We start from the raw sequence: 55974 nt of genomic DNA on the forward strand, positions 1-55974 counted from the left end.
TCTCATAAGTTACCGCATTTCTGACAGCTTCAATATCCCGGGCTAATCCATTCGTAAAGCTCTTAAACTCTTGTATATTAGTATTCTTAATTTTCTCGATACAATGGTCGAGATTCTCAACACTCTTTGTGGTGAAGATGTTTTTAAACTCCCATGTTAAGTCATAAACTATTTTTACAATAGGGTGTTCTTCGTAATTATTGTTGGTATTATGACGTATGTACAGGCATATTATTTAACGTGGATGATTCCATAAACAACAAAAGAAATAAACTTTGCATTTTTCAGATTATCGTGTATGATGGGAAAGTATTGAAAATTAAATCAGTGATAAACTAGGGGTGCCTAACGTATGCGTAGGCTGAGAGAGAAGCGCGTGAACTTCTTAACCCTTTGGACCTGATCTGGCTCGTACCAGCGTAGGGAAGTTAACGGCTTTACATAATGATGTCTTTATGAGCCAGGTCCTTATTTTTTTATGGACCTGGCTCTTTTTATTTTGGCATGCGCTGGCCATATCTTGTCCTTGTCACGAACAGGGGGGCAACAAAATTTATGAAACAATCTGTTTCAGCTGAGCAAATTGAATTGAAGTCGAGTTTACCAGGGAGTAAGAAAGTATATGTGGATGGACCACGAGAAGGTATGAAAGTGCCGATGCGTGAGATTGAACAAAGCGAAACGAATGGCGTTCCAAATCCACCAATCCGTGTGTATGATACGAGCGGTCCTTATACAGATCCTGCGTATAAGGTCGAGTTGGAAAAAGGAATTCCAACGCCGCGCCACTCTTGGATTATGGGGCGTGGTGATGTAGAAGCATACGAAGGGCGTGAAGTGAAACCAGAGGATGACGGCGTGAAAGTAGCTTCGAAGCATACACCTGTTTTCCCGCAAATGGATCGCCAGCCACTTAGAGCAAAGCAAGGTGCAAACGTTACGCAAATGCACTATGCACGTAATGGCATTATTACGTCTGAGATGGAATACGTTGCGATTCGTGAAGGGGTAGAGCCGGAGTTTGTTCGTAAGGAAATCGCAGAAGGCCGCGCTATTTTACCAGCGAATATTAATCATCCAGAAGCTGAACCGATGATTATCGGGCGTAACTTCCATGTGAAGGTAAACGCGAATATCGGAAACTCTGCTGTATCTTCTTCTATTGCAGAAGAAGTAGAAAAGATGACGTGGGCTACTCGCTGGGGTGCAGATACGATTATGGATTTATCTACAGGTAAAAACATTCATACGACGCGTGAGTGGATTATTCGTAATGCGCCTGTACCAGTTGGAACTGTGCCGATTTATCAAGCGCTTGAAAAGGTAAATGGAATTGCAGAAGATTTAACGTGGGAAGTGTACCGTGATACGTTAATTGAGCAAGCGGAGCAAGGCGTGGATTACTTTACGATTCATGCTGGTGTATTACTTCGTTACATTCCAATTACTGCAAAACGTACGACAGGTATCGTTTCGCGTGGTGGTTCGATTATGGCGCAGTGGTGTTTATTCCATCATAAAGAAAACTTCCTATATACTCATTTTGAAGAGATTTGTGAAATTATGAAGCAGTACGATGTTTCGTTCTCTCTTGGAGATGGATTACGTCCAGGATCGATTGCAGATGCAAATGACGAAGCACAATTCTCTGAGCTTGAAACACTTGGTGAATTAACGAAGATTGCTTGGAAACATGATGTGCAAGTGATGATCGAAGGACCTGGGCATGTACCGATGCACTTAATTAAAGAGAATATGGAGAAAGAGCTTGATATTTGTCAGGGCGCGCCGTTTTATACACTTGGGCCACTAACGACAGATATTGCACCAGGCTATGACCATATTACATCGGCAATTGGAGCTGCGATGATCGGTTGGTTTGGAACGGCGATGCTTTGTTATGTAACGCCGAAAGAACATTTAGGTTTACCGAATAAAGATGATGTACGCACGGGTGTTATTACGTACAAAATTGCAGCGCATGCGGCTGATCTTGCAAAAGGACATAAAACGGCTCATCAGCGTGATGATGCACTTTCAAAAGCACGTTTCGAATTTCGTTGGCGCGATCAATTTAATTTATCTTTAGATCCTGAACGTGCGATGGAATATCACGATGAAACGTTGCCTGCAGAAGGGGCAAAGACAGCTCACTTCTGTTCAATGTGTGGACCGAAGTTTTGTAGTATGAGAATTTCACATGATATCCGTGAATATGCAAAAGAAAATGATTTAGAAACGACAGAAGCAATTGAAAAAGGAATGAAAGAGAAAGCAGAAGAATTTAAAGAAGCTGGTAGTCATTTATATCAATAACACATTACACCTCTTTACTTGATTGATCACACTGTAGTACCTAACTTTATTATAGAAGAAGCCCCATTTGCTAAGACGGTAGCAAATGGGGCTTCTGTTGTTTATCCCGCTATTTGTGGGCAGTAAGACCCCCACCTCAAAATTCAGCGGAAGCAAAGAAGTTAGGTCGGGGTCGGGCTGCCCGTAAAAGCCCGATTGGTTAAGGCTAATAATCAGTGGGGGATGAACAAAACCCCCACTGATTAAAGTTTCACTTTATAAGGCGAAGAAGAGATGTACCCAGTAGAATAAGAGGAATAGTGTGACGACTGTTGTGAGCGGGATAACGATAAGGGATACACTTAAATAGTCTTTCCATTTTACTTTAATTTTGTTTTGTTTCAGAATATACATCCAAATGAGTGAAGCTAGTGTACCGATTGGTAGTAATAGTGAACCGATGTCACTACCAATGATGTTTGCAAGATAGATTGTTTTTAATGTGACTGGATCTAGTCCCATTTCTGTTAATGTAATTGTACCAATCATAAGGGCAGGATGGTTATTGAAGACGTTAGAGAGGATGGATACAAGTCCGCCCATTGCAAAGCTAGCATAGAGTAGATGCTGATTCACAATTGGCTCGAGCCATTGTACAAGTGCAGCTGTTAATCCTGCGTTGTGGAGTCCGTAAATAATGACGTACATAGAGAAGGCGAAAATTAAAATGTGCCACGGTGTCTTTTTCAAAATGTCGACAGGATTTGTTCGTAAGTAGTACCATCTCCAAATGAGAAGAACGAGTGAACCAAGTACTGCAACGATTTCAATTGGGATGGATAAGAAGGATGCAACGAATAGAAGACAGCGCATAAGGAAGACGAAACCTAATACTTTTAACATGAATCTTGTCCGTTTTTGTTTCGTATCAACAGAATTATTTCCTTTTAGTGGATGGAAGTTTTTCGTGAAGAAAATTTCTTCAATATCATATGAAGAAACAGGTAATTTTTTCGGAAGTTTTTTCTTCAAAACTGTATACATGAGCCATGACATAAATAATAAGCCTAATGTTGCAGGTACAAACATCATAGCAGTATGCATATAAAGAGTCATATTAACGATATTTAATGCGATTAAATTTACGATATTACTTACACCAATTGGTGCACTAGATGCCGTAGCGATTAAAGCACCACTTAATAAATAAGGAATTTGCTGATGAGGTTTTAATTGAAGATTTTTTAGAAGAAGAATTAAAATTGGAGTTGTAATTAAAATACTACCGTCGTTATTGAATAAAAGAGTCATGAGAAAACATAATAATTGAATATACCAGTATAAGCGGCGTCCAGAACCCTTTGCTAAATTTGCTAGTTTCGCTGCGGACCAATGGAAAAAGCCGAAGCTTTCTAATATAACTGCCATGACGATGGTCGCTAATATTGTTATGGAAGCACCGCCAATTTTACTTATAATATCCATGACGTCTGGTTTTGATACAAGTCCAGTAATTATGATGATACCAGCTCCGATTGCTGCTGGCCACGCCTCATTTAAACCTCGAGGCCGCCAAAAGATAACAATCATCGTTAAGAAGAATACAATAATAGTAATCCATATTTCAATGCTCATATTTTGCCTACCTTTCTATTTTCCCTTGAATAGATGTAGCTTGTCTCAAGGTTATATTGGTAGTATATTCAGCAAAAAATAAGAAGAACTAGACGTATAACGAGATGAAGCGAATATGTGTTTTTCATGCTAAAGGACAAGTGTCACTCGTAGTGAAATAACTATTGTGATAGGAGTCTATTAATTGATTGGGCAGTAAGGTAGTAAATGAGATTTATATAGGTGTAACTGAAAATATATCAGCGATTATTGAAATATATCGGCGTAACTCAAAATATATCAGCGATCATTGAAATATATCGGTGCAACTCAAAATATATCAGCGATTTTTAAAATATATCGACTTATCGACAAAACATGACAAAAGGAGCCCATCCCAAAATGCCTTTTGGAACAGACCCCAAGACTATATTATTTTTCCTTCAAAAAAGTACGATCCTTCAAGAATAAATTCCAGAAGAAAATAAATCCTGGTAATAAAATTGCAATCCCAATTGCGTATAGAATGAGCAGTGCATAGAACGTTTCTGTCGTTGTAAAGCTTGTAAATACAGTTACGTCAGGATAAATAATATAAGGTAAATGCGCGACGCCGTAAGCGTAGCTTGCAAATGCATATTGAGCGACGACAGCTAAAACGGCAATGCGAGGATATCCTAGTGTATTGTACTTTTTGTTTGTCCACCAAAGGGACGAGTATCCGATAACGAATAAAACAATAGAAACTGTAAACCACGGGAATTGCTTTATTAATCCTTGCATAAGCCAATGTGTTTCAGGATCCATTACAACGAGGGCGATGATCGCCGTAACGAGCGTTGCAGGACCAAGGATGATGGCATTTCTTCTATAAATTCTATACGTATCTTCTGAACTTTGTTCTCTCGCAAAATCAGCAAGAAAGAGAGAGGAGAGAAATAGTTCAGACGTTATTCCGAAGAGCATATAGCAATAGATAACCGGGCTAGAAAGAAGTTTTCCATACAGGAGTACTTCTTTCCCTTCAGACATTGTAATATAGGCTCCCTCTGTAACGGGTAAAACGGTAATTAATAGTGCTGGAATTAAGAGACCAGTAATACCTGAAATAACCCGAAGAAGGTACTGATATTTCGGCAAGGAGTAAGCAAACACCATAAATGTACTACGTACTGCAACGAGCACTAAAATTAACATAACTGGTACGAACATTACTGTCGCAAGGGTAAAGGCCGCTTTCGGAAAGAAGCCGAGAAATGCGACAACGACGAAGACGAGAAACGTATTTGTTACTTCCCAAGTTGGTGATAAGTACCGATTCGCAAGTTTGGCAGCGAGCGTTGGATGTTTTGCGTATACCATGCCCCAAAAACCAGCTCCAAAATCGATGGACCCTAGTATACTGTATACGAAAATAAGGGCCCATAAGATGATGATTGCAATACTTTCCTCATGCATGAGAATCGCCTCCTTGGTGTTGTAAATCATTCTTTAATGGATGTCTTCTAAAGAATGTACGTAGAACAAAGACTGTTAAAATAGCGAGTCCAATATATAAAATGATGAACAAAACAAATAAAGGACCGACGAAATCAGCGCGTGTAGATGCATCGACGGTACGTTGCATACCATAAATTGTCCATGGTTGACGACCGCTACAACTGAAAATCCATCCGAATTCAATACCGAGCATCATAATTGGTCCGCATGCGGCAGCCCCCCAAAGTAACCACTTCGGTAGTTCTGTTCCCTTTTTTCGGTACACGAAATACCAATATAAGAGTGCAATTGCTGCAACTGCAAAGGTGAATGCAGCAGTGCCGACCATTAAGTTGAATAGTGTATGTGTATAAAATGGTGGCCATGTTTCTTGTGGGAATTCCTTTAAACCTTTTACGACAGTGCTAGGGTCTAGTCCCACTAATAAGCTAAGCATGTTTGGAATTTCAAGTGCGTAGTTTAGTTCAAGTGTATTAGGATCCACAACTCCGCCAATGGATAGCGGTGCGTGTGATGTCGTTTCAAATAAAGCTTCAGCAGATGCAAGTTTTTCAGGTGAGTGTTTATGTAAGGCAATCGCTGATTCATGTCCTGAAAGCCACATCGTAGCGCCTGTAATAAATGTAACGACAAGCCCTAATAGTAGCCCTTTTTTATGATAAGCAATTTCACGTGTACTTAAATTTTTCTTCAATAATTTAAATCCAGCGATAGAAGCAATGACAGCCGCACCAGTTGCATAAGCCGTAATAACAACATGGAATGCACTTGTGCCAAAACTCGGATTAAAGAAAGCTTTCCACGGATCAACGTTAAAAACAGATCCATCTGGATTCATTGAAAATCCTGCTGGTGTATTCATCCATGTATTTGCTGATGTAATAAGCACGGCGGATGCTGTGGCACCAAGCATGACGAAAAATAGCGAGATTAATCTCATAAATGGAGGAAGTTTATCAGCTGCATATACGTAAATCGACATGAATAAAGCTTCCAAAAAGAAGGCGAAAATCTCAATTTGGAAGGGAACAGAGATAACTTGCCCAACAATTTTGGCGAAACCAGGCCAAAGAAGTGAGATTTGCACACCAACAATTGTTCCAGTTGGAATTGCTACACCGAGAAGAATAGCAAAAGCCTTTGTCCATCTTTTCGCCATAATGGCATAGTCGGAGTCTTTCTTCCAGTGATAGAGTATTTCGCTTATAAAAATCATCAATGAAAGTCCGACGCCAAGTGTTGCAAAGATAATGTGGAATGCTAATGAAGAACCAAAAAATGCTCTTGCTAATGTTACCGTATCCATATGTAAACTCCTCTTCTTTTTTGCCATTATTTTCTGATTGAATTGGAAGATTTATTCAAAAAAACTACCAAAAATATATATGTATTTAAAAAGTGAATATGATAATATAATGTTGTAATATTTTGAATAGAAAGAAATAAATAGTTGGTCATGTTTTGTTTGTTTTTTGCTCAGGAATCTTTTATAATCTTTTATGCGAACATAAGTTCTGTTTTTCGGAATCAAGAAGTTTATGTGAAATGGAGAGGGTGTTTTATGTATCCTGAAGTCATTAAAAAGATGGCATTTTCAAAAGAGCATAGAGATTTATTATTGAAGCTATATAATAAAGAAATTACGCGTCGTGAATATGATCGACTTGTACAATCGCTATATAAACCTTCTAAAGAGGTTTGCGGGGGATAGAAATGGGGGAGACAATCTAATAGATTGTCTTTTTTAAATTTATGTATGTTCTGATAAAATTAAGGTTAGCCTTACTAGGGAGGTGAAAAGATTGCGGAAACGTTTATATATAGGGATTGGAGTTATCTTCTTAATCGCTTTAGGTGGAATTGTATTTTGGTCAGCTTTACAAGGAAACCGTACAGAAAATTTTATTTTAAGACATATGGTGAATGACAATGGAACGCTTGCCACGTATCGTTTAGTAGATACTAAGGCAGGTACAGGTGAAGCCAAGGGACGTGAAGCTTTATCAGAATCGGCGGGATTATGGTTACAATATACACTTGATAAAGATGATCAGGCGTTATTTGATGAGCAAGTAAAGGTTATTCAAGATAATTTCATATATAAGAATCATATCGTTTTATGGAAACTCTCTGAAAAGGGAGAGAGGCAGTCAGCTACAAATGCACTTATAGACGATCTTCGTATTATAGAACAATTATATCGTGCTTATGAAATGTATAAGGAAGAGCGTTATAAAAACCTTGCCGATCAATTAAGTGATGCTGTACTTCGTTATAATAAAAAAGATAATTATTATGTTGATTATTATGATGCAGATGCAGGGAAACAAAATAATTTTGTAACAACATCATACATAAATCCGCGTGCATTCTCCTATATGAAGAAGTACGGCAAAGTTTCTACTCAGCAATATCAGGAAATCGTTCAATTTTTAGCGGATTATCCAAGGCATGGCTGGGCATTCCCAAAAGAATATAAAGAAGATGGTACATTTACGTACGATAAAGAAGTGAATCTTATTGACCAATCATACGTTGCATATCATCGAAGTTTAGGTGGTCTTTCATCAGCTGCTTATTTGGAATTTATAAAGAAGAGATTCCAGGAGGATGGAAAGCTATACGGTCGTTACAATTTAGAAACGGGAAAACAAACTGTGAATTATGAATCGCCAGCCGCGTATGGACTAACGATTTTGTACGTACTACAAACAGGTGATACAAAGTTTGCGAAGGAATTGTATGATCATATGTCCACATTCCGAAATGACAACGTATTTAGTAGATATTACGGTGGATATGTAACAGGTGAAAATAATAATACGCATATTTTTGATAACGTACTACCACTTTTAGCTGAAATAGAATTAAAAAAGAGTGAACAATAAAAGGTGCCACCATATGAGGGTGGCACCTTTTATTTGTTCATATAATTTTACGTCCTAATATTAGAGAAGTAGTCAATCACGAATTCACGGAATTGCTGAGCTGTTTTTGATAAGTAACGTTTTTTTGACCAACTTAATCCGATGGTTCGCTGACAAGTGGGTTCAATAATACGCAACTTGCTTGATGCTAAAGTAGAGTTTTTTAATAAAGTTAAACTTGGAACAAAAGCGATGCCGAGACCTTGCTTAATGAGGTCGCTAATCACGGTCGGTTCATCTACTTCAAAAGCAATATGCGGAGTGAAACCAGCTTCTTTACAAAATTCATCCGTTAAGTGCCGAAATCCGTAGCCAGTGTTCATACTAATAAACGGTTCGTCTTTTACTTCATGCAGGTGGATATTTTCTCGGCCGGATAAACGGTGGCCTGAAGGGACGACTAAGAAAATTTCTTCTGTAATAAGTGGTTCCCAAACAATCTCCTCACCTTCAATTGGCACAGAGGAGATACAAAAGTCAATTTCTATATTATCTAGTTGTCGTTTCATAGAAGGAGTAGATGCAAGAAATTGTTGAAATCGAACGTTAGGATGTTCTATTAAAAAAGAGCCAAGTAGTTCTGGTAATATTCTCGGAATAGAAACGGCCAGTGTAATAGAGCTTTGTTGTAATTCGGCTAAATCTTTAATTTCTCGTTCCCCTTCACTTAATTCATGAAAAATACGTTCTACCCGTTTTAAAAATACTTTTCCGAAAGAATTTAAAGTAATCTGTCTGCCTTGGCGATCAAATAAAGGGACGCCTAAATCCTTTTCAAGTCTAGCGATTGTTTTGCTGAGTGAAGGTTGCGCGATATGCAATTCTTCAGCTGCCTTTGTCATATGTTCTAGTCTTGCGACTGTCTGAAAGTATTTTAACTGGAGCAGTTCCATTTAGAATCCCCTTTCTATAGACCAAAAGGAATGAATTGATAATTAAAGATGTATTATACAGTATGGAAAGTGACGTGTATAGTAAATCTGTTAAACCATTCGAAGGGTGTTAAATTAGAAGAGGAGTATGTTTCATGAAGGGAATTAAACTTATATTTAAAGATTGGAAAGCGATGTGGCACCATAAACATGGACGTATCGCTTTAATTTTTTTATTAATCGTTCCATTAATTTATTCAGGATTCTTTTTAGCTGGGTATTGGGATCCGTACGGAAAATTAGATAAATTACCTGTTGCAGTTGTGAACTTAGATAAGGGGGCTGCGATGGATGAGAAAACAATTCATGCAGGAGACGATTTTGTAAAAAATTTAAAGGAGAATAAAGAACTGGCTTTTCATTTCGTATCAGAAAAAAATGCTGATGAAGGGTTAAAAGAAGATAAATATTATATGGTTGTTACGATTCCAGAGAATTTCTCTAAAAAGGTAAGTACACTTATGGATGAGAAACCAGAGCCGGCAAAGTTGCAGTACAAAGTAAATCCAGGTAAAAACTTTGTAGCAGCTCAAATTGGAACGACAGCTGTTGAAAATATGAAAACAAAAATCTCAAACAGTATTACGAAATCTTATACAGAAGGTGTCTTTTCAAAGTTTCAAGATTTGGCACAAGGATTGAGTGATGCAAGTAATGGTGCTGGGAAGTTACATGAAGGAACGACCGATGCAAGAAATGGAGCGAATCAGCTTGCGGATGGTATTGATCGTTTAAGTGATGGGACATCGAAATTGAAAGAGGGAAGTGACAAGCTTGCATCCAGTCAATCTGCTTTAATCGGGGGAGCAAATGAGCTGAGTCAAGGAGCGACATCACTTCATAGTGGTATGGAGTTATTAGCACAAGGTGAAAAAACGTTACAATCAGGAGTTAGTGAATTAAGTGCTGGTACAAATGAATGGGTGAGCGGAAGTGAGAAGCTTGCTGAAGGCCAAGTAAAAGCGGATGGTGCGGCTAATAGTATAAAACAACAATTAGAAGAGTACGTGAAAAATCATCCAGAAGTGCAGCAAGATCCCGCTTTTCAAAAAATTGTTGCTACATCTAACGGACTAGCTAACGCAACAAGTACTTTAAATAATAGCCAACAACAATTGACACAAGGTGCGAAGAAGCTTACTGACGGTCAACATAAGATTGAAGAAGGCATAAATACATTCGGAGTTAAGTTAAATGAAGCTACTGCTGGAACGCAAAAGATAGCAGATGGTGCATCGAATTTGGCTGATGGATTTACGAAGTGGGGAAATGGATTTACATCATTGCAAGAAGGTGTAAACCAGCTTGCGAGTGGTGGAACGGAGCTGAATAACGGTGCTGGTAAATTAACAAATGGACTTGTTAAACTTGATGATGGTGCGAAAGAACTTTCTACGAAATTGGGAGAGGGCGCAGAGAAGATAGCGGATGTTCGTAATGATGATGCACGTAATACGATGTTCTCAGAGCCAGTTCAGTTAGTGAAGTCAACAGTTTCTGACGTTCCTAACTACGGTTCAGGCATTGCACCATATTTCTTATCGCTTGCATTTTATGTTGGCGGAATTATGGCATCGAATATTTTACCGCTTGGTCGTAGACAAAATATGAAGGTAAGTGGAACGGTACATTTTATTAATAAACTAGGATTGGTATATTTAATTGGACTTATTCAAGCGCTACTCGTAGATGTAGTTGTGCTAGGTGTTATGAAATTAGAAGTTGCCAGTGTGCCACTCTTTGTTTTATCAAGTATTGTGATTTCCTTTACGTTCATGACATTTATTCTTATGTTAGTAACAGTATTTGGTCTTATTGGAAAGTTCTTAGCAGTAACGCTTCTTGTCTTGCAATTAGCGACGAGCGGGGGGACTTTCCCAGGAGAATTAAACATAGCTGTTCTTAGTAAAATTGGACAATTTCTCCCAATGTCTCATTCTCTTAGAGGATTACAAGATGTTATCTCTTTAGGAGATTGGTCACAATTACAAATGCAAATTTTAATATTGTTATGTTACCTCGTTGTTGCCGGTGGAATTGCTTGGATCACGAGTCATATACAGCATAGAGAAACGAATGCAGAACAAGTTTCTTAAAATGAAATAAGCTATCCGATTTTTTCGGATAGCTTATTTTTTATTTGCGTTCCATTACTGCAAAGTAATTATTTTCATTATCAGCAAAGTTGAATGCTCTACCAGTAGGTAAATCTACAACCTGTCCAACTGTGACATTTTTCTCAGAAAGATCTTTATATAGACGGTCTAAGTCATTTGAGAAGAACATAAGTGAAGGTGTATTTAGGTTTAGTTCAGGTTGCATCTTCGCGATTAACGCTTTATCGTGAAGGACGATGCTTGTTCCTGCTTCTTTCGCCGGTGCAATTTCAATCCAGCGGAATCCGTTTCCGTTATTTTCTTCCGCAATGATTTGGAACCCTACTTTTTCTGTCCAAAATTGTACTGTTTCGTCTTGGTTATTTACATATAGCATAATTTGTCCAACTTGATTGATCATAGGTGTCTCTCGCTTTCTTTTTATATGCGTATCATTATATCAAATATATGGCTTGAATAGTTTTTTATGATTTTTTCGGAATACAACCTTCGTCCATTTCATCTTTGTTGTAGGAGAAGGACCTGTAATCCAAGTATGAAATGGTATTGTGCTACAAATGACCATTGTTGAAATAGAGATAATAGCCGTTAACACAAATAGTAATAGGCTATATAATATAGTATTTTCTTGCAGCGTGAATAAGGAAAGAAGTTTTGTGCATAGTTGCAAGAAGAATAAATGAGCTAAATAAGCACCATACGTGTAATTTCCAATGAAACGTAACGTTTTATATAAGAAACCACGACGCTGTACTATCATAATAGACAACACATACAGTATGATAATTTCGCATACGATATATAAAAACATAGATGGTTTTAAATAGGTAGAAACAGTTAAATGAATAGAGTTTGCTCCGTAAAAACTAAACAACTCATAATTGATGAATAAAAATAAGATGAAAAATAATATTGTTATAAGCGGGATATGTTTCATGACGAATAGCCGCCAAGTTTTTAGTGCTACAGCGGCAATGCCGCCCATAACGAAATAGAATGAGTAGAATAGAAATGATCGATCTGTATAATGTAAAATTGTTGAACTTGTTAATTTTTCTCCATTAAAAATATAGTGAGAAGAGAACCACATTAATAGAAAATATAGGAGAGCGAAAAAGGTCATATATTTATATATGTCTTTTTTATTTTCTGTTCGTTTTTGAAACCAATAAAAAAGTGTGCATAGTAAAGGGAACAATAAGTGAATTTGGAACATCATAATAACGTACCAAAGATGGGGCGCGGCTGTTCCGAGTAATAAACTTTTTATTCCACTTTGTAACGTAATAAGATCATTTGTTGTTAATAAGTAAAGAATAGACCAAAAGAAATAAGGAATGAGTAAGTGTGTCGCTTTTTCAGAAATATATTCTTTATATACTAATTGCTTCGTATAGTGACGAATTAAGTGAAATCCAACGATAAATATGAATGCTGGTGCTGAGAATTTTGCAAGATTAAATAGTATGCCCATAATGAGGGATTGCTCAAGTAAGACATTTCCTTGATTCATTGTATATAATAAGGAACTTTGCAAAACGACAGCGAGAAATGCAATGCTTTGCAAAACTTTAAATTCTGGTGCGCTTTGTGTCATCGTGTCCATCTCCTTTTCCATACATGATTATAGTACGGAGAATGGATAATGGATGTGGAATATTTGTGAAGATTTTAACAAATTTGTGGCGAGAGGAAATATCAACTTATCAACAAATAACGACAAAAAGAGGATGCTCGTTTAGAGCATCCTCTTTCTAGCTATTAAGCAAATTTGTTTTTGATCCAATTCTTACCTTCTACAAGGCGAGCTGTCATCACCGCACAAGCGTTATCTGCTGTTACGTTTAACATCGTTGCAGGTGGATCAATGATTGTACTAATTGCTGCGATAATTGGCAGTGCTTCTGGCGGGAAACCGTATAGAGATACGATTAACATTTCACCGATCATACCACCGCCTGGAATAGCACCCATTACTGTTCCTACTAATAGAGAAACAACAAGTGCGATTGCTAATGTTTTCGGTCCTTCGAATTCCATGTTGAAAATACCGAATAAGAAAGCAATTTTTAATACACCACCTAAAACAGAGCCGTCTTTATGAAGTGTAGAACCAAGAAGGACAACTGTTTCACGAACGTCTGAAGAAATACCCATTTTCTTCGTTGCTTCTAAGTTCGCTGGAATACTTGCGGCACTACTACAAGTTGCAAGTGATGTAACTGTAGGAGAGACCATGTTCTTCCAAAATACTTGTACACCTTGTTTGCGACCTGCAAGGTATGCATAGAACGTGAAGAATACAAAGAAGTAGATAAGAGAAGCTGGATAGTATACCATTGCTGCTCGGAAGTAAGTTCCAAGAAGTTGTGGTCCGAATTCACCAACTAATGCTGCGAAGTAAGCAGCAAGTCCGATTGGAGCGTAGTACATAATGAAAGATACAACCTTCATTGAAATCTCTGCACCAGCTTGTAGGAATGTAGCGAATGGCTTTCCTTTTTCGCCAACTGCTGAAGTTGCAATTCCCATTAAGATAGAGAAGAAAATAAGAGCTAACATATTTTCACGAGATAGTAACTTCGAGAAGTCAGATACTGTTAAAATACCGACGATTTGATCTGCAACACTAACAGCTTTGCCGGCTTTGTCAGGTTGTGTTAGTTCTAGTACAACACCTTGTGCTGGCGGGAATACTTTCACGACAATAATCATAAAAATAGCAGCTAAAATACTTGTAAATAAGAAAGTCCCAGCCATACTAGACATAATTTTACCGAAACGTTTTAATCCATCCATATTAGCAATAGACGATGCGATGCTAAAGAACACTAGAGGTACAACAATCGTAAACATTAAGTTTAAGAAAATATCACCAAGCGGCTTTAAAGCAAATGCATCGGCACCCATGAAATAACCAATGAAACCACCAATTAGGATAGAAGATAATAAAATAAGTGGAAAGCGATATGCCTTCATAAATATATCCTCCTATCAATTAAAAAAATCATACTGAATCATTATAGCGAGTTAGAGTCCTCTTTACTAGGAGAATACGGATAAATGGAATAGCGTGAAAACCAAGAAATTTTTGTTTTTAAGCTCGGCATACAGCAGGAAATCTAGACATATATATTTGTAACCTAGTGGTGGCAAGGGATGCACCATAACTTAGGTTTAGAAAAAGGGGGAGGGAAGCGGAATGAATATTTTACTTTGCTGTGCAGCGGGAATGTCTTCCAGTTTGATTGTTACAAAGATGGAGAAAGCAGCAGAGGCAAGAGGGATAGAAGTAAAAATCTGGGCAGTATCAGGTTCTGAAGTGAATAGTCATATTGATAAAGCTGATGTCCTTTTACTTGGACCGCAAGTACGTTATTTATTACCGAAAATGAAAGAATTATGTAAGGATAAAGGGATACCTGTTGATGTCATTCAATCCGTTCATTACGGACTTTGTAATGGAGAAGCTATCTTGCAAGCAGCTTTGTCAATGAAACCATGAGGAGAGTGGGATAGATGATACGGTTTTTAGAGAAGTACGTGATGCCGGTAGCAGGGAAGGTTGCAGAGCAGAGGCATTTGCAAGCAATTCGAGATGGAATTATTTTAACGATGCCTTTCTTAATTATTGGATCGTTTTTCCTCATTATTAGTGCACTGCCGATACCTGGATATAACGAGTTTATGGCAGGTTTGTTTGGTGAGAATTGGCAGAGAGCTTTAGGGTATCCAGTTAGTGCAACTTTTAATATAATGGCTTTAATAGCTGTTTTTGGAATCGCTTACAGACTTGGAGAGTATTATAAAGTAGATGCTTTAGCATCCGGGGCATTGTCGCTTGTGACGTTTTTACTTGCGACTCCATTTCAAGTTGCATATATTATACCAAGTACAAAAGAAAGTGTACTTGTAGAAGGCGCTATCCCAGCTGCATTAATGGGAAGCCAAGGGTTATTTGTAGCAATGATTATTGCACTTATATCTACTGAACTTTATCGGTTTATTGTACAAAAAAAGATAATTATAAAGATGCCAGAGACAGTTCCACCAGCTGTCACGCGTTCATTTGCCGCACTTGTTCCAGGATTTATTGTTGTAACAGTTATTTGGATTTTACGCTTAATTATAGAAAATACTTCTTTTGGCAGTATCCATAATATCGTAGGACAAATTTTACAGGAACCACTTAGTGTACTTGGTGCTAGTCTTTGGGGCGCAATAATAGCAGTTATTCTCGTTCATGTTCTTTGGTCGTGTGGTATTCATGGTGCTACTATTGTTGGTGGTGTAATGAGCCCCGTTTGGTTGTCGTTAATGGATCAAAACCGAGTTGCTTTTCAAGCTGGGCAAGATGTACCAAATACAATTACGGCACAGTTTTTTGACTTATGGATTTATATGGGCGGTTCTGGTGCAACGCTTGCTCTAGTTGTCGGAATGTTACTATTTGCACGAAGTCAACAATTAAAAAGTTTAGGGAGATTGTCAATTGCACCTGGTATATTTAATATTAATGAGATGGTAACTTTTGGTATGCCGATTGTAATGAACCCACTTTTACTAATTCCATTTATATTAGTTCCAGTTGTGTTAACAATTGTTTCTTACTTTGCAATGGAATGGGGATGGGTCGCACGTCCGAGTGGGGCCGCTGTACCTTGGACGACACCTATTCTTTTTAGTGGATATTTAGGATCGGGCGGGAAAATTTCAGGTGTTATTTTGCAACTTGTTAACTTTGCGCTAGCATTCTTCATTTATTTACCGTTCTTAAAAATATGGGATAAACAAAAACTGGCGGAAGAAAAGGGGGAGTAAAGAACTAAAATGGATACGATAGAGACGAAAGCTTTTCATTTAATCTTGCATGGGGGAAACGCGAGAAGTTGTTCAATGGAAGCAATTGATTGTGCGAAGCGTGGGGAGTTTACAGAAGCTGAAGCTAAATTACAAGAAGCACTAGAGGAATTAAAAGAGGCGCACCGTGTACAAACGGAGCTTATCCAGAAAGAAGCTGGTGGTGAAAAGACCGAAGTTACTCTTTTAATGGTACACGCACAAGACCATTTAATGAATGCAATTACGGTGAAAGAATTAGCGAGTGAGTTTGTAGAGTTATATAGGAAGATGTCGGTGGATGAATGAACCTTGCTTATGCAAGGTTTTTTTATCTAGAATTAACGGGCAGTAAAACTCCCACTAATTAAAATTTCATTTTATGTATGTGCCTGTACCATCAGTGGAATGTTCATCCCACTGATGGTATTTTACAATCCTCCTTTTTTCGGATGAGTAAGAGTTATAATTAATCGGCAGTAACAATTTCTCCTATACCACGAATTAATCTTTTTATATGCATCCGTTCCGGTTTTAATATATTTACGATATAATCAATCGTTATTTGTGGTTCAATGGTTGTACCGCAAGTATAACAGTCAATAGCTGCAAAATTTTGTTCCGGGTAAGTGTGAATGGAAAGATGGCTTTCTGATAATAGCACTAATACAGTAACACCATATGGCTGGAACTCTTTTTTACTTACGTTTAAAACATGGGCACCAGAGTAATCTGCAGCTGTAACTAGATGATATTCTAAAAAGTGCATATCATCTAATAGGGAAAAGTCCACTCCCCACAAATCTACTATTATATGCTTGCCAAAGGTAGAGTATTCCATAGGGCAGCACTCCTTACTATTAATATCGTCAAAACTTCATTTCCTGTTTGTAGCATTGATGTAAGATAAGATTTGATTCTGAATTTAAAAGAGCGAGGTTACGTTGTTCTAGATGTTCTTCTTTAAATTGGAATAAAGGAAAAAGAAGAGAAGGCAATGTTCGAGGATTTGGTACAACATATAATTGTTCAATTTGATCGAGTACATGTGCAGAATTAGTAGCAAGATGAAATCCCCAGTCAGTTCCGAAAGAAGGAACGATTGTATGATAGCTTTTTACAGTTAATCCAGCGTGTTCAATTGTATTACCGATACTCCAATATACTAGAGGTGCATCAGCAGGTGAATTAGATTGACAGACGAAAGCACCATCTTCTGTTAAGAATGTAGCTATACGAGCAAATAGTTCGCTTGTATATAAAGTACTTAACAACTCTGTCGCTGGGTCTGGAAAATCAATAATGATTACATCGTATAAAGATGAAGGTGAATTTAGAAATTCTTTTGCATCGCATACGTGCACGTTCACGCGATTATCAAAAAAAGCATTTTTGTTTAAAGATACTATTTCTGGAACATTACGTGCCATATTAATCATTGCCTCGTCTAAATCAACAAGGTCTACATGTAGCACAGTTTCATATTTCAAAACTTCTCGTAAGGCAAGACCATCGCCACCACCTAATATGAGAACACGTTTTGGATCGATTACTTTTGACATAATTGGATGTACAAGTGCTTCATGATAAATTTGCTCATCAACGGAACTAAATTGTAGTTGCTTGTCCAAGTATAAGCGAACATCGTTTACTTGGACTAAATTAATATTTTGATAATTACTCTTTTCTTCAAATAGGTTCGTATGTTCACCAGCTTGTATTTCCTTTAGAGAAATTTCATCCCACACATCTAAGCTGTGTGAATCTGTAGGTACTATAATTACATTTTCCGATTGTACTTGCTTATCTTGCTTATTCTGCTCATCCTGTTTGTCCTGTTTGTCTTGTGTATCATGCTTGTCCTGCTGTTCTAGTTCAAATTTGTCAGAGTTTAATTCAGAACGCTTGTCCTTTTTATAGCTTGTTATTCTATAAATCTTTATTTTGCTTTGTTTTCTATGTTTTGGCATAGGAATCCCCTTTCGAATTGTGTTATTTTATTCTATTTTATTTTATGTAATTTAGTAGAGTGTGCTTGGACAATAGAATAGATAGAAGACTGAGCTCAAGAAAATGTTGTTTTTTACTAGATTTCTACGATAAAAAAATTTTTTTAGTGTTTTTTCATATTAAACATAACTAGACAACTAAACACTAATCTATTTTCATACAGTTATGTGTTAAAAGCGTGTTGTTTTATAACACACTGTGTGTTTTTTGGACGACACACTAATTGAAAGCGTTAACACACAAAGAAAATGCTCGAAAAAGCACTGATTTTAGTGGTTTTAAAAAGTTGGCACGCTAATTGCATTAATAAATAGCGTAAAGAAAAATAAATAAACATAAATTTTTTATACTACACAAGGGGGATTTTCAAATGAATATTTTATTATGTTGCTCAGCAGGGATGTCTACAAGTTTACTAGTTACAAAAATGGAAGCGGCTGCAAAAGCTCGCGGTTTAGAAGGCAAGATTTGGGCTGTATCTGGGGATGCAGTAAAAACGAATATCGATCAAGCAGATGTATTATTACTAGGACCACAAGTTCGTTACATGCTCTCTTCAATGAAAACGCTTGCTGACGAGAGAAACGTTGGAATCGACGTTATCAATCCAATGCACTACGGCATGATGAATGGGGAAGCAGTTTTAGATCACGCATTAACACTTAAAAAATAATTAGGGGGGAAGCGAAATGCAAAAGTTTATTGCATTTATGGAGAAATATATTGTTCCTGTCGCTGGTAAAATCGGATCGCAACGTCATTTAGCTGCAATCCGTGACGGATTTATTGCAGTTATGCCACTTATTTTAGTTGGTGCACTGGCATCACTAATTAATGGTTTTCCGTCTGAAGCTTTCCAAGATTTCATGAAAGGTATGTTTGGTGAAACGTGGAAACAAGTCGGCGGTGGAATGTGGACTGGTTCTTTCGCGATTCTAGCACTAATCATAGCATTTACAACAAGTTATAACTTAGCAAAATCTTACGGCGTTGATGGTTTGTCAGCAGGTATTATTTCATTTGGTGCGTTAATTATTCTTACGCCAACAACACCGAAAGAAGGCGGATTGAACTTAGCTTGGACAGGTGCACAAGGGTTATTTGTAGCAATTATCGTGGCACTCCTTGTTACTGAAGTATTCCGTTTCTTTGTACAAAGAAACATTACTTTTAAAATGCCTGATGGAGTACCACCAGCAGTTTTAAGATCTTTCGCAGCTATAGTTCCAGCATTTGTTATCTTAACAGTAGTTGCAGGTATTCAATTAGCAGTGAACTTAGCTGGTACAAGTGTTCATGAATTTATCTTTAATACGATTCAATCACCACTACAAAGTTTAGCAGGGACATTACCAAGTGCAATTGTCATTGTACTCCTTGTTCATCTTCTTTGGTTCTTCGGCTTACATGGTCCAAATATCGTTGGTGGTATTATTGAGCCATTATACTTACCGGCATTAGAGAAAAACATGAAGTTATTCCAAGGTGGTACATCTGCATTTGATGTTCCAAACATTATTACAAAACCATTCTTTGATACTTTCGTATATCTTGGTGGTTCTGGTGCAACATTAGCATTCTTGGTAGTGGTATTACTTGTAGCAAAAAGTGCACAGTTACGCGGTGTATCTCGCTTATCGATTGGACCAGGTGCATTCAATATTAATGAACCGGTAATATTTGGTACACCAATTATTTTAAATCCAGTTTTATTCTTACCGTTTATCATAACACCAATTGTATTAGTAATCACTTCTTATACAGCTATATCTATTGGCTGGGTACCAAAAACAGTTGCGATGATCCCATGGGCAACACCACCAATTATTAGTGGTTATCTTGTAACAGGTGGACATCTTTCAGGTGCAATTCTACAGTTATTCAACTTTGTAATTGCGATGGTAATCTATTATCCATTCGTTGTATTATGTGACCGTTCAGTTGTTCGTACTGAAAAAGAAGCAGCGCAAGGAAACAACAACTCTGTACCTATGTAACATAGAGATTGTTCTCGCAGACAACGGTGTCTGTGAGAACAATCACCTTTATATCATGTTCAAAAAGATGAAACACATCTGCAAGAACACCAAACTATCATTAATAAATTAAAACTTTAATAGAGATGTTCAAACTGAAGGGGTATTTAAATCGGTTGAACCTTATAGAGAGGGCGGTAATTATGATGACTACAGCAGAACAAATTCCATTCCAATTGATTTTAAATAGTGGTAACGCACGAAGCTTTGCGATGGAGGCACTTCAATTTGCCAAACAGGGGAAAATGGCAGAAGCAGATGAAGCGATGGTAAAGGCGAAAGAAGCGATTAATGAAGCGCATCATTTCCAAACAGAGCTCATACAATCAGAAGCAAGAGGAGAAAAAACAGAGATTAGTGTTCTTTTAATTCACGCACAAGACCATTTAATGAATGCGATTACAGTGAAAGAATTAGCAGCAGAGTTTATCGATCTTTATAAAAAGCTTGAAGCGAAAGGGGAATAAAGCATGACTGGAATTAAAATTGCTACAATCGGCGGTGGATCTAGTTATACACCAGAGTTAATTGAAGGATTTATTAAGCGTTATGATGAGCTTCCTGTTCGTGAAATTTGGTTAGTAGATATTGAGGCAGGAAAAGAAAAGTTAGAAATCGTTGGTAACTTAGCGAAACGTATGGTGAAAAAATCAGGCTTACCAATCGAGGTACATTTAACACTTGATCGCCGTGAAGCATTAAAAGATGCTGACTTCGTAACAACACAACTTCGCGTTGGTTTATTAGAAGCACGTGCAAAAGATGAAGCAATTCCGTTAAAGTATGATGTAATCGGTCAGGAAACGAATGGTCCTGGTGGTTTATTCAAAGCGTTGAGAACGATTCCTGTTATTTTAGATATTTGTAAGGATATGGAGGAGCTCTGTCCGAATGCATGGTTAATTAACTTTGCAAATCCAGCTGGTATGGTAACAGAGGCTGTCCTTCGTTATACAAATATTCAAAGAGTAGTTGGTCTATGTAACGTTCCAATCGGAATTCGTATGGGTCTTGCAAGATTACTGGAAGTAGATGCGAGTCGTGTTCACGTTGATTTCGCAGGTTTAAATCATATGGTATACGGACTAGACGTATATTTAGATGGCGTGAGTGTAATGGACCGCGTGTTAGAGCTTGTAACAGATCCAGAAAAGCAAATTACGATGGAAAATATCGCAGCGCTTAACTGGGAACCAGACTTTATTCGCGGACTTCGTGCAATTCCATGTCCATACCATCGTTACTACTACAAAACACGTGAAATGTTAGAAGAAGAGAAAGAAGCTTCTGTTGAAAAAGGTACACGTGCAGAAGTAGTAAAACAATTAGAAAATGATTTATTTGAGTTATATAAAGACCCGAACTTAGATATTAAACCACCACAATTAGAAAAACGTGGCGGAGCTTATTATAGTGATGCAGCATGTAGCTTAATTACGTCTATTTACAATAATAAAGGTGATATCCAGCCTGTTAATACACGAAACAACGGAACAATTGCAAGCTTACCACATGATTCAGCTGTTGAAGTGAACTGTATTATTACGAAAGAAGGCCCAAAACCAATTGCAGTTGGAGACCTTCCAGTACCAGTTCGCGGTTTAGTACAACAAATTAAATCATTCGAGCGCACAACAATTGAAGCTGCTGTTACAGGGGATTATCATAAGGCGCTGCTTGCTATGACAATCAATCCACTTGTACCATCAGATAAAGTTGCAAAACAAATTTTAGATGAAATGTTGGAAGCACATAAAGAGTATCTTCCACAGTTCTTTAAAAAGGTAGAGAAGTAAAAGCGGCGCTATTTAGCCCGCTTTTTTTATTCTATTAGGAGGTATTATGATGATTAAGTTAATTGTAAATGCAGATGATTTCGGTCTTACAGAAGGTACAAATTACGGCATTATTGATGGGCATATAAATGGACTTGTAAATTCAACGACGATGATGATGAATATGCCAGGAACAGAGCATGCGGTACGCTTAGCGAAAGAGTATAACCTACTCGGAGTAGGCGTACATCTCGTATTAACGGCAGGAGAACCACTTCTTGGAGACGTACCATCACTTGTAGGTAGCGACGGATCGTTTCATAAACAAAGTGTTGTAAGGGAAGGGAATATAAATCCAGAAGAAGTTGAGAGAGAATGGACTGCTCAAATTGAGAAGTTTTTATCTTACGGATTAACACCAACTCATTTAGATAGTCATCATCATGTGCATGGTTTACCGATTTTACATGATGTTCTTGAGAGATTAGCGGCTAAATATAATGTTCCGATTCGTCGTTGTGAGGAAGATAGAGCGGTGCATCCATTTTCTGATGTGTTTTACAGTGACTTTTATGCGGATGGTGTGACGGAAGATTACTTTGTGAAGTTAAAAGAAAGAGTACAAGGTGAACAAACGGTAGAAATTATGGTTCATCCAGCTTATATTGATCCAGAGCTTGTGAAGCGTTCTTCTTACGTAATGGATCGTGTGAAGGAATTGCGTATTTTAACAGAGAGTGAGTTGCCAGAAGGAATAGAGCTTGTGAAGTTTTAATAGAAAAAACGACGGCTACATCATGCCGTCGTTTTTTCTATTTATAAAATGGACAGAATATATCCGCCAAAGGCTCCCAGTATAACGATAACCCAAGGTGGTGTTTTCCAAAAAGCTAGTAAGCAAAAAAGAAGCGAAGCGAAAACGAAATCTGAAGTATTTATAATTGTACTCGTCCAAATGGGATCGTAAAAAGCGGCAATTAAAATACCAACAACTGCGGCGTTAACACCAAGTAGTGCGCCTTGTATGAATGATATTTTTCTCACACTGTTCCAAAATGGTAAAACACCAATAACGAGTAAGAAAGCAGGGAGGAAAATCGCAATTGTTGCGAGTATTGCCCCAAGCGTCCCGTTTAACACTGCTCCTATATACGAGGCGAATGTAAATAGTGGTCCTGGTACTGCTTGTGTTAATCCGTATCCAGCTAGGAACTGTTCTTTCGTCATCATGCCGTTTTGTACGAACTCACCTTCAAGAAGGGGCAGCACGACGTGTCCTCCTCCAAATACAAGTGCGCCAGAGCGATAGAAACTATCAAATAAAGCGATGTAATAAGAGAAAGGTCTTAATATCGGTAGCAGTAGTAAGAGTCCAAAGAATAAGACGAGACAAGAAACTGCTATCTTTTTTGAAATAGGTACTTTTATATGCTGAGATTGGCTAATTGGTTGGTTGCGATATAAAAACCAGCCGATAAAGCCACATATTATAATGAGGATCACTTGCGTCCAGCTACTTGGCCATAATAAGGCGATTGCGGCAGTTACAATCGCAATCGTTGCGCGGCTTCGATCTGGGGTTAACTTTTGCGCCATTCCCCATATGGCGTGAGCGACAATAGCGACTGCTACAAGTTTTAGTCCATGAATCCAGCCAGCACTCCCAAGATCGAACTGATTAAGGAATGAGGCGAAGAAAACTAAAACAAGGACAGACGGTAAAGTGAATCCAATCCATGAAATAATAGCTCCTAAAAGCCCGCCCCGTAATAATCCAACCCCCATACCGACTTGACTGCTGGCAGGACCAGGAAGGAATTGACATAGCGCTACTAAATCTCCATAGCTTCGTTCATCCATCCATTTTCTTTTTTGCACGTATTCGTGGTGAAAATAGCCGAGATGAGCGACAGGACCGCCGAATGAAGTAAGTCCTAATTTAAATGAGACGAGAAAAATCTCTAATAATGTGTGAAAGGTGTGTTTGTTTTTTTTCAAAATAACCTCCTAGAATGTTTTTGCTATGTGCATTATACAAGAAGGGGTAAAGCAAAAGGAACAAATCTAATGTAAAGATTTTGTGAATCTTTTCTTTGTAATTAAAATTGAAAAAGTCATAAATGATTATGTCTAAACCATAAAGTAGTAGAAGTAGTGCTGGGAAATTTATATAAGGAGAATGCCTTATGACAACACATTTCTTTGCCAGGTTAACAGGTAAGAGGGAAGTGCCTCCTGTAAATACAGAAGCTTTTGGGGTAGCAGAGTTTATTTTTAGTGATGATTTAACGAAATTGCATTACAGAGTAATACTAAAAAATATAGAAAAGGTTACATCGTGTCAAATTCATTTAGGGAAGTCTACTCAAATTGGCCCTGTTGTTTTATATTTGTATGGTCCACTGGAGCAAGGGATTAGCTTGAACGAGGGAAGTATTACTGGTGTAGTGAATGTGGAGGATTTTGAGGGACCTTTACAAGGGAAATCATTTGTACATTTACTTCAAGAAATTATTCAAGCAAACGTATATGTTAATGTTCATACGAAATCACAAAAAAGAGGAGAAATAAGAGGGCGAGTTAGAAAAGTAAAGAAGTAGAGGAAAAGGCTGTCCATATGTTGGAACAGCCTTTTCTCATTATATAAGGTGCTAGTTTTAGCGATTATTGTCGGTAAATCGATATATTTTGAAAATCGCTGATATAACTCGCGTTACGCCGATATATTTCAATAATCGCTGATATAACTTGCGTTACGGTCGATATTTTTAAAAATTGGCTCGATTAATTTTTCACAGGTTGATTTTTAATAAAGAAGTCCATAACGTAAAATACTTCGTCATCAGGTATTTGTATTTCAAATGTATTTTCAATTGGTTGCAATGCTTTTTTTACTTTCATATACATCCAGTATTCATCTTGTCTTCTTTTCTCTTTATCAGGGTGAGGAAGAAGGCTTTCTCCTTTTTGAAGACGGTCAACCATACAGCTCATATGCAGAATAACACCCATTAAGCTATCAGGAGTTAGCTGTAAGGAAATTAATTCCTGAATTGTATTTAATGCGTAACGAATTGTTTTAATAAGTAATGCCCCATCGTTACGCTGCATTTGTTGTTCAAGAATATCCGCCATTTTTGCATATGTTTCTTCATACGTAATTAATTCTTGAATGGGCTGAATCGCTGTGTAGTTTACGATGTCTTGGAAATGATATGTTAAGCATGGTACTTGCACATCGAAATTCGTAACGATACAAATGATGTTACGCTCTTTTTTTATGTTCTCGATCATTTTCGTTAAATCTTTTTCATGGACGATACTAATCGGAATAATTTCAATTAAGTCTTTATCAAATCGTAAATAGTTCTCTAACATTTTTTGAATAGCTAAAGCACTTCCTTCACCAGTTAAACAAGCTGTTAAAATAACAGATTTCATTGGAGAGAGAGGTTTTTTCTTTTCTTCTTGTACGTTTAAGTAAAACGGTGTTAAATTTTTTACTGTTTCATATAGCGCATCTAATGAATAACCGAGCTGAGCTTTTCGAGCTGCTTCTAGTGCATGTGGTGTGCTCGTCATCGAGAGAACACGTACAGGAATTTTGAATTCCGTTTCCAATATGTCACCGATATAAGCAAGTGACCCCATATCAACAAGTAAAAGAAGCCCATTTACATTTTGGAGTGTTTTCATATAAACTTTCACACGCTCTAAGAAATCTTTCGGTGATTCGTGTAACGGCATATCAATACCGGTTACTTCCTCAATGCCGAGAAGTTCGTTTGCAACGTTTGCCATTTCAGTTGCGATGCCATTACCGTGTGCTAATATTAATACTTTTACTTCGGTTTGTGAGGCAGGAATTGGATCAACAACGAAGAACATTGTTAAAAAGCCAGCTTCATCAATAGGCATTGTTATTTGTAATTCTTCCTCCAGTAGTTGAATGCATTGCATAGCTACGGAAAAAGCTTCTTTATATTTCGTACGAATTTGATTTAATTGTGGGTGATGTATTTGTTTTCCGCTTTGCAAACGTTGTAGAGTTGTCTGTACATGTAAACTTAAAGCGAGAAATACTTTTTCATCAAACGTCTTAGATAAATGCTTTTCAGCAAGTTCCGCTATTTTTTCACATACGGAAACGATATTACGATCCACAATTTTAAAAACATTTTCATGGCTTGTTTTTTTTGATATTTGGTTAAAATATTGTACGAAAAAGCTTTGAACATCATTTTCTATTAGTAATTCTAATTCTTCCTCTTCAATACCACGTGCTTGAAGTTCTTCGTATTTATAGTCAATATAATCGTAAATAGAAGATCGTTTTTCATCTTCTGTTTTATGATTACTCCAACCTTCCTCACCTGTAAATACAAATGTTTCATTTGGTATTTGGTATAAGTGACGGCTCTTCCTTTCAATGAACAACCCTTCTTTCATATACCAAGGTAAATCTGTACTTGAAACATAGACAGAATCACGTTTCTTTGTGACCAAATCGGAATAGGCTTTCGCACAGGCAATTTGAACATCTGTTTTTAATTGACCAATGTTATTGGGACAATTGTAAAAGACGAAAGCACGCATTGCATTTGGGCTAACGTGAATGTCTTTTCGCAGACGAATTGCTTCATTTGTGAAAAATAGCTGTAGTAAAGCAAAGCGCTCTTTATGTGTACGCTCACGAAGTGGTGGCAGCGTAACAGTCATCGGTATACGTCTTGTAAATGTTTTTAATAAAAAGGAATTTGGTTCTTCTGTTGTTGCAGTAATGATTAATACTTGTGCTTTACGTTCGTTCTCTGTTTCTCCAAGGCGGCGGTACACTCCGCGGTCAATAAAGGTGAAAAGCATTTCTTGTCCCTCTGGAGGTAGGCGATGTACTTCATCTAAGAAAAGAATTCCTTCATGTGCTTTTTCAATTAACCCTTTTTGATCACTTGCTCCTGTGTAAGCTCCTTTTTTAATCCCAAATAACTGTCCAAGTAGTAGTTGTGGATTGTTTGCGTAATCAGCACAGTTAAAGACGATAAATGGTGCATTTTTGGGAAGCTGTTCAACTTCAATTGCATATTCGTGCATTAAAGAAGCAAACATAGACTTTCCGACCCCTGTTTCTCCCAGTAGTAAAGTATGCATACCGTTTGGAGGGTAGAGAATAGAAGCTTTCGCTTTTTCAATTGCGATTTTAAGGCTCGTATTTTCAATTGCAAATGTATCTAATGAAGTTATGTCTTTTGAATGCGTTTCCAACGAAGTGTTCGTTTCTATGTAAAAACGAACAGGTCGCGTATTTGTTTTTAATAACCGTTTATCTTTTACAAGTTTGTTTAAGTCGCTACTTACATTGGCGCGATCTAGTTGTAGAAATGTAGCGAGTTCTGATGCGGTTACACCTTCTGTATAATTTCCTTCTTGTATTGCATTAAAAATGAGATCTATTCGTTTCATTTCCATTCACCTCGAAACTTCATCACTATTTAAAAGTTTACACAAAAATGGGAAGGGTGGGAAGAGAAAAATAAAACAGCTTTAGTCTAGAAGTACTAAAGCTGTTACAATCTTGTGTCTTTCCAAAAATTTACTTCGAGATGAGAAGATGGATTATAGGGAAGAAGTTTGTATCCTTGTGACTGTAAATAATCAATTACTTTTGGCAGTATTTGTACGGTCACACTCGAATCATGCATTAAAATAACTTCGACTTGTTCATCACTTTGATTACGCACTCTTTCGAGTATGGCAGAAGGATTATCATAGCTTTTCCAGTCATAAGTATCGATCGTCCAATCCCACATTTTATACTGGGCTGATACAAGTGCGTCACGGTAATTCTTTTTTAAGTAAGGCATACTACCATATGGAACGCGAACGAGATGTGTATTTAATTTCGTAACTTGCTGGACAATGCTTTGTGTTTGTTCCATTTCTGCAATTAAAGTGGAAGGGTCACCAGTGTAAAGGCGTTTTACATCATGTGACATGCTATGGAGCCCGATATAATGTCCTTCTTTAATTAATCGTTGCATCGTTTTTCTGTAATGCGGCACTTTTCCGCCAATAACAAAGAAAGTTGCTTTTCCGTTCTTTTCTTTTAAGATGTTTAAAATTTGTGTAGTATATTTGTTTGGACCGTCATCAAATGTTAAGTACGCAATTTTTTGTGTAGGAGAAGTTGTTTCAGTATTTGGATGATGTTCAGCAGGAATAACGGTTGTTGCTTCAGTATTAGATGATGCGTACATAGTAATTGTTAAGAATAAAATAATACATTGAAATACTCGCTTGATCATAACATTCACCCTCAGTTTGACAATCAAGATGTAAAAAAACTTGATACTTTTCTTATTATGTATATCTTTCTCCAATAGAGGAACTCTCAAACAATCTATATTTTGGAAATATAAAATAAGGAATAAAAAATAGCATCCTAAAGGATGCTATTTGAATATTTCATAATGGTAAAGGCTATACTACAATTAGTCTTCGCGTTTTTTCACTTTTTTATAAAAGGAAATAAGTGGTTTGTAACGTTCATGTACAAGACCGATTATTTCAGCAATGATTTCTGTGAAGAAAATCAAAGCGAAAAGAAGAATAATGGATAACCATAACGTTGCACTAGTGAAAATAATGGCATTTACACTAAAGAAAATACCGAATGCGTATATAATTAGTACCGTTTTACGATGAGAGAATCCCATTGCAAGTAAGCGGTGATGTAAATGCGATTTATCTGGTGCTGAAATAGGTTTTTTATTTACGATACGACGGATGATTGCAAATATCGTATCAAATATAGGTACACCTAAAATGATAATTGGAACGATAAAACTGAATAACGTTACACTTTTGTATAATCCAAGTAACGATATAACAGAAATACAGTATCCTAAAAATAGTGCTCCTGTATCTCCCATGAAAATTTTTGCTGGATGGAAGTTGAAGAATAAAAATCCAATTGTACTTGCTAATATAATTAATGCGAGTGGCAAGATAATAGCTGTTCCAGTACCCCATGGGCTAGTGAAGGCCATATATGCTAGCGTTGCAAGTACGATAGATGAAATACCAGCAGATAATCCATCTAAGCCGTCAATTAAGTTGATTGCATTCGTAATACCTACAAGCCAAAATACTGTAATTGGATAAGCAAGCCATCCAAGTTCAGTATCCCCAAGGAATGGGATATATAATACTTGCACTAATAATCCACTTTTTACAATCATAATGGCAACTAACAGTTGTCCACCGAATTTTACTTTCGCAGATAACTCGTACATATCATCTAAAATTCCGATGATTACAATGATAATCGCACCTAGTGTTATCGATAACATTCTTTGCTCATATAAGCCGCCGACAACAAATCCTACAGCTACACCAATAAATATTGCTAACCCGCCAAGACGTGGCATAATCTTTTGGTGCACTTTACGTGCGTTTGGCTTATCTGTCGCTCCTATTTTAAAAGCTAATTTAATAACTAAAGGAGTAACGACGAGTACAGTGATGAAAGATGCCAAAATGGCATAAATCACTTGTGAGTCCATTAATACCCCACCCTTTATATTCTAACGTAATTTTTTTTTTTGAAAATATATTTATCTGAAAATTATGATGTTTATTTACAGGCTCATAACATATGGTATCACAAAAAGATTAGAATTCAATCTTTTTTTCTCTTTACGGTTAATGGAAGCGGATAGAATATATGACAATTGTATATAGAATGTTGCATCATATGAGAAGGTTAATCGTACTGGACTTTGGAATATGACATTTCCTTTTTTCTTCGATAGTGAATACTTTTAGTTCAGTATTATAAGTGTTACACGTAGAAATGAGTAAGTTTCATGTTAAAATGTGGGAATTTATCTCGCGTCAACTAGTAGCCCCATTCCTACTAATTAAAGTTTTACTTTATCCCGCATTAACGGGCAGTAAGACCCCCACCTCAAAATTCAGCGAAGTAAAGAAGTTAGGTGGGGACCAACTGCCCGTAAAAGCCCCACTGATTAAAGTTTCACTTTATATTATAGTGCATTTAATTTTACAAAAACTTTAAAAAGAATGAGGGAAGTAATTCATATAATGAAGAGGGAAAAGGGTTTTCTCATTTTTAATGTGAGAGGGGGAAGCACAGGGAGAATTCTGTATTTCATATCTTTTCTATTGTAAATTCCTGTGCGAAAAGGAAATGAAAATTACGATAATAGGTACTGGATATGTTGGATTGATTACAGGAGTAGGATTGGCAAAGTTGGGGCATTCAGTTACATGTTTTGATATAGATGATGAAAAAATTGAACGGATAAAACAAGGGGATTTACCTATTTATGAGGTTAGATTACATGAATTAATAAATTATGCATATGAGAATAACGCTTTAACTTTTACATCAAATAAAGAAGAGGCATTTGATGATGTAGAGTTTATATTTATTGCAGTTGGAACACCATCTTTATTAGATGGGACGGCGGATTTAACGTATATTCAGAGTGCTTGTAAAGATATTGGATTATATGCGAAGAACGATATTATTGTTGTTACGAAAAGTACAGTTCCAGTAGGTACAAATGATGTAATGAAGGAATGGATTGAGGGGAATTTAAAAGGGAGGCATACAGTACATATCGTATCGAATCCAGAGTTTTTGCGTGAAGGTTCAGGTATTTATGATTTCTTTCATGGAGATCGTATTGTAATTGGAGCGGATAGTGAGGAAGTAGCAAGAAGAGTAGAGAGTTTGTATAGCCAATTATGCTTAGAAACGTATGTTACAGATATTAAAAGTGCAGAGATGATTAAATACGCATCGAATGCCTTTTTAGCTACAAAGATTAGTTTCATTAATGAAATTTCAAATATATGTGAGAAGATAGGCGCAAATGTATTGGATGTTGCCAAAGGGATGGGAATGGATAAGAGAATTGGTGCATCTTTTTTAAATGCGGGCATTGGATACGGGGGATCGTGTTTCCCGAAAGATACGAAAGCACTGGTGCAAATTGCGGGAAATGTTGCTCATGATTTTCGTTTGTTAAAAGCGGTCATTGAAGTAAATAATAAGCAACAGCTGCTATTGATTGAAAAAGCGAAAAAAGTTATTAACATGAATAAAAAGCGGATTGCAGTTCTTGGCGCATCCTTTAAACCGAATACGGATGATATTAGAGAGGCATCATCTCTTATTATAATAGAAGCATTACTTAATATAGGTGCAGATATTGTTCTGTACGACCCAAAAGCAATTCAATATGTGAAAAATATATTTGGAGATGCTATACAATATAGTAGATGTATAGATGAATCGATTAGAGATGCGAGTGCGGTTTTTATCGTAACAGAATGGGAAGCTATTCGAGTGTACCCGTTAGAAAAGTACGTACAACTTATGAGAGAGCCTATTTTATTCGATGGGAGAAATTGTTATACTGATGAAGATGTTAAGAAACAAAGGATAGATTATTACTCGGTGGGCAGAAAAAGTATTTGTAATAGAAAAGTTTCTGTTATGCGTTAAAAAGGGATGTACTCATCCATATTTTTATATGTCATAATAGAAGCTGTAATTAGTGAAAGAAAAGAGGCAATCACATGACTGAACGTTTAAAAGTAATGACAATTTTCGGGACACGTCCAGAAGCAATTAAAATGGCACCTCTTGTATTAGAGTTGCAAAAACACCCAGAAAAAATTGAATCGATTGTGACTGTAACAGCACAACATCGCCAAATGTTAGATCAAGTATTAAATATCTTTGGAATTACGCCAGATTTCGATTTAAATATCATGAAAGACCGCCAAACTTTAATTGATGTTACAACGCGCGGTTTAGAAGGTTTGGATAAAGTAATGAAAGAAGCGAAGCCGGATATTGTACTTGTACATGGTGATACAACAACAACATTTATTGCAAGCTTAGCTGCTTTTTATAATCAAATTCCAGTAGGTCATGTTGAGGCGGGCCTTCGTACGTGGGATAAGTATTCTCCATACCCAGAAGAGATGAATCGTCAATTAACAGGTGTAATGGCGGATCTTCATTTCTCACCAACAGCAAAATCAGCAACGAACTTACAGAAGGAAAATAAAGATGAGTCACGTATTTTCATCACAGGAAATACAGCGATTGACGCGCTGCAAACGACTGTAAAAGAAACATATAGTCATCCTGTACTAGAGAAACTTGGAAATGATCGTCTTGTACTTATGACAGCTCACCGTCGTGAAAACTTAGGTGAACCTATGCGTAATATGTTCCGTGCAATTAAGCGTCTTGTTGATAAGCATGAAGATGTACAAGTTGTGTACCCTGTTCATATGAACCCTGTTGTTCGTGAAATAGCAAATGAAATTTTAGGTGAACATAATCGTATTCATTTAATTGAGCCGCTAGATGTAATTGATTTCCACAATGTTGCAGCTCGTTCATACTTAATGTTAACGGATTCTGGTGGTGTACAAGAAGAAGCTCCATCACTTGGGGTACCAGTTCTTGTTCTTCGTGATACAACAGAGCGCCCTGAAGGTATTGAAGCAGGTACGCTGAAATTAGCAGGAACAGACGAAGAGACAATCTTTGGTCTTGCAGATGAGTTGTTATCAGATAAAGAAGCTCATGATAAGATGGCGAAAGCATCTAACCCTTACGGTGATGGTCGTGCATCAGAGCGCATTGTAGAAGCGATTTTACAACACTTTAATAAGTAAATAAAAAAGGCCCAATCGGATAGATTGGGCCTTTTTGTTACGGCTGATTGCGCATAATCCACTCTGCATGAGCATTTGTAGAAGGTGGCGGATCAGTTGGTGTTTTATTTTGGTTTGTTTCTTTTTTTGCTTGTTCGTTAGAATTAGAATTAGAACTTGAATTTGAATCAGGATTTGAGTTGTTTTTTGTAGTTGGATTTTTTGCTTTTTCCCCTAATTCTTTTTCAATTTCGTTACGAACCGTTTCTACACTGATTGGATCTGGAAGGAAGTAATAAATACCGCCTATCTTTTTGTCTTCGCCTTCAAGCTTTAACGTTTGCATTGTAGAAGGATCAAATCCAGAAAGTTTATTGTAAAGAGCAAGTCCGTCTGAAATAGGAATGTCGGTTTTTATATATTTTCCAACGACAGCTGTTAAATCTTTAATTTTAAATACAGTAGAGGTGGAGTTTAACTTTTGGGCAACAGCGGCTAGTAATTGTCTTTGTCTAGCAGCTCGACCATAATCGCCATTTGGATCTTGTTTTCGCATACGGACGTAAGCAAGTGCTTCTTCACCGTTTAAGTTTTGCTGTCCTTGCTTAAATTGAATTTTTTTGTAGTAATCTACGTCAGAGCGCTCCCAGAAATCGAAGGGTACGTCAACCGTAACGCCGCCGACAGCATCAACGATACCTTTAAAGCCTTGGAAATCAATTTTAAGATAATGGTCTACAGGAACTTTTAGAAAGCCTTCGACAGTTTTGATTGCCATTTCTTCTCCGCCGTAAGCATGGGCAGCGTTAATTTTGTCTTCCTTATTTTTACCAACAATTTTAACTCGAGAATCACGAGGAATACTCATAAGTGAAATCTTTTGAGTTTTCGGATTGACTGTTGCAAACATTAATGAGTCTGTACGACCATTTTGACCGTCTGTCGCATAATCTTCTATACCCATAATGAGAATTGTAAAAGGTTCCTTTGTAATTTCTACATCTTTGTTTCTTAAATCCGATTTTTCACGAGTAAAACCACTATACATCTCCATAAGAGAAGAGTAAGAATTTAACACATAAACTCCTATGCTGCCAAATAAAAATGCGAAAATAAGGAAGAAGAAAAGTTTCCTTCTTCGCTTCTTTTTTATTCTGCTATTTTGGAGATGATAATAACGTTCTTCCATATATAATCTCCTTAGTTCGTTAGTTCATTTGTAGGGAAGTAATTCACTACATTAATCTTTGAAGGTGATAAAAGAGTTATGCTTAGATAACATCTTGTTCTAAGTACAACATATCTCCTTCTGTAATTGTACATTTCCCGTTTGTTAATTCAATCATCCAATTTGTAAATGCTTGTTTGCCGTCTTCTTCTACATAAGTATCAAATGTGACATTTTCTAGATAATGTATATCTTTAATGGCATATTTTGAATTACGTAATTCATTTTCTACTTTGCCAAGTAATGTGTAATCAATCTCGGTTTGCATCACACGCATTAGTTTTCGCTGGACAACACCGACATGATTAATGCCTTCGCTTGTACACTTTCCATATGCACGAATTAATCCACCTGCGCCAAGTTTAATGCCACCAAAATAGCGTGTTACGACAACGACGGTATCTTTTAGCCCACGTTTTTTTAGTACTTCTAGCATTGGTACGCCAGCTGTACCGCTAGGCTCGCCGTCATCATTTGCTTTTTGAATATGATCTTGTTCGCCAATTAAATAAGCGGAACAATTATGTGTTGCATTCCAATGCTGTTTTTTTATTTTTTGTATAAATTCTTGAGCCTCTTCCTCAGTCGTTACTCGGCTAATATAACAAATAAATCTTGATTTTTGAATGACGATTTCGTGTTCGCCGTAGTCTTTGATTGTTAAATATTGTAATAGCACTTGTATACGCCCCTATCTATCAAAATGACTAGTACTTTCCATTTTAAAAGCGAGCCTTTTTATATTCAAACATTTTTTCTAAATAGGCTGAAGTTTTTGGTGAGTATTTTATCTTTTTGTTGTAATTTGTCGAGATGGTGAGTATAATTTCAACCGGCATTTCCCTGTATGGATGCACCATTTGTAGTTTTCGTGTAAAATTAGGAAATAAAACTTTTTATAAGGCAGGTACGAAAATGAAAATAGCTATTGTTACTGATAGTACAGCATATATACCGAAGCAAATCCGTAATGAACTCAATATATATATGATTCCATTAAACGTTGTGTTTGGAACAGAATCTTATCAAGAAGAAGCTGAAATTTCAGCAGATGATTTTTATGTGAAAGTACGTGAACAAGAGGAACTTCCAAAAACTTCTCAACCAGCAATCGGAAAGTTTGTTGAGCTATATGAAGAACTAGCTAAAGATTATGATGCAGTTATTAGTATTCACCTATCAAGTGGAATTAGTGGTACATATCAAACATCAACGACAGCTGGACAGATGGTAGAGGGTATTGATGTATACACGTATGACTCTGAAATTAGTTGTGAAGTACAAGGATTTTATGTGCGTGAAGGTGCAAGGTTAGCAAGTGAAGGAAAGAGTCCAAAAGAGATTATTGCTCGTTTTGATGAAATGAAGAAAACGATGGACGCCTATTTTGTAGTTGATGATTTACATCATTTACAACGTGGTGGTCGATTAAATAGCGCGCAAGCTTTCATCGGCAGTCTGTTACAAGTGAAGCCAGTTTTATATTTTAGAGATAAAATCATTATTCCGTTTGAAAAGATTCGTACACGTAAAAAAGCATTAAAACGTATCATTGAAATTTTTGATGAGCAAGCAAGTAAAGGTGTACCTATGGAAGCAGTTATCATTCATGCGCAACGTGAAGAGGAAGCGAATGAATGGAAGAAAGAATTAGAAGCAAAATATCCTCACGTCACAATTCGTACAGGTTATTTTGGAGCTGTAATTGGTACGCACTTAGGTGAAGGTGCATTAGGTCTTGGATGGTATACGAAGTAATAAAGATATAAAAAGCTCTCTTTTTAAGAGGGTTTTTTTACGGGTATGTTACGTTTAGTTGACAAGTTAATATTTGGAAATGGTAAAATGTACGTAAAATAAAATAATGAGGAAAGTTTTATAACTTACTTTTTACAAGAAACTATATTATAATAGAAGAGAGGTGAAACATATGGAGCATAATTCTTGTTTATGTCCAAAGTTTGAGTCAGCTTTTACTCTGCTTAGTAAGAAGTGGACTGGCTTAATTATTAAATCTTTGCTTGAAGAGTCGAAACGTTTTAGAGAAATCGCAGATATTATCCCAAATATGAGCGATCGTATGTTGTCAGAGCGTTTGAAGGAATTGGAAAGCGAGGGCATTGTAGTTCGTAATGTCTATCCAGAAGTACCAGTTCGAATCGAGTATGGCTTAACTGACAAGGGAAAAGCGTTAGAAAGTGTTATGGATGAGGTCCAAAATTGGGCTGAGAAATGGATGAAGTAGCATTTCATTTGTATTCGTATATTTAATAAAACGTAAGGGATTCCTTACGTTTTTTCTTTGTTTATAGAAGTAAGAAAAGTATGCAAATTTCTACACACACATACAAAAATATACGAATTTTGCGCTAGAGCTACATATAATATTACATTTGTTTTACAAAAACGTAACATTAGCAAAAAAAATCCCGAATTATGGTATAAATTTTATAGGTTATATACGGAAAAAGAAAAAAGAAAGCGGTGTAAAAAATAAAATGAAAAAGCTAAAAATGGCATCTTGCGCATTAGTTGCAGGGTTAATGTTTTCTGGGCTAACACCAAATGTATTTGCAGAAGATAAAATTTCTGACGTGAAATCACAAATTAATACACAAAATGACACTTTACATAAACAACAACAAGAACGTGATGAATTACAAAAGCAAATGAATGACTTAAACAAAACAATTCAAGGTTTAGATAAGTCTGTTCAAGAGAATGCTGCAAAACTTGATGAAACAACGAAAAAAGTTTCTGATACTGAGCAATTAATTGAAAAGAAAAATAAAGATATTGCAGAATTACAAACGAAGATTGCAAAACGTGAAGAGTTATTAAGAAAGCGTTTAGTTGCACTTCAAGAACAACCAAATACGAACGTTGTAACAGAAGTTCTTGTAAACTCTAAAAACGTTGCAGATTTAGTTGATCGTTTAACTTCTGTTTCTAAAATTCTTGAGTCTGATGAAGATATCATGAAAACACAGCAAGAAGACCAAGCTAGTGTGAAAAAAGATGTTGCAACGGTAAAAGAGAAACAAAAAGAATTAAAAGAAGCACAAGCTCAAATTGAAACTGCTAAGAAAGAACTTGACGCTGAAAAAGAGAAAAAAGCAACAGCGGTAAACGATTTAAGCGTTAAAATGGATACAGTTGTAACTACAATGACAAGTACGGAAAGCCAATTAAAAGAGCTTGAACAACAAGCATTAAAATTACAACAAATTGCTGAAAAAGAAGCGCAAGAAAAAGCTGCACAAGAAGCTGCTGCTCAAAAACAAGCAGAGCAAGCTGCTAAAGACGCGCAAGCTCAGCCAGCACAACAACCAGCGGCGGCTCAACCAGCACAAACGCAAGCTCAACCAGCAGCTCCAGCAAATAATGCTGTACAAGCTCCAAAAGAAGAACCTAAAAAAGAAGAGAAAAAAGCGACAGCTACTCCAGCTCCAGAAGTACCAGCTGACAACGGTGGCGGTAGACAGGATATTGTTTCAAAAGCTAAAGGTTTAGTAGGTCTAAAATACGTATGGGGTAGTGCGTCAATTTCAAACGGTGGTTTTGACTGCAGTGGTTTAATCTCTTACGTTTACGGTTTAGGTCGTCAAGATACTAGAAGCCTGTGGAGTTCTGTACAAAAGATTAGCGCATCTGAAGCGAAACCAGGAGATCTTATCTTCTTACAAGGTACATATAGAGAAGGTGTATCTCACGTTGGTATTTATATCGGTGGCGGTCAAATAATTCATGCTGCTGATGAGTCAACAGGTGTTACTTACGGTAGTGTAAATAGCTCTTACAACCAAAAACATTTCTTAGGTTACGGAAGATTATAGAATTATAATTCAATAAAAAACGTGTATAAAGTCGATAGCTTACTATTTTATAAGTAGGTTATCGGCTTTTTTGAGTTTTTACGGGATTTGAAGAAGGGTTTATAGTAGTGCTGGAGGTGATTGTCGATGCTACCGGGGAAACAGTTGCTATTAGACGAACTTTCTTCAGATTTACAGAGGGAATTAAATGATTTGAAAAAGAAGGGAGAGGTCGTGTGTGTACAAGGTGTAAAAAAGAAGGCTTCTAAAGATGTATGTCAGCGTTGTGGAAATATAGAACAGCGGCTATTTGCGTCGTTTTTATGTAAAAGGTGCAGTAAAGTGTGCACATATTGCCGGAAGTGTATAACGATGGGGAGGGTAAGTGAATGTGCTGTACTTGTTCGCGGGATTGCTGAAAGAAAGAGAGAAAAGAATTTAAATTTGTTACAGTGGGACGGGAAGTTGTCTACTGGTCAGAATCTGGCGGCACAAGGAGTTATAGAGGCTATTAAGCAAAAAGAATCATTTTTTATTTGGGCTGTATGCGGGGCTGGGAAAACAGAGATGTTGTTTTACGGTATTAACGAAGCGCTTCAAAAAGGAGAAAGAGTTTGTATCGCAACGCCGAGAACGGATGTTGTTCTGGAATTAGCACCGAGATTACAAGAAGTATTTCCATATATAAAGGTAGCGGCTTTATATGGAGGGAGTGTGGATAAAGAAAAAGATGCAGTACTAGTCGTTGCAACCACGCATCAATTATTGCGTTATTATAGGGCGTTTCATGTCATGGTTGTAGATGAGATAGATGCTTTTCCATATTGTGCAGATCAAATGTTACAGTACGCGGTAAAACAAGCGATGAAAGAAAGAGCGGCGCGTATTTATTTAACTGCGACTCCAGATGAAAAGTGGAAGCGAAAATTTAGAAGAGGTGAACAAAAAGGTGTTATTGTTTCTGGACGATATCACCGTCATCCTTTGCCAGTTCCTTTATTTTGTTGGTGCGGGAATTGGAAAAAAAGCCTCATTCATAAAAGAATTCCTCGAGTTTTACTACAGTGGTTACAAACGTACTTAAATAAAAAATATCCTATTTTTTTATTTGTTCCCCATGTGCGATATATAGAAGAGATAAGCCTGTTGTTAAAGTCATTAAACAAGCGAATTGAAGGTGTACATGCAGAAGATCCGGGTAGAAAAGAAAAAGTAGCGGCTTTCAGAAAAGGAGAAATCCCAGTATTAGTTACAACGACAATTTTAGAGCGAGGCGTAACAGTAAAAAATTTGCAAGTAGCGGTTTTAGGGGCGGAAGAAGAAATATTCTCAGAAAGTGCACTCGTACAAATTGCGGGCCGAGCAGGGCGGAGCTTTGAAGCACCGTATGGAGAGGTCGTTTATTTTCACTATGGTAAGACAGAGGCGATGGTGCGCGCGAAAAAACATATTCAAGGTATGAATAAAAATGCGAAAGAACAAGGATTGATCGATTAATGCATTGTTTACTTTGTGATGAGTGTTTTGTAGAAACGGTTAGTTGGTACAATTTTTTTGTAAAGTGTCATAGAAAATATATATGTGATAGATGTGAGCAGAAACTTTCCTATATTATAGGAGAAATTTGCATGGAGTGTGGGCGGCCTTTAGAATATGTACCTGCCTCATTTCAAGAAGACGGTATTTGTATAGATTGTCTAAGGTGGATGAAAGAGGCGAAGTATCGTTCTTTTAAAAACCGTTCGTTATATATGTATGATGATGAGATGAAAGAAATAGTAGCGCAGTTTAAGTTTCGGGGGGATGCAGAGTTAGTGCGCATTTTTTATCGTCCTTTTCGAAGTTTATTTCAAAAGTATTTTGCTAATGTTTCAACCGTTATCGCTGTTCCGCTTAGTAAGGAAAGGGAAGTTGAACGTGGTTTTAATCAAGCTGAGTTATTAGCAACTTGTTTACCTGTCAAAATTTCTTATCCATCATTAAGAAGAAGGGAAACAGAAAAGCAAAGTAAGAAGACACGTAAAGAAAGGGTGTCAGGAAGCAATCCTTTTTATTTTCAGGGAGAAGAGATGTTTTCTGGGCAACATATTTTACTCGTTGATGATGTGTATACGACTGGAATTACAGTTAGGCAAATCGGAAGTTTGTTATATGAAAGAGGGGCGAGGGAAGTATCTAGTTTGACACTTTGTAGAAGTTAATATGGCAGTGTCGAAAGGGATAATAAAAAGGCGATAAGTCTTCTTTGACTTCATATGTTGTCATTCGTTATAGTCAAAATATGGGGCGAATGCCCTGATTTTTAGAGTGAAGGGAATGGAATGAACATGCAAGGAAGAGTGAAATGGTTCAATGCAGAAAAGGGATTTGGGTTTATTGAGCGTGAAGATGGTGACGATGTATTTGTCCATTTTTCTGCTATTCAACAAGATGGGTATAAGTCATTAGAAGAAGGACAACAAGTAGAGTTTGACATTGTAGATGGAGCACGTGGACCACAAGCAGCTAATGTTGTGAAACTGTAGGGGATATTGTTTTGGGAAGAGAAAGCTGCGTTTGTGGCAACGTTATATATATGTAGTAGAACCTCTTGTTTTTCGCAAGGGGTTTTTTGTTATAGGGTAAGTTGTCAAAAAGTTGTTTCTTTTCTGTAACGAATTGTCCACAGTTATATTCGTTATTCACGATGTTAATAGGATAAAATAAAGATAGAAACGATGCATCTTTTCATTTCAACAAAAAACGATAAAAAAATCGCAATTCCACTAATTTTTTTAAAAAAGTTAGAAGGAGTTTTTAAGCCAGTGTCGAAATTATAGTACATAGGCTTGAAAGGAGGAATTCATCTATGAAATTCAACATTCGTGGTGAAAATATTGAAGTAACTCCAGCATTAAAGGAATATGTAGAGAAAAAACTAAGTAAGTTAGAGCGTTATTTTGATACATTCCCAGAGATTAAAGTTAATTTAAAAGTATACTCTGACAAGCAACGTGTCGAGGTAACAATACCATTTACTGATTTATTACTTCGTGCAGAAGAAACTAATAGCGATATGTACGCTGCTATCGATTTAGTAGTTGATAAACTTGAGCGACAAATTCGTAAACATAAAACAAAGGTAAATCGTAAGTTACGTGAGAAAGGTTCTGTGAAAACGAACTTTATCCTTCCAGAAGCAGTAGCTGTTCTGGATGCGGTAGAAGAGGATGAATTAGAACTTGTACGTACAAAACGATTCGATTTAAAACCGATGGACGTTGAAGAAGCGATCCTACAAATGGATATGCTAGGACATAATTTCTTCGTCTTCACAAATGCTGATACAAATGAAACTAATGTTGTATATGGCCGTAAAGATGGGAAATACGGTTTAATCGAAACTAAATAATAATTCAAAAGCGCAGCCGAAATGGCTGCGCTTTTTTGTATTGAGATTTTGAATGTGATTATCTCCATAAGTATGTACTTGTTAGGAGTATACTAATTTTGTTTAATTTAACAATATTTTATAATTGTAAATAAAATATTAAGTTTTCTGGAATCAATTGATAGTGTATTTTGCTTTTGTTATCTTTAAATTGCATTATATAGATTTACTTTGTTTCTTTAGTAAAAAAATAAAATCGATATAATGCTACAAATTATCGGAGGTGCTTTTAGTGAGCATTAAGAAAAAAAGTCGTTTTATGTTTGGATCTGTTTTATCGTTAGGTATTTTAGCTAGTACTTTTGCTTTAACCGAACCTGCTAAGGCTGATACAAAGGATGATCATGTAGAATTTACCTTTAGACTTTGGAATGCATATGATTTTACTAATGCACGTCCTAAAGAGACACCTACTTCTATGTATATGCGTGTAAAGAGTAGTGAGAAGGGCGGTGGTTCTTTTAACGTTTGGACAGAAGCTGATAAAAATAAAGGTAAAGGTAATAGAGATTGGGTAAATGTTTCAGGTGAGTCGGGTAAGCATGAAGGAACGGTGAAACCAGGTAAAACGTATCTTTTCCAAAATTACGCATATGAAAACTATGGAAAAAATGTACCTGTGAGATTTGGTGGTTATTCTAGAGAAAATAATGCTTATCCTACTGCTTGGAGTCCTGATAGTGTAAGACCGAGTGGACCTTACACTGAATATTGATTTAGAAATTATAAATTGAAATTATTTATTGTGTAGTACTAGAAAAAGTCGTATAGTTCCGAGTCTTGATTATACGGCTTTTCCTGCTATTTCATTTTTAAAATAGGAGGAGTTGTAATGAGGTTTATCTCAAGATATATTTTAGTTTGTTTTTTTATATTGAGTATTAGTTTCTTAGTTTCTTGTCAAAAGAAAGTAGATGAACCGATTGTAAATATTGAAGATACTTTAACGGAAAAAGATAATTTGAAAAGTATTCAGTTACAAGAAATTAAGAAAAATACTATTGTTGAACAAGTGTTTTTAAAAAGTGAAAATGGTCATGATTTCTTTCAAGGTCAAATAGAAAGAAATGATAGCTTAATAGAGGATAAGCTTTCAAATAAAAAATTAAAGTCAGGAGTTATACCAGAAAATTATTATGTTTTTTTAACGGGTGTGACGAATAAGAAAAAACCAACGTATCTTTTGGGACGGATTGAACAAATTGATGGAAAAATAATTCAGTGGAAACAAGAAGTTAAGAGTGTAAAAAGAAAAGGTACAAATGATGTTTATCAGTATGAAGTTGAGTTTCCTAAATTTGAAGGAGAGAGAGCAAATGTTTCTTTTCGTTACATTTGGTTAAATAAAGAAAATAAATGTTATGGTGTTGCGGATCAACTGTTCATATTAAAAAAGATTTAAATTTCATTAATGGTTTATGGAGGAGTTGTAGATGAGTTACTTTTTAGGAAGGATTTTAAAAGGTAGGATGTTTTGGTTGTCTGTATTTATTATGTTAGTAATTGTCATTGCTCAATATATTGCTATGTGTGTAACAACGAAAGGATTTAATGATGCTGGGATTATAAAGGTATCTCCATATTTATCTAACATTTTACATTTTAATAGATTACCATTTTATAGTGAATTTTATCTACTTATATTTCCTATGATTTCTGCAATGGCTGTAGCTGGGATTTATAGAATTGATAAAAATTATGGATTTATTTATCCTGTCATTTCTAAGATGGGAACGCGTCATTATTTTAGATTACTTTATTGTATTAATTTTATAGTATCTTTTTTTATTATAAGTGTCCCTTTACTATTTCATTTTTATTTATATGCGATGACTTATCCGACAGTTGCTCCGCATCCGATATTAAATTATATGGCGGCTACTGTTTCACCAACAGCTCAATTTAATACGGTTTATTATGAGTATCCTACTTTATATTTTCTAATGTATGTATTTTTAAATAGTTTATACGGTGCGGTTTTTTCGAGTTTGGCTTTATCAATTTCGTTTTTTATAAAACGAGTTTATTTTATTTATTTAGTTCCATTTGTTTTACATATTTTTTGGCTTGGTATTGGAAAAGGGATTCTCAATCCTAAAGATTATTTAATTAAAGATTTCGGCTTTTTTGAATTGCAAATTTTTCTTAGTGTCCTGTTATGTATTTGGTTTTGTTCTGTAGTTCTTTATTTACGGGGGAGTAGGAAGCATGTTCTTTTATAATGTAATGAAAGAAACTATAAGGATGAAATATGTTGGGTTAAGTATTCTCTTTTTACTTAATGTTAGTATCATTGGTTGCTTGTTCAATTATTTTGAACAGGGCATTGTAAAAGAAAAAATGAACGAATTAGAAACTTTGTATAAAGTTATGTCGTTTTATAATTTATCGACTATATTTATTCCTTTAACCATCGTTTTTTCTGTATATTCTATGTCGAATTTTTTTAGTGTTTATGTAGTTTATCGAGTGAATAATGCAATGAAATTAGTTTCTATATATTATTTGAAACTATTCGTTTTTGTTTGTTTTTTCGCTGGGAGTATGATTTTACAGTTATTTTTACTGTCAAATATGATGGCTGTAACTAGTGTTGATGTAAATTATCCATTATTATTTTGTATTCAATTATTTGCGAGTGTTTTTATATGTATGATAAGTGCTTTATTGCAATTATTTTTACCTAGTTTACTTGTAATAATATGTATGATTACTGCTGTTTTATTAGATAGATTTATATTACATGGATTTTTATTTACAAATGCTTTTTATATAAATGTGTTTGAAGATGCTACTGGTTTATTTATACGCTTATTTGGCTGTTTTTTTATCTTTTTTATAAGTGTATGGATTTTATCTAAAAAAAGTTATATTTCTATGAATGATGAGACAGAGGTGATCTAGTTTACATTATGATCTTATATTATTTGTTAAAAAGAGATTTACATGTAAGGTTTCGAGATTCCATCAAGATAATGGCTTTTTTATTCTTAATTTACGCTATTATTGCAATTGCTTTTTTATACAATCAGCCTCTTAGTAATGGTAAAGAATCTGTATTAGTAGATGTTACCTTTTATCGATTTTTTCATGGAGTAGACTTTGTGGATTTATCTTATTTTTATAAGGAGGGGCGATTTTCTATTCCTTTTTATTGGATATTCTTTCAAATCACTCCTTTGTTGCTTGTAGGGAATTTTGCTTTTTCAGATATTCAACAGAATGGTGTTTATTTATTTCCTCGTGTTAAGAAGAAGCGTTTTCTGTGGTTAACGAAAATGCTATCTTTGTTTTTTTACATAGTTTGTATTTGGGTTGTTATGTATTTTATTTGGTTTACGGTGTACTATTTGCTTACTTTTGGCGAGAGTTCTTTATATAGTCAATTTCCTTATAAGATATTAGGTACTATGCTAATTCAAATAATTATAAGCTTTTTATTAGCTTTGATTTTTGAGTTTTTAACGTTTTATATACCGATAACTATCGTTTTTGTACTAATGTTGTTGTACCTATTTTTGTCTATTTTCTTTCATAGTATTTATTTTTTAGGATCTTTTGTTATGCCAAATCGTTGGTATTTTGTTGATCACAGTTCAATTCAATTGACTTTAGGTAATAATCAATCTATTCAATGGAATGATTTACTTCTAATAGGAGTAGTAATTGTTGTTGTAATGATTTTATTAGGTAGTTTTTGTTTTAAAAAACTAGATGTGATAGGTGAATAATTTATGGACAATTATATTAAATGTGAATGTATGACGAAAAGATTAAAAGGAAATATTGTGTTAGATAATATTAGTTTGTCAGTAAAAAAAGGAGAGTTTTTAGTTTTGAAGGGGCATAATGGTTCTGGTAAAACAATGATTTTACGTGCTATATCAGGATTAATGCGTTTAAATTCTGGAGTTGTTTATATAGATAATGAAATGATTGGAAAACAAAAGCAATTCCCTGATTCTATGGGGATATTGATTGAATATCCAAGTTTTATTCCAGGGTATACCGGTTTTCAGAACTTGAAGTTTTTATCCTCGATTAACAATAAAATCTCTGATGAGGAAATTTATAATATTATTCAAAGGGTTGGACTTGATAAAACAGATAAGAGAAAGTATAAAAGATACTCTTTAGGTATGAAACAACGTTTAGGGATAGCGCAAGCTTTAATGGAACAACCAACACTATTGTTATTAGACGAGCCAACTAATGCTTTAGATAGTGATGGGATAAAAGATGTTTTAGATATTTTGGAAGTAGAAAAATCTAAAGGAACGACTATTATAGTAGCTAGTCATGATGTGCATGTCCTGGATAATGGTATAGTAGATCGCATTGTACATGTTAATAATGGAAAGTTGGTAGATTAAGAGTGACAAGAAATCATGTCTTAATAATCATTGGATTGTGTCTGTTACTATGTATATTTGCTAGTTTATTTAGATTTAAAACATTAAATCTAAATAATGAATCTTATAAAGTGGTAAAAGATGAATTTTTATCTAATAGAACTTTTGAAGATGGACAAGGAGTTACGTTTCATGCTCTTGATCCTCTTGATCCTACAAAAGTTTATGATCCTTATGAAGACCGTGAAGTAGTGACGTATGTTTTACCTTTAAATATTACAAATACAACAAATCGGGATATTAACTTGCTTAGTAATGAGTCTATTTCCGATACATTGTTTTATTCTAAAATAGGTGAGTTTTATAATGTAATTCCGTATGCAATGGAGTTACCTAAACAATATCAGTTTGATCCTGTAATACCTGCTGGTAAAACAGTACGAGGATATATAGGGACAAATTATTTTATAGGAGATGACCCTTATAAAAATTATAAAAACTTTTCAAATGAATCAACTAAGGTGAAATTTATTTCTTTTATGAAGGATAAGAAAGGGAAATATCATGAATTAGAAATACCAATAAATTAATAAAATTCGTGATTGATCCAGATATATTTTAAGGGTGTTTTTTGCTGTGGTTGAGTAGATCTTGCAACATAACAGTATCGTTTAAAGTCGGAGTTGTTTCGCAGGTGTAAGTATCTATGGATGCTGCACCTGCGGAATTTCCGGCTTTTTGTAATTGTTCATTTAAAACTAATAGATTTCCTTCGATTATCCTCTTTTAAAGGGGGATATTTAATACGAAATTTGCAATAGAGGGATGGAGAAAAGGCGTGTTAGTTTGTTAGAACAAATGAAATGAAAACTTTTTTTGAATATAAGGCCCGACATTCGGCCGATTGTTGTCATAGTTATAAGACAAGTGTTACAATTATCATTAGGTATATACATTTTAGTTTTTTTAATTAGGAGAAAAATTGGCATAACATACATTTGATTTTTACAACGACTGATTGTAATAGAGAAAAAGAAAAACAATCGGAAGTTTTATTTTAATAAAAGAGGAGCGTATTTCCTATGATCGGTATTTTAAAAAAGGTGTTTGATGTAAACCAACGCCAAATTAAACGTATGCAAAAGACAGTTGAGCAAATTGATGCATTAGAGTCATCTATTAAGCCACTAACTGATGAACAATTAAAAGGAAAGACGCTTGAATTTAAAGAACGTCTAACAAAAGGTGAAACAGTAGATGATCTACTACCTGAAGCTTTTGCAGTTGTTCGCGAAGCGGCAACTCGTGTTCTTGGAATGCGTCCATATGGCGTACAGTTAATGGGTGGTATTGCCTTACATGAAGGGAATATTTCTGAGATGAAAACGGGTGAAGGTAAAACGTTAACATCTACATTACCTGTATATTTAAATGCTTTAACAGGAAAAGGTGTTCACGTTGTTACAGTCAATGAATACTTAGCACAACGTGATGCGAACGAAATGGGACAACTTCATGAGTTCCTTGGCTTAACGGTAGGAATTAACTTAAATAGTATGTCACGCGAAGAGAAACAAGAGGCTTATGCTGCTGATATTACGTATAGCACAAATAATGAGCTTGGATTCGATTACTTACGTGATAACATGGTTTTATATAAAGAGCAGTGCGTTCAACGTCCACTTCACTTTGCTATTATCGATGAAGTCGATTCTATTTTAGTCGATGAAGCGCGTACGCCGCTTATTATTTCGGGACAAGCTCAAAAATCAACAGAGCTATACATGTTTGCAAATGCATTCGTTCGTACGTTAGAAAATGAAAAAGAGTATTCATTTGATGTGAAAACGAAAAATGTAATGTTAACAGAAGATGGTATTACGAAAGCAGAGAAAGCTTTCCATATTGAAAACTTATTCGATTTAAAACATGTAGCACTTCTTCACCATATTAATCAGGCGCTTCGTGCACACGTTGTTATGCATCGTGATACAGATTATGTTGTACAAGAGGGCGAAATCGTAATTGTAGACCAATTTACTGGTCGTCTTATGAAAGGTCGTCGCTATAGCGAAGGTTTGCACCAAGCGATTGAAGCAAAAGAAGGTGTAGAAATTCAAAATGAAAGTATGACGCTTGCAACAATTACGTTCCAGAACTATTTCCGTATGTATGAAAAGTTATCTGGTATGACTGGTACAGCGAAAACGGAAGAAGAAGAATTCCGTAGTATTTACAATATGAATGTTATCGTAATTCCAACAAACAAACCGATTATTCGTGATGATCGTGCCGATTTAATCTTTAAATCAATGGAAGGTAAGTTCAATGCAGTTGTTGAGGATATTGTGAATCGTCATAAACAAGGGCAACCTATTCTTGTAGGTACAGTTGCAATTGAAACTTCAGAGCTTATTTCAAAAATGTTAACGCGTAAAGGTGTACGTCATAACATTTTAAATGCGAAAAACCATGCGCGTGAAGCAGATATCATTGCAGAAGCTGGTATGAAAGGTGCTGTAACGATCGCAACGAATATGGCTGGTCGTGGTACAGATATCAAGCTTGGAGACGATGTGAAAATCTTCGGTCTAGCAGTTATCGGTACAGAACGTCATGAAAGCCGTCGTATTGATAATCAGTTACGTGGTCGTGCTGGTCGTCAAGGGGACCCTGGTGTGACGCAGTTCTACTTATCAATGGAAGATGAATTAATGCGCCGATTTGGTTCAGATAATATGAAAGCAATGATGGATCGTCTTGGTATGGATGATTCTCAGCCAATTGAAAGTAAAATGGTTTCTCGTGCGGTAGAGTCTGCACAAAAACGTGTTGAAGGAAATAACTATGATGCACGTAAGCAGTTATTACAATACGATGATGTACTTCGTCAGCAACGTGAAGTTATTTATAAGCAACGTCAAGAAGTAATGGAATCGGAAAACTTACGTGGCATTATTGAAGGTATGATGAAATCTACAGTAGAACGTGCTGTTGCGCTTCATACACAAGAGGAAATTGAAGAGGATTGGAACATTAAAGGTCTTGTTGACTACTTAAATACAAACCTTCTTCAAGAAGGAGACATAAAAGAAGAAGAATTACGTCGCCTTGCTCCTGAGGAAATGAGCGAACCGATTATCGCGAAATTAATAGAGCGTTATAATGACAAGGAAAAGCTTATGCCAGAAGAGCAAATGCGTGAGTTTGAGAAGGTTGTTGTATTCCGCGTTGTAGATACGAAATGGACAGAGCATATTGATGCGATGGATCACCTTCGTGAAGGTATTCATTTACGTGCTTACGGTCAAATTGATCCACTTCGTGAGTACCAAATGGAAGGATTCGCGATGTTCGAGTCAATGGTTGCTTCTATTGAAGAGGAAATTTCTCGTTACATTATGAAAGCTGAAATTGAACAAAACTTAGAACGTCAAGAAGTTGTTCAAGGTGAAGCTGTTCATCCATCTAGCGATGGCGAAGAAGCGAAGAAAAAGCCAGTTGTAAAAGGTGACCAAGTGGGCCGCAACGATTTATGTAAATGTGGTAGCGGTAAAAAATATAAAAACTGCTGTGGTATTGTTCAGTAATATAGGGCGGCAGCTTTGGTTGCTTTGCAAACTTTTATATCAAAAATGTATAATTAAGAAGATTTAAACTCTCTCCGTAATAAGTGGAGAGAGTTTCCCTTGTTTTCATACGAAAGTAACAGCAATTACATAGAGGTGAAGGAAATGGAATTAGTAGAAATTAGACAGGAATTAGAGAAAATGGCTAAGCGATTAGCGGCTTTTAGGGGGTCTCTTTGACCTCCCTACTAAGGAGAACCAAATTGCAGAATTAGAAGAAAAAATGATGGGCGCAGGATTTTGGGATGACCAACAAGGCGCACAAGTTGTAATTAATGAAGCGAATGCGTTAAAAGATATGGTTGGAAGTTTCCGTCAGTTAGATGAGACGTTCGAAAATTTAGAAGTAACGCATGAGCTTTTAAAAGAAGAATATGATGAAGATTTACATGAGGAATTAGAATCAGAAGTAAAAGGCTTAATTCAAGAAATGAATGAGTATGAGCTTCAGTTACTATTAAGTGACCCTTATGATAAAAATAATGCGATTTTAGAATTACATCCAGGTGCAGGTGGAACTGAGTCACAAGACTGGGGTTCTATGTTATTACGTATGTATACACGTTGGGCTGAAAAACGTGGATTTAAAGTAGAAACGGTTGACTATTTACCAGGTGATGAAGCTGGTATTAAGAGTGTAACTTTATTAATTAAAGGTCATAACGCTTACGGTTACTTAAAAGCAGAGAAAGGTGTACATCGTCTTGTACGTATTTCACCATTCGATTCTTCAGGTCGTCGTCATACATCGTTTGTATCTTGTGAAGTTGTACCAGAGTTCAATGATGAAGTTGAAATCGAAGTACGTACAGAAGATTTAAAAATTGATACGTACCGCGCAAGTGGAGCGGGTGGACAGCACGTAAATACGACAGATTCAGCAGTTCGTATTACACATACACCGACAAATACAGTTGTAACGTGTCAGTCAGAGCGTTCACAAATTAAAAACCGTGAGCATGCGATGAAGATGTTAAAAGCGAAATTATATCAAAAGAAACTAGAAGAGCAACAGGCACAATTAGATGAAATCCGTGGGGAACAAAAAGAAATCGGATGGGGTAGCCAAATCCGTTCTTACGTATTCCACCCGTATTCTCTTGTAAAAGACCACCGTACAAATACGGAGGTTGGTAACGTACAAGCAGTTATGGATGGAGAGATTGATCCATTTATTGATGCTTACTTACGTTCTCGCATCTAATAAGCGAAAAAAAGCCAACAAAATTGTTGGCGCATGCTGAGGATATAGAGGATATAAGGCATTTGATTTTATTTTTATAGATGAAGTAAAGAGGAAGAGAAGTTGGAAACGACAACTTCTCTTTTTGATGGGATTATATGTAGATTACAATGCTGTATATTGTTTTGTAAAAAGTAGAGAATAGTAAAATAGAGCGGTAATAGGGTGAAGGTTTATATAGAACTTTTCTAATTTTCCTTTTAAAAAGGATTCTTTATAGAAGTTTTTTAAATTGTTCACAGAATTGAAACAACTTATGAAAGCTTTATTTTATCAAGGTTCTCACTGTATTTTTGAGGAATATGAAATACACCTTAGTTTTTCTATATAAAGATAATGCTTATAATGAAAATGAGTGTGTTAGGAATAAAAAGAATATCAACAATGGGGAGCGATAGAAGTGAAAAAGAAATTGTTGGCTATTGCGCTAGGGACATCGGTTGTTTTTACTTTAGGAGCATGCGGAAATAAAGAAGAGAGTAAGTCTTCGAAACAGTCTGCAAGCACAGACAGCGCAGAACAAATTTTCCAAAGAAGTTGTGCTGGATGTCACGCAACAGATTTATCAGGGGCAACTGGACCTGATTTAAGAAAAGTGGGCGGTAAGTACGACGCCGCAGATATCGAAGAGATTATTAAAAAAGGCCGCGGTTCAATGTCACCAGGACTTATTCAAGGTGAAGATGCGAAAAAAGTATCTGAATGGTTAGCAGAACATAAATAAAAAAGGTGAAATGGACGAGTTGATAATATATTCAACTCGTTTTCCTTTTTCTGGAATGTAACATAACTGTAACAAAAATGTATCCAAATTGGAAACCGTTTGATGTTACAATGGGGTTTGTAGAATTTTGCTGAAATATATTACATAGAGTGGTATTGCTTATGAGAAAGCATAAGTAAACTACCTTCAACAAGGATGAATAAGTGAAAATGAAGGATGTCTTTTAGTTTCAGATGTACAGAAAAGTATTTCGAAAAAAATCATTAAGTATTGGGTGATAAATAATGATAAAAATGACGAATGTTTATAAGGAGTACCCGAATGGTATGAAAGCCATTGCTGGTCTTACAGTTAACATTAAACAAGGTGAATTCGTATACGTAGTTGGACCGAGTGGAGCCGGAAAATCTACATTTATTAAAATGATGTATCGTGAAGAGAAACCATCTACAGGATCTATTAATGTAAATGGACTTACTATCGAAACATTGGCAGAAAGAGACGTTCCGTATTTTCGTCGTCAATTAGGCGTAATTTTCCAAGATTTTAAATTGCTACCTAAATTAACGGTATATGAGAATGTTGCGTTTGCTTTAGAAGTAATTGAAGAAGAACCGGATGCAATTCGTGAGCGTGTAACAGAAGTTCTAGGTCTTGTAGGCCTTGAAGATCGTGCAGACGCACTTCCAAGTGAGCTTTCGGGCGGGGAGCAACAACGTGTGGCTATTGCAAGAGCAATTGTAAATAGACCAAAGGTTGTAATTGCCGATGAGCCAACAGGTAACTTAGATATTGAAACAGCTCTTGATATTATGAATATTTTTACTCGCATTAATGAGCGCGGCACAACGATCGTTATGGCGACGCATAATGCAGATATCGTAAATACAATCCGTCATCGTGTAATCGCGATTGAAGGCGGAAAAATTGTTCGAGATGAGATTGAGGGAGGATACGGATATGAAGGCTAAGACCCTTAGTCGACATTTGCGAGAAGGTGTAAAGAATCTATCACGTAACGGATGGATGACATTTGCTTCTGTTAGTGCAGTAACAGTTACATTATTACTTGTAGGTGTCTTTTTAACAGCGATTATGAATATGAACCATTTTGCGACGAAAGTAGAGCAAGATGTAGAGATTCGTGTACACATTGATCCAGCTGCAAAAGAAGCGGATCAAAAGAAATTAGAAGAAGATATGAGTAAGATTGCAAAAGTAGATTCTATTAAATATTCTTCTAAAGAAGAAGAGTTAAAACGTTTAATTAAAAGCTTAGGTGATAGTGGAAAAACGTTTGAGTTATTTGAACAAGATAACCCACTTAAAAACGTATTCGTTGTAAAAGCAAAAGAACCAACAGATACAGCGACAATCGCGAAGAAAGTTGAAAAAATGCAGTTTGTCAGTAATGTCCAGTACGGAAAAGGGCAAGTTGAACGATTATTTGATACTGTAAAAACTGGTCGTAACATTGGGATTGCGTTAATTGCTGGTCTTTTATTCACAGCGATGTTCTTAATCTCTAATACAATTAAAATTACAATTTATGCTCGTAGTACAGAAATTGAAATTATGAAACTTGTTGGTGCAACAAACTGGTTTATTCGTTGGCCATTCTTGCTAGAGGGATTATTCTTAGGAGTATTAGGATCAATTATTCCAATTGGCCTAATTCTAGTTACGTATAATTCGTTGCAAGGTGTGTTTAACGAAAAACTTGGCGGAACAATTTTCGAGCTTCTACCATACAGTCCTTTCGTATTCCAATTAGCTGGTTTACTAGTGTTAATCGGTGCTTTAATCGGTATGTGGGGAAGTGTAATGTCAATTCGTCGCTTCTTAAAAGTATAAAAAGTTGCAAACATAATTCGTACAAGCTTATCATATAGTAGAAATAGGTAAAGGCATCACACACTGTGTGATGCCTTTTGCTACACCACCTGTGTGTTTTGGAAAGGGGAATTCCGCATTGAAACGTAGAGTTGCAATTATTGGAATGGTTGTTGCATTTTTAATTGGTGCTGGCGGAATGTTTGCAGGCATGTCTGTATTTGGGGTTACCCCAGCAGAAGTAACGCAAACAATTTCTAGTGGGAATGCTAGCACTGCGCAAGGGAATTTGGCAAAAATTAATGAGGCGTATGCACTAATTGATTCACGTTATGTGGAAGACGTGAAAGATGAAAAGTTAGTTGAAGGTGCAATACAAGGTATGTTGTCTACGCTGAAGGACCCTTATTCCACGTATATGGATAAAGAAACAGCCAAACAGTTTAGTGAATCGCTTGATCCTGAATTAGAGGGGATTGGGGCTGAGGTGAACAAGACGGACGATAAGCTTATTATCGTATCGCCAATTAAAGGTTCACCAGCAGAAAAGATAGGAATTAAACCGAATGACCAAATTTTATCTGTAGATGGAAACAGTGTGAAAGACTTATCACGTGAAGAAGCGGTATTAAAAATTCGTGGTAAAAAGGGAACGACTGTCGCAATTGAAATTAAACGTGCGGGAGTAACTGATCCGATTGTATTTAAAATTAAGCGTGAAAAGATTCCAATCTTTACAGTGTTTAGTTCTGTGAAGCAAGAGAGTGGAAAAGATATCGGTTATATGCAAATCACTTCTTTTGCTGAAAATACAGCGAAGGAATTTAAGGATCAGTTAAAAGAGTTAGAGAAGAAAAATATAAAAGGCTTAGTTATTGACGTGCGTGGTAATCCTGGTGGCTATTTAAATAGTGTAGAAGATATACTAGGGGAAATTATGACGAATAAAAAGCCAATGCTACAAGTAGAGCAGCGAAATGGTGAGAAGAAGAAATTCTCTACGGAACTGAAAGAGAGAAAACCATATCCAATTTCAGTATTAATTGATAATGGAAGTGCTTCTGCTTCAGAGATTTTAGCGGGTGCGCTGAAAGAAGGAGAAGGATACGATTTAATTGGTGAAAAAACATTTGGTAAAGGTACTGTCCAGCAAGCTGTTCCATTTAAAGACGGCAGCAACATTAAATTAACAATGTTTAAATGGTTAACACCGGATGGGAACTGGATTCATAAAAAAGGAATCGCACCAACAGTAGAAGTGAAGCAACCAAATTATTATCATGCGACACCAATTCAAATTGAAAAAACACTTTCATACAATTCAAATGATGTACAAGTAAAACATGCTCAAGAAATGCTTAAGAGCTTAGGGTATGTACCAGGTCGTGAAGATGGATACTTTAGTAAAGAGACAGAATCGGCGCTGAAAGCATTCCAAAATGCGAATGAGATGGAAGCGACAGGACAGCTTGATAAAAAGACAGCTGAAGCGATTCAAACTAAAATTATCGAAAAAATCCGTTCTGGAGAAAATGATTTACAATTACAGTCAGCATTAAAGTTAATGGCAAAATAAGAAGAAATACAGGCAGTTTGCTGCCTGTATTTTTTTGTGTTAAACAAACGTTTGTTTAGTTGTGATAATATAAAAAGAAAGAATGATATAAATGGTGGTGAATGAGTTCGTGGAGGCGTGGATTTTTGAAATAATGCGGGCAGTTGGACGTTTTTTCTTACACCCTGCTGTCTATATATTTGTAATAAGTAGTATCTTCGTTGGATACTTACGTATGTTAAGAGAACGAAAAGATTTTTCTTTTAAAGTTTATGATATTTGGTTTGAACTGCGAACCTCTCTATTTGCAGGGATTGGATACGGATTAGTAGTATCTATTATTACGATTGGGCTTGGACTTGTTGTTTCTAAAGCAAGCTTATGGGCTATTTTAATTTGGACATTACTATTTGGATTAACGGCTATGTATCGATATTTATCGGCAGCTTATACATTTAGCATTGCGATTGTATGTGTTCTATTATCTTCTAAGCTACCAGTTTCCTTCTTACAGCTTCGAGAAGGTGAAGAGAATACCATCGTATCCCTTGCTATTTTACTAGGCGTTATGCTTATTGTAGAAGGCTTATTGATTTCTAAAAACGCGGTAGGATACTCTACACCGGAGATTAGGAAGGGGAAGCGTGGATTAAAGATTGGTTTACACGAATCAAAGCGTTTATGGATCGTTCCTATTTTTATTCTTGTACCGGGTGATGCGGTAACGCAGTTTATTTCATGGTGGCCTGTCGTTTCAATAGGTTCAAATACATATTCTCTATTCCTCGTTCCATTTTTAATTGGATTTATGAGAAAGATTAAAAGTTATGAGCCGACGGAAGCTTTATTATTTACAGGAAGACGTGTTTATGGATTAGCAGGACTTGTGCTCGTTTTAGGAATCGCAAGTTACTGGTGGCACGTACTTGCAATTATCGCGATGGGAGTCGCGATGCTTGGGCGTTTCACAATTTCGATGCAAGAGAAAATTGCCGATGAAACAAGACCAGCGTATTTTGCTGCACGCAATGATGGGCTCGTTGTACTAGATACAATTCCAAATACAATTGGAGCAGAGCTGAAATTACTGCCTGGAGAAATTATTACGAAAGTAAATGGAGTCATTCCAAAAAGCGCCGAGGAATTTTATGATGCGCTTCAAACGAAGACGACAGGAGCATTTTGTAAATTAGAAGTATTAGATACAAATGGTGAGCTTCGTCTTGCACAAACTGCATTATATGCTGGTGGACATCACGAATTAGGTATTGTATTCGTTGAACAGGAGCATGAGTGGGATTCGGAAGCGATGTAATAGAAGGAAAGGTATCACCTTGTGGTGATACTTTTTTGTTTTTGGGGCGGGGAAGGGTAGTTAGTAAATGAAATTTATATCGGCGATTTTCCGAATATATT

The 55974-nt window shown here is 36.1% G+C and carries 52 protein-coding genes, 1 pseudogene and 1 riboswitch (1 of these 54 cut by a window edge); of the genes and pseudogenes, 37 read left to right on the forward strand and 16 right to left on the reverse strand.

Annotated features, from left to right (window positions below; genetic code table 11):
- Positions 1-181 carry the 5' portion of a transposase gene (locus OXT04_RS20805; RefSeq protein ID WP_374693285.1) on the reverse strand. The gene continues 131 nt to the left of window position 1, outside the view, so only the first 181 of its 312 coding nucleotides appear in the window; its start codon is at positions 179-181; its stop codon lies beyond the left edge, outside the window.
- Positions 182-184: 3 nt separating this feature from the next.
- On the opposite strand from OXT04_RS20805, the pseudogene OXT04_RS29945 reads away from it, so the two are divergent.
- Positions 185-256, forward strand: a pseudogene (locus OXT04_RS29945) (L-lactate permease); the annotation flags it as partial.
- A gap of 71 nt (positions 257-327) precedes the next feature.
- A riboswitch (TPP riboswitch) is annotated at positions 328-443 on the forward strand.
- A gap of 112 nt (positions 444-555) precedes the next feature.
- The gene (thiC, locus tag OXT04_RS20810; protein WP_000814479.1) at positions 556-2316 is read left to right on the forward strand and encodes a phosphomethylpyrimidine synthase ThiC; all 1761 of its coding nucleotides are present in this window, start codon (positions 556-558) and stop codon (positions 2314-2316) included.
- A 255-nt stretch (positions 2317-2571) separates the two neighbouring features.
- On the opposite strand, the gene OXT04_RS20815 is transcribed toward thiC, so the two are convergent.
- The 3 genes from OXT04_RS20815 to cydA form a co-directional block, all read right to left on the reverse strand.
- Positions 2572-3930, reverse strand: a complete 1359-nt coding sequence (locus tag OXT04_RS20815; protein WP_000021123.1) for an arsenic transporter — start codon at positions 3928-3930, stop codon at positions 2572-2574.
- A 411-nt stretch (positions 3931-4341) separates the two neighbouring features.
- Entirely contained in the window at positions 4342-5367 is a 1026-nt protein-coding gene (locus OXT04_RS20820) for a cytochrome d ubiquinol oxidase subunit II (protein WP_000544183.1), read from the reverse strand.
- Positions 5360-6715: a cytochrome ubiquinol oxidase subunit I gene (gene cydA / locus OXT04_RS20825; RefSeq protein ID WP_097961029.1), complete on the reverse strand. Its 1356-nt coding sequence runs from the start codon at positions 6713-6715 to the stop codon at positions 5360-5362. The genes OXT04_RS20820 and cydA overlap by 8 nt, the downstream gene beginning before the upstream one ends.
- A 255-nt stretch (positions 6716-6970) precedes the next feature.
- Between cydA and OXT04_RS20830 the strand changes: the two genes are divergently transcribed.
- Together OXT04_RS20830 and OXT04_RS20835 are read left to right on the forward strand one after the other, a co-directional pair.
- Positions 6971-7120, forward strand: a complete 150-nt coding sequence (locus OXT04_RS20830; protein WP_000283180.1) for a hypothetical protein — start codon at positions 6971-6973, stop codon at positions 7118-7120.
- Positions 7121-7211: 91 nt separating this feature from the next.
- Positions 7212-8297 carry a transcriptional regulator gene (locus tag OXT04_RS20835; RefSeq protein ID WP_141537019.1) on the forward strand — a complete coding sequence of 362 codons (1086 nt, stop codon included), beginning with the start codon at positions 7212-7214 and terminating at the stop codon, positions 8295-8297.
- Positions 8298-8344: 47 nt separating this feature from the next.
- Here the strand turns inward: OXT04_RS20835 and OXT04_RS20840 are convergent, their stop codons facing one another.
- A complete protein-coding gene (locus tag OXT04_RS20840; protein ID WP_000421923.1) occupies positions 8345-9229 on the reverse strand; it encodes a LysR family transcriptional regulator in 885 nt (294 codons plus the stop codon).
- A gap of 134 nt (positions 9230-9363) precedes the next feature.
- Between OXT04_RS20840 and OXT04_RS20845 the strand changes: the two genes are divergently transcribed.
- Entirely contained in the window at positions 9364-11364 is a 2001-nt protein-coding gene (locus OXT04_RS20845) for a YhgE/Pip domain-containing protein (RefSeq protein WP_098564599.1), read from the forward strand.
- 40 nt (positions 11365-11404) lie between these two features.
- Here OXT04_RS20845 and OXT04_RS20850 read toward each other — a convergent pair whose 3' ends face one another.
- From OXT04_RS20850 to OXT04_RS20860, 3 genes are all read right to left on the reverse strand, one after another.
- Positions 11405-11785: a VOC family protein gene (locus OXT04_RS20850; protein WP_000610162.1), complete on the reverse strand. Its 381-nt coding sequence runs from the start codon at positions 11783-11785 to the stop codon at positions 11405-11407.
- A 39-nt stretch (positions 11786-11824) separates the two neighbouring features.
- Positions 11825-12982: an acyltransferase gene (locus OXT04_RS20855; RefSeq protein ID WP_267417258.1), complete on the reverse strand. Its 1158-nt coding sequence runs from the start codon at positions 12980-12982 to the stop codon at positions 11825-11827.
- A 164-nt stretch (positions 12983-13146) separates the two neighbouring features.
- A complete protein-coding gene (locus tag OXT04_RS20860; protein WP_267417260.1) occupies positions 13147-14364 on the reverse strand; it encodes a dicarboxylate/amino acid:cation symporter in 1218 nt (405 codons plus the stop codon).
- A gap of 223 nt (positions 14365-14587) precedes the next feature.
- Here OXT04_RS20860 and OXT04_RS20865 point away from each other — a divergent pair, with 223 nt between their 5' ends.
- From OXT04_RS20865 to OXT04_RS20875, 3 genes are read left to right on the forward strand one after another with little or no spacing between them, the layout of a single operon-like run.
- Positions 14588-14890, forward strand: coding sequence for a PTS sugar transporter subunit IIB (locus OXT04_RS20865; RefSeq protein ID WP_001023543.1), 303 nt, complete (start codon positions 14588-14590; stop codon positions 14888-14890).
- 14 nt (positions 14891-14904) lie between these two features.
- Positions 14905-16206: a PTS cellobiose transporter subunit IIC gene (celB, locus tag OXT04_RS20870; RefSeq protein ID WP_000617789.1), complete on the forward strand. Its 1302-nt coding sequence runs from the start codon at positions 14905-14907 to the stop codon at positions 16204-16206.
- A 9-nt stretch (positions 16207-16215) separates the two neighbouring features.
- Entirely contained in the window at positions 16216-16533 is a 318-nt protein-coding gene (locus OXT04_RS20875) for a PTS sugar transporter subunit IIA (protein WP_000379645.1), read from the forward strand.
- Between the two features lie 160 nt (positions 16534-16693).
- On the opposite strand, the gene speD is transcribed toward OXT04_RS20875, so the two are convergent.
- Together speD and OXT04_RS20885 are read right to left on the reverse strand one after the other, a co-directional pair.
- On the reverse strand, positions 16694-17065 hold the full coding sequence (speD, locus tag OXT04_RS20880; RefSeq protein ID WP_098564639.1) for an adenosylmethionine decarboxylase: 372 nt from the start codon (positions 17063-17065) through the stop codon (positions 16694-16696).
- Positions 17066-17093: 28 nt separating this feature from the next.
- Positions 17094-18194 carry a polyamine aminopropyltransferase gene (locus OXT04_RS20885; protein ID WP_267417266.1) on the reverse strand — a complete coding sequence of 367 codons (1101 nt, stop codon included), beginning with the start codon at positions 18192-18194 and terminating at the stop codon, positions 17094-17096.
- 410 nt (positions 18195-18604) lie between these two features.
- Here OXT04_RS20885 and OXT04_RS20890 point away from each other — a divergent pair, with 410 nt between their 5' ends.
- The 5 genes from OXT04_RS20890 (at position 18605) to chbG (ending at position 22820) form a co-directional block, all read left to right on the forward strand.
- Entirely contained in the window at positions 18605-18907 is a 303-nt protein-coding gene (locus OXT04_RS20890) for a PTS sugar transporter subunit IIB (RefSeq protein ID WP_001023569.1), read from the forward strand.
- A gap of 16 nt (positions 18908-18923) precedes the next feature.
- Positions 18924-20231 (forward strand): PTS cellobiose transporter subunit IIC, encoded by a 1308-nt coding sequence (celB, locus tag OXT04_RS20895; protein ID WP_098648266.1) that lies wholly within the window; start codon positions 18924-18926, stop codon positions 20229-20231.
- Positions 20232-20413: 182 nt separating this feature from the next.
- Entirely contained in the window at positions 20414-20737 is a 324-nt protein-coding gene (locus OXT04_RS20900; protein ID WP_000989050.1) for a PTS lactose/cellobiose transporter subunit IIA, read from the forward strand.
- 3 nt (positions 20738-20740) lie between these two features.
- Entirely contained in the window at positions 20741-22066 is a 1326-nt protein-coding gene (gene celF, locus OXT04_RS20905; RefSeq protein WP_000145762.1) for a 6-phospho-beta-glucosidase, read from the forward strand.
- Between the two features lie 49 nt (positions 22067-22115).
- Positions 22116-22820: a chitin disaccharide deacetylase gene (chbG, locus tag OXT04_RS20910; RefSeq protein WP_016079721.1), complete on the forward strand. Its 705-nt coding sequence runs from the start codon at positions 22116-22118 to the stop codon at positions 22818-22820.
- Between the two features lie 41 nt (positions 22821-22861).
- Here chbG and OXT04_RS20915 read toward each other — a convergent pair whose 3' ends face one another.
- On the reverse strand, positions 22862-24043 hold the full coding sequence (locus tag OXT04_RS20915; protein WP_097945699.1) for a chromate transporter: 1182 nt from the start codon (positions 24041-24043) through the stop codon (positions 22862-22864).
- A 188-nt stretch (positions 24044-24231) separates the two neighbouring features.
- Here OXT04_RS20915 and exsM point away from each other — a divergent pair, with 188 nt between their 5' ends.
- The gene (exsM, locus tag OXT04_RS20920; protein ID WP_000207046.1) at positions 24232-24645 is read left to right on the forward strand and encodes an exosporium regulatory protein ExsM; all 414 of its coding nucleotides are present in this window, start codon (positions 24232-24234) and stop codon (positions 24643-24645) included.
- A 184-nt stretch (positions 24646-24829) separates the two neighbouring features.
- Here exsM and OXT04_RS20925 read toward each other — a convergent pair whose 3' ends face one another.
- The 3 genes from OXT04_RS20925 to OXT04_RS20935 all read right to left on the reverse strand — a co-directional run bounded on the left by OXT04_RS20925 (position 24830) and on the right by OXT04_RS20935 (position 29607).
- Entirely contained in the window at positions 24830-27505 is a 2676-nt protein-coding gene (locus OXT04_RS20925; protein ID WP_000820950.1) for a sigma-54-dependent transcriptional regulator, read from the reverse strand.
- Between the two features lie 104 nt (positions 27506-27609).
- Positions 27610-28347, reverse strand: coding sequence for a polysaccharide deacetylase family protein (locus OXT04_RS20930; protein ID WP_016513232.1), 738 nt, complete (start codon positions 28345-28347; stop codon positions 27610-27612).
- 186 nt (positions 28348-28533) lie between these two features.
- Positions 28534-29607 carry a glycosyltransferase family 4 protein gene (locus OXT04_RS20935; protein ID WP_000378306.1) on the reverse strand — a complete coding sequence of 358 codons (1074 nt, stop codon included), beginning with the start codon at positions 29605-29607 and terminating at the stop codon, positions 28534-28536.
- A gap of 647 nt (positions 29608-30254) precedes the next feature.
- Between OXT04_RS20935 and OXT04_RS20940 the strand changes: the two genes are divergently transcribed.
- On the forward strand, positions 30255-31580 hold the full coding sequence (locus tag OXT04_RS20940) for a UDP-glucose dehydrogenase family protein (RefSeq protein WP_098570138.1): 1326 nt from the start codon (positions 30255-30257) through the stop codon (positions 31578-31580).
- Between the two features lie 74 nt (positions 31581-31654).
- A complete protein-coding gene (gene wecB / locus OXT04_RS20945) occupies positions 31655-32770 on the forward strand; it encodes a non-hydrolyzing UDP-N-acetylglucosamine 2-epimerase (RefSeq protein WP_000140121.1) in 1116 nt (371 codons plus the stop codon).
- A 37-nt stretch (positions 32771-32807) separates the two neighbouring features.
- Here the strand turns inward: wecB and OXT04_RS20950 are convergent, their stop codons facing one another.
- Positions 32808-33938 (reverse strand): LCP family protein, encoded by a 1131-nt coding sequence (locus tag OXT04_RS20950; RefSeq protein ID WP_098256065.1) that lies wholly within the window; start codon positions 33936-33938, stop codon positions 32808-32810.
- An 82-nt stretch (positions 33939-34020) separates the two neighbouring features.
- Positions 34021-34656 carry a YigZ family protein gene (locus OXT04_RS20955; RefSeq protein WP_098256064.1) on the reverse strand — a complete coding sequence of 212 codons (636 nt, stop codon included), beginning with the start codon at positions 34654-34656 and terminating at the stop codon, positions 34021-34023.
- 236 nt (positions 34657-34892) lie between these two features.
- Here OXT04_RS20955 and OXT04_RS20960 point away from each other — a divergent pair, with 236 nt between their 5' ends.
- The 21 genes from OXT04_RS20960 (at position 34893) to OXT04_RS21060 (ending at position 55873) form a co-directional block, all read left to right on the forward strand.
- On the forward strand, positions 34893-35735 hold the full coding sequence (locus OXT04_RS20960; protein WP_267417292.1) for a DegV family protein: 843 nt from the start codon (positions 34893-34895) through the stop codon (positions 35733-35735).
- 172 nt (positions 35736-35907) lie between these two features.
- Positions 35908-36222, forward strand: coding sequence for a winged helix-turn-helix transcriptional regulator (locus OXT04_RS20965; RefSeq protein WP_000400857.1), 315 nt, complete (start codon positions 35908-35910; stop codon positions 36220-36222).
- 148 nt (positions 36223-36370) lie between these two features.
- Positions 36371-37813, forward strand: coding sequence for a C40 family peptidase (locus tag OXT04_RS20970; RefSeq protein WP_141527845.1), 1443 nt, complete (start codon positions 36371-36373; stop codon positions 37811-37813).
- 126 nt (positions 37814-37939) lie between these two features.
- A complete protein-coding gene (comFA, locus tag OXT04_RS20975) occupies positions 37940-39289 on the forward strand; it encodes an ATP-dependent helicase ComFA (protein ID WP_267417296.1) in 1350 nt (449 codons plus the stop codon).
- On the forward strand, positions 39289-39993 hold the full coding sequence (locus OXT04_RS20980) for a ComFC family protein (protein WP_071713846.1): 705 nt from the start codon (positions 39289-39291) through the stop codon (positions 39991-39993). Before comFA ends, OXT04_RS20980 begins: the two co-directional genes overlap by 1 nt.
- Positions 39994-40119: 126 nt before the next feature.
- Positions 40120-40317, forward strand: coding sequence for a cold shock protein CspC (gene cspC / locus OXT04_RS20985; protein ID WP_001990088.1), 198 nt, complete (start codon positions 40120-40122; stop codon positions 40315-40317).
- A 323-nt stretch (positions 40318-40640) separates the two neighbouring features.
- Positions 40641-41183 (forward strand): ribosome hibernation-promoting factor, HPF/YfiA family, encoded by a 543-nt coding sequence (hpf, locus tag OXT04_RS20990; RefSeq protein WP_000671193.1) that lies wholly within the window; start codon positions 40641-40643, stop codon positions 41181-41183.
- A gap of 271 nt (positions 41184-41454) precedes the next feature.
- Entirely contained in the window at positions 41455-41937 is a 483-nt protein-coding gene (locus OXT04_RS20995) for a hypothetical protein (RefSeq protein WP_000023374.1), read from the forward strand.
- A gap of 117 nt (positions 41938-42054) precedes the next feature.
- Positions 42055-42624: a hypothetical protein gene (locus tag OXT04_RS21000; RefSeq protein ID WP_001211060.1), complete on the forward strand. Its 570-nt coding sequence runs from the start codon at positions 42055-42057 to the stop codon at positions 42622-42624.
- Between the two features lie 31 nt (positions 42625-42655).
- Positions 42656-43444, forward strand: coding sequence for a hypothetical protein (locus tag OXT04_RS21005; RefSeq protein WP_000120050.1), 789 nt, complete (start codon positions 42656-42658; stop codon positions 43442-43444).
- The gene (locus OXT04_RS21010) at positions 43431-44126 is read left to right on the forward strand and encodes a hypothetical protein (RefSeq protein ID WP_086387107.1); all 696 of its coding nucleotides are present in this window, start codon (positions 43431-43433) and stop codon (positions 44124-44126) included. The genes OXT04_RS21005 and OXT04_RS21010 overlap by 14 nt, the downstream gene beginning before the upstream one ends.
- Positions 44127-44197: 71 nt before the next feature.
- Positions 44198-44953: a hypothetical protein gene (locus OXT04_RS21015; protein WP_016513225.1), complete on the forward strand. Its 756-nt coding sequence runs from the start codon at positions 44198-44200 to the stop codon at positions 44951-44953.
- A 3-nt stretch (positions 44954-44956) separates the two neighbouring features.
- Positions 44957-45595, forward strand: a complete 639-nt coding sequence (locus tag OXT04_RS21020) for an ATP-binding cassette domain-containing protein (RefSeq protein WP_000371029.1) — start codon at positions 44957-44959, stop codon at positions 45593-45595.
- Between the two features lie 41 nt (positions 45596-45636).
- Entirely contained in the window at positions 45637-46164 is a 528-nt protein-coding gene (locus tag OXT04_RS21025; protein WP_029948375.1) for a hypothetical protein, read from the forward strand.
- A gap of 492 nt (positions 46165-46656) precedes the next feature.
- Positions 46657-49164, forward strand: coding sequence for a preprotein translocase subunit SecA (secA, locus tag OXT04_RS21030; protein WP_000579372.1), 2508 nt, complete (start codon positions 46657-46659; stop codon positions 49162-49164).
- Between the two features lie 144 nt (positions 49165-49308).
- A protein-coding gene (prfB, locus tag OXT04_RS21035; RefSeq protein ID WP_096001455.1) for a peptide chain release factor 2 occupies positions 49309-50407 on the forward strand; the annotation gives its coding sequence in 2 pieces (ribosomal slippage) (positions 49309-49380 and positions 49382-50407; 1098 coding nt in all).
- A gap of 439 nt (positions 50408-50846) precedes the next feature.
- The gene (gene cccB / locus OXT04_RS21040; RefSeq protein ID WP_000727975.1) at positions 50847-51170 is read left to right on the forward strand and encodes a cytochrome c551; all 324 of its coding nucleotides are present in this window, start codon (positions 50847-50849) and stop codon (positions 51168-51170) included.
- A gap of 284 nt (positions 51171-51454) precedes the next feature.
- Entirely contained in the window at positions 51455-52141 is a 687-nt protein-coding gene (ftsE, locus tag OXT04_RS21045; RefSeq protein WP_000594319.1) for a cell division ATP-binding protein FtsE, read from the forward strand.
- Positions 52131-53024 carry a permease-like cell division protein FtsX gene (gene ftsX / locus OXT04_RS21050; RefSeq protein ID WP_000645028.1) on the forward strand — a complete coding sequence of 298 codons (894 nt, stop codon included), beginning with the start codon at positions 52131-52133 and terminating at the stop codon, positions 53022-53024. Before ftsE ends, ftsX begins: the two co-directional genes overlap by 11 nt.
- A 118-nt stretch (positions 53025-53142) precedes the next feature.
- Complete coding sequence (locus OXT04_RS21055; RefSeq protein WP_000830318.1) at positions 53143-54579, forward strand: S41 family peptidase; 1437 nt, start codon at positions 53143-53145, stop codon at positions 54577-54579.
- A 91-nt stretch (positions 54580-54670) separates the two neighbouring features.
- Positions 54671-55873, forward strand: coding sequence for a PDZ domain-containing protein (locus OXT04_RS21060; protein ID WP_098256060.1), 1203 nt, complete (start codon positions 54671-54673; stop codon positions 55871-55873).
- Positions 55874-55974 lie beyond the last annotated feature (101 nt).

The organism is Bacillus sp. GC_Bacil_1, assembly GCF_026540675.1.
Classification (GTDB): Bacteria; Bacillota; Bacilli; order Bacillales; family Bacillaceae_G; genus Bacillus_A; species Bacillus_A cereus.

Excerpts from the sequence above, each read along its gene's own strand:
- thiC (WP_000814479.1), top strand. The coding sequence starts at position 556 with ATGAAACAATCTGTTTCAGCTGAGCAAATTGAATTGAAGTCGAGTTTA.
- OXT04_RS20815 (WP_000021123.1), bottom strand. The coding sequence starts at position 3,930 with ATGAGCATTGAAATATGGATTACTATTATTGTATTCTTCTTAACGATG.
- OXT04_RS20820 (WP_000544183.1), bottom strand. The coding sequence starts at position 5,367 with ATGCATGAGGAAAGTATTGCAATCATCATCTTATGGGCCCTTATTTTC.
- cydA (WP_097961029.1), bottom strand. The coding sequence starts at position 6,715 with ATGGATACGGTAACATTAGCAAGAGCATTTTTTGGTTCTTCATTAGCA.
- OXT04_RS20830 (WP_000283180.1), top strand. The coding sequence starts at position 6,971 with ATGTATCCTGAAGTCATTAAAAAGATGGCATTTTCAAAAGAGCATAGA.
- OXT04_RS20840 (WP_000421923.1), bottom strand. The coding sequence starts at position 9,229 with ATGGAACTGCTCCAGTTAAAATACTTTCAGACAGTCGCAAGACTAGAA.
- OXT04_RS20845 (WP_098564599.1), top strand. The coding sequence starts at position 9,364 with ATGAAGGGAATTAAACTTATATTTAAAGATTGGAAAGCGATGTGGCAC.
- OXT04_RS20850 (WP_000610162.1), bottom strand. The coding sequence starts at position 11,785 with ATGATCAATCAAGTTGGACAAATTATGCTATATGTAAATAACCAAGAC.
- OXT04_RS20855 (WP_267417258.1), bottom strand. The coding sequence starts at position 12,982 with ATGACACAAAGCGCACCAGAATTTAAAGTTTTGCAAAGCATTGCATTT.
- OXT04_RS20860 (WP_267417260.1), bottom strand. The coding sequence starts at position 14,364 with ATGAAGGCATATCGCTTTCCACTTATTTTATTATCTTCTATCCTAATT.
- OXT04_RS20865 (WP_001023543.1), top strand. The coding sequence starts at position 14,588 with ATGAATATTTTACTTTGCTGTGCAGCGGGAATGTCTTCCAGTTTGATT.
- celB (WP_000617789.1), top strand. The coding sequence starts at position 14,905 with ATGATACGGTTTTTAGAGAAGTACGTGATGCCGGTAGCAGGGAAGGTT.
- OXT04_RS20875 (WP_000379645.1), top strand. The coding sequence starts at position 16,216 with ATGGATACGATAGAGACGAAAGCTTTTCATTTAATCTTGCATGGGGGA.
- speD (WP_098564639.1), bottom strand. The coding sequence starts at position 17,065 with ATGGAATACTCTACCTTTGGCAAGCATATAATAGTAGATTTGTGGGGA.
- OXT04_RS20885 (WP_267417266.1), bottom strand. The coding sequence starts at position 18,194 with ATGCCAAAACATAGAAAACAAAGCAAAATAAAGATTTATAGAATAACA.
- OXT04_RS20890 (WP_001023569.1), top strand. The coding sequence starts at position 18,605 with ATGAATATTTTATTATGTTGCTCAGCAGGGATGTCTACAAGTTTACTA.
- celB (WP_098648266.1), top strand. The coding sequence starts at position 18,924 with ATGCAAAAGTTTATTGCATTTATGGAGAAATATATTGTTCCTGTCGCT.
- OXT04_RS20900 (WP_000989050.1), top strand. The coding sequence starts at position 20,414 with ATGATGACTACAGCAGAACAAATTCCATTCCAATTGATTTTAAATAGT.
- celF (WP_000145762.1), top strand. The coding sequence starts at position 20,741 with ATGACTGGAATTAAAATTGCTACAATCGGCGGTGGATCTAGTTATACA.
- chbG (WP_016079721.1), top strand. The coding sequence starts at position 22,116 with ATGATTAAGTTAATTGTAAATGCAGATGATTTCGGTCTTACAGAAGGT.
- exsM (WP_000207046.1), top strand. The coding sequence starts at position 24,232 with ATGACAACACATTTCTTTGCCAGGTTAACAGGTAAGAGGGAAGTGCCT.
- OXT04_RS20925 (WP_000820950.1), bottom strand. The coding sequence starts at position 27,505 with ATGAAACGAATAGATCTCATTTTTAATGCAATACAAGAAGGAAATTAT.
- OXT04_RS20930 (WP_016513232.1), bottom strand. The coding sequence starts at position 28,347 with ATGATCAAGCGAGTATTTCAATGTATTATTTTATTCTTAACAATTACT.
- OXT04_RS20935 (WP_000378306.1), bottom strand. The coding sequence starts at position 29,607 with ATGGACTCACAAGTGATTTATGCCATTTTGGCATCTTTCATCACTGTA.
- OXT04_RS20940 (WP_098570138.1), top strand. The coding sequence starts at position 30,255 with ATGAAAATTACGATAATAGGTACTGGATATGTTGGATTGATTACAGGA.
- wecB (WP_000140121.1), top strand. The coding sequence starts at position 31,655 with ATGACTGAACGTTTAAAAGTAATGACAATTTTCGGGACACGTCCAGAA.
- OXT04_RS20950 (WP_098256065.1), bottom strand. The coding sequence starts at position 33,938 with ATGGAAGAACGTTATTATCATCTCCAAAATAGCAGAATAAAAAAGAAG.
- OXT04_RS20960 (WP_267417292.1), top strand. The coding sequence starts at position 34,893 with ATGAAAATAGCTATTGTTACTGATAGTACAGCATATATACCGAAGCAA.
- OXT04_RS20965 (WP_000400857.1), top strand. The coding sequence starts at position 35,908 with ATGGAGCATAATTCTTGTTTATGTCCAAAGTTTGAGTCAGCTTTTACT.
- comFA (WP_267417296.1), top strand. The coding sequence starts at position 37,940 with ATGCTACCGGGGAAACAGTTGCTATTAGACGAACTTTCTTCAGATTTA.
- OXT04_RS20980 (WP_071713846.1), top strand. The coding sequence starts at position 39,289 with ATGCATTGTTTACTTTGTGATGAGTGTTTTGTAGAAACGGTTAGTTGG.
- cspC (WP_001990088.1), top strand. The coding sequence starts at position 40,120 with ATGCAAGGAAGAGTGAAATGGTTCAATGCAGAAAAGGGATTTGGGTTT.
- hpf (WP_000671193.1), top strand. The coding sequence starts at position 40,641 with ATGAAATTCAACATTCGTGGTGAAAATATTGAAGTAACTCCAGCATTA.
- OXT04_RS21000 (WP_001211060.1), top strand. The coding sequence starts at position 42,055 with ATGAGGTTTATCTCAAGATATATTTTAGTTTGTTTTTTTATATTGAGT.
- OXT04_RS21005 (WP_000120050.1), top strand. The coding sequence starts at position 42,656 with ATGAGTTACTTTTTAGGAAGGATTTTAAAAGGTAGGATGTTTTGGTTG.
- OXT04_RS21010 (WP_086387107.1), top strand. The coding sequence starts at position 43,431 with ATGTTCTTTTATAATGTAATGAAAGAAACTATAAGGATGAAATATGTT.
- OXT04_RS21015 (WP_016513225.1), top strand. The coding sequence starts at position 44,198 with ATGGCTTTTTTATTCTTAATTTACGCTATTATTGCAATTGCTTTTTTA.
- OXT04_RS21020 (WP_000371029.1), top strand. The coding sequence starts at position 44,957 with ATGGACAATTATATTAAATGTGAATGTATGACGAAAAGATTAAAAGGA.
- secA (WP_000579372.1), top strand. The coding sequence starts at position 46,657 with ATGATCGGTATTTTAAAAAAGGTGTTTGATGTAAACCAACGCCAAATT.
- ftsE (WP_000594319.1), top strand. The coding sequence starts at position 51,455 with ATGATAAAAATGACGAATGTTTATAAGGAGTACCCGAATGGTATGAAA.
- ftsX (WP_000645028.1), top strand. The coding sequence starts at position 52,131 with ATGAAGGCTAAGACCCTTAGTCGACATTTGCGAGAAGGTGTAAAGAAT.
- OXT04_RS21060 (WP_098256060.1), top strand. The coding sequence starts at position 54,671 with ATGGTGGTGAATGAGTTCGTGGAGGCGTGGATTTTTGAAATAATGCGG.